Source organism: Streptomyces sp. NPDC001219 (assembly GCF_053597915.1).
The window spans coordinates 57,449-112,708 of the sequence record NZ_JBSFJF010000015.1 but is presented as its reverse complement, the minus strand read 5'-3'; the positions used below and the strand labels follow the sequence as shown (position 1 = coordinate 112,708).

At 68.9% G+C, this 55,260-nt stretch carries 64 protein-coding genes (1 of these 64 running past the window's edge); 34 read left to right on the top strand and 30 right to left on the bottom strand.

From position 1 onward, the window contains the following. Both ACWC9R_RS12775 and ACWC9R_RS12770 read right to left on the bottom strand, forming a co-directional pair. Positions 1-557 carry the 5' portion of a Gfo/Idh/MocA family protein gene (locus tag ACWC9R_RS12775; protein ID WP_450731054.1) on the bottom strand. 352 nt of this gene lie to the left of the window's left edge, so the window shows 557 of its 909 coding nt (coding positions 1-557); its start codon is at positions 555-557; its stop codon lies off the left edge, out of view. Further along, positions 554-1,828 (bottom strand): FAD-dependent oxidoreductase, encoded by a 1,275-nt coding sequence (locus ACWC9R_RS12770; protein WP_450731052.1) that lies wholly within the window; start codon positions 1,826-1,828, stop codon positions 554-556. Before ACWC9R_RS12770 ends, ACWC9R_RS12775 begins: the two co-directional genes overlap by 4 nt. 87 nt (positions 1,829-1,915) lie before the next feature. On the opposite strand from ACWC9R_RS12770, the gene ACWC9R_RS12765 reads away from it, so the two are divergent. Then, positions 1,916-2,539, top strand: coding sequence for a TetR/AcrR family transcriptional regulator (locus ACWC9R_RS12765; protein ID WP_450731051.1), 624 nt, complete (start codon positions 1,916-1,918; stop codon positions 2,537-2,539). Positions 2,540-2,553: 14 nt separating this feature from the next. On the opposite strand, the gene ACWC9R_RS12760 is transcribed toward ACWC9R_RS12765, so the two are convergent. The 11 genes from ACWC9R_RS12760 to ACWC9R_RS12710 form a co-directional block, all read right to left on the bottom strand. After that, positions 2,554-3,090 (bottom strand): hypothetical protein, encoded by a 537-nt coding sequence (locus ACWC9R_RS12760; RefSeq protein WP_450731112.1) that lies wholly within the window; start codon positions 3,088-3,090, stop codon positions 2,554-2,556. Positions 3,091-3,214: 124 nt separating this feature from the next. Next, complete coding sequence (locus tag ACWC9R_RS12755; RefSeq protein ID WP_450731110.1) at positions 3,215-3,883, bottom strand: uracil-DNA glycosylase; 669 nt, start codon at positions 3,881-3,883, stop codon at positions 3,215-3,217. A gap of 395 nt (positions 3,884-4,278) precedes the next feature. Then, on the bottom strand, positions 4,279-5,049 hold the full coding sequence (locus tag ACWC9R_RS12750) for an SDR family oxidoreductase (protein ID WP_450731049.1): 771 nt from the start codon (positions 5,047-5,049) through the stop codon (positions 4,279-4,281). Positions 5,050-5,078: 29 nt separating this feature from the next. Further along, complete coding sequence (fabG, locus tag ACWC9R_RS12745) at positions 5,079-5,840, bottom strand: 3-oxoacyl-ACP reductase FabG (protein WP_362612777.1); 762 nt, start codon at positions 5,838-5,840, stop codon at positions 5,079-5,081. A gap of 249 nt (positions 5,841-6,089) precedes the next feature. Further along, positions 6,090-6,485: a DUF3037 domain-containing protein gene (locus ACWC9R_RS12740; protein ID WP_450731047.1), complete on the bottom strand. Its 396-nt coding sequence runs from the start codon at positions 6,483-6,485 to the stop codon at positions 6,090-6,092. Beyond that, the gene (locus ACWC9R_RS12735) at positions 6,482-7,306 is read right to left on the bottom strand and encodes a HipA family kinase (protein WP_450731046.1); all 825 of its coding nucleotides are present in this window, start codon (positions 7,304-7,306) and stop codon (positions 6,482-6,484) included. The genes ACWC9R_RS12740 and ACWC9R_RS12735 overlap by 4 nt, the downstream gene beginning before the upstream one ends. 76 nt (positions 7,307-7,382) lie before the next feature. Beyond that, positions 7,383-8,651 carry a tyrosine-type recombinase/integrase gene (locus tag ACWC9R_RS12730; RefSeq protein WP_450731044.1) on the bottom strand — a complete coding sequence of 423 codons (1,269 nt, stop codon included), beginning with the start codon at positions 8,649-8,651 and terminating at the stop codon, positions 7,383-7,385. Between the two features lie 54 nt (positions 8,652-8,705). Then, positions 8,706-9,005, bottom strand: a complete 300-nt coding sequence (locus ACWC9R_RS12725) for a helix-turn-helix transcriptional regulator (RefSeq protein ID WP_450731042.1) — start codon at positions 9,003-9,005, stop codon at positions 8,706-8,708. A gap of 1,550 nt (positions 9,006-10,555) precedes the next feature. Next, positions 10,556-10,954 carry a gamma-glutamylcyclotransferase family protein gene (locus tag ACWC9R_RS12720; RefSeq protein WP_450731040.1) on the bottom strand — a complete coding sequence of 133 codons (399 nt, stop codon included), beginning with the start codon at positions 10,952-10,954 and terminating at the stop codon, positions 10,556-10,558. Positions 10,955-11,055: 101 nt separating this feature from the next. Beyond that, on the bottom strand, positions 11,056-11,601 hold the full coding sequence (locus ACWC9R_RS12715) for a GNAT family N-acetyltransferase (RefSeq protein WP_450731038.1): 546 nt from the start codon (positions 11,599-11,601) through the stop codon (positions 11,056-11,058). A 24-nt stretch (positions 11,602-11,625) separates the two neighbouring features. Beyond that, positions 11,626-12,960, bottom strand: a complete 1,335-nt coding sequence (locus ACWC9R_RS12710; protein WP_450731036.1) for a hypothetical protein — start codon at positions 12,958-12,960, stop codon at positions 11,626-11,628. Between the two features lie 243 nt (positions 12,961-13,203). Here ACWC9R_RS12710 and ACWC9R_RS12705 point away from each other — a divergent pair, with 243 nt between their 5' ends. The 14 genes from ACWC9R_RS12705 to ACWC9R_RS12640 all read left to right on the top strand — a co-directional run bounded on the left by ACWC9R_RS12705 (position 13,204) and on the right by ACWC9R_RS12640 (position 23,364). Then, a complete protein-coding gene (locus ACWC9R_RS12705) occupies positions 13,204-13,791 on the top strand; it encodes a hypothetical protein (RefSeq protein ID WP_450731035.1) in 588 nt (195 codons plus the stop codon). A gap of 140 nt (positions 13,792-13,931) precedes the next feature. Further along, positions 13,932-14,360 carry an ATP-binding protein gene (locus ACWC9R_RS12700; protein WP_450731034.1) on the top strand — a complete coding sequence of 143 codons (429 nt, stop codon included), beginning with the start codon at positions 13,932-13,934 and terminating at the stop codon, positions 14,358-14,360. Positions 14,361-14,398: 38 nt separating this feature from the next. Beyond that, the gene (locus tag ACWC9R_RS12695) at positions 14,399-14,893 is read left to right on the top strand and encodes a hypothetical protein (RefSeq protein ID WP_450731033.1); all 495 of its coding nucleotides are present in this window, start codon (positions 14,399-14,401) and stop codon (positions 14,891-14,893) included. Positions 14,894-15,335: 442 nt separating this feature from the next. Then, positions 15,336-15,530, top strand: a complete 195-nt coding sequence (locus tag ACWC9R_RS12690; RefSeq protein WP_450731032.1) for a hypothetical protein — start codon at positions 15,336-15,338, stop codon at positions 15,528-15,530. 113 nt (positions 15,531-15,643) lie between these two features. After that, positions 15,644-17,065, top strand: a complete 1,422-nt coding sequence (locus ACWC9R_RS12685) for an ATP-binding protein (protein ID WP_450731030.1) — start codon at positions 15,644-15,646, stop codon at positions 17,063-17,065. Positions 17,066-17,072: 7 nt separating this feature from the next. After that, positions 17,073-17,471, top strand: a complete 399-nt coding sequence (locus ACWC9R_RS12680) for a roadblock/LC7 domain-containing protein (RefSeq protein ID WP_450731028.1) — start codon at positions 17,073-17,075, stop codon at positions 17,469-17,471. After that, complete coding sequence (locus ACWC9R_RS12675; RefSeq protein ID WP_450731027.1) at positions 17,468-17,815, top strand: DUF742 domain-containing protein; 348 nt, start codon at positions 17,468-17,470, stop codon at positions 17,813-17,815. Before ACWC9R_RS12680 ends, ACWC9R_RS12675 begins: the two co-directional genes overlap by 4 nt. Then, positions 17,793-18,407, top strand: coding sequence for a GTP-binding protein (locus ACWC9R_RS12670; RefSeq protein ID WP_450731025.1), 615 nt, complete (start codon positions 17,793-17,795; stop codon positions 18,405-18,407). The genes ACWC9R_RS12675 and ACWC9R_RS12670 overlap by 23 nt, the downstream gene beginning before the upstream one ends. Continuing rightward, positions 18,404-19,690: a cytochrome P450 gene (locus ACWC9R_RS12665; protein ID WP_450731024.1), complete on the top strand. Its 1,287-nt coding sequence runs from the start codon at positions 18,404-18,406 to the stop codon at positions 19,688-19,690. The genes ACWC9R_RS12670 and ACWC9R_RS12665 overlap by 4 nt, the downstream gene beginning before the upstream one ends. Beyond that, positions 19,681-20,976: a cytochrome P450 gene (locus ACWC9R_RS12660; protein ID WP_450731022.1), complete on the top strand. Its 1,296-nt coding sequence runs from the start codon at positions 19,681-19,683 to the stop codon at positions 20,974-20,976. The genes ACWC9R_RS12665 and ACWC9R_RS12660 overlap by 10 nt, the downstream gene beginning before the upstream one ends. Next, the gene (locus ACWC9R_RS12655; RefSeq protein ID WP_450731020.1) at positions 20,973-21,449 is read left to right on the top strand and encodes a hypothetical protein; all 477 of its coding nucleotides are present in this window, start codon (positions 20,973-20,975) and stop codon (positions 21,447-21,449) included. The genes ACWC9R_RS12660 and ACWC9R_RS12655 overlap by 4 nt, the downstream gene beginning before the upstream one ends. Further along, positions 21,446-22,090: a GntR family transcriptional regulator gene (locus tag ACWC9R_RS12650; protein ID WP_450731018.1), complete on the top strand. Its 645-nt coding sequence runs from the start codon at positions 21,446-21,448 to the stop codon at positions 22,088-22,090. The genes ACWC9R_RS12655 and ACWC9R_RS12650 overlap by 4 nt, the downstream gene beginning before the upstream one ends. Beyond that, positions 22,032-22,343: an ATP-binding protein gene (locus ACWC9R_RS12645; RefSeq protein WP_450731016.1), complete on the top strand. Its 312-nt coding sequence runs from the start codon at positions 22,032-22,034 to the stop codon at positions 22,341-22,343. Before ACWC9R_RS12650 ends, ACWC9R_RS12645 begins: the two co-directional genes overlap by 59 nt. A 118-nt stretch (positions 22,344-22,461) precedes the next feature. Then, positions 22,462-23,364 carry a TauD/TfdA family dioxygenase gene (locus tag ACWC9R_RS12640; RefSeq protein WP_450731014.1) on the top strand — a complete coding sequence of 301 codons (903 nt, stop codon included), beginning with the start codon at positions 22,462-22,464 and terminating at the stop codon, positions 23,362-23,364. Between the two features lie 139 nt (positions 23,365-23,503). Here the strand turns inward: ACWC9R_RS12640 and ACWC9R_RS12635 are convergent, their stop codons facing one another. After that, positions 23,504-24,277 (bottom strand): glycosyltransferase family 2 protein, encoded by a 774-nt coding sequence (locus ACWC9R_RS12635; protein ID WP_450731012.1) that lies wholly within the window; start codon positions 24,275-24,277, stop codon positions 23,504-23,506. Between the two features lie 66 nt (positions 24,278-24,343). Between ACWC9R_RS12635 and ACWC9R_RS12630 the strand changes: the two genes are divergently transcribed. From ACWC9R_RS12630 to ACWC9R_RS12615, 4 genes are all read left to right on the top strand, one after another. Next, the gene (locus ACWC9R_RS12630; protein ID WP_450731010.1) at positions 24,344-25,594 is read left to right on the top strand and encodes a nucleotide sugar dehydrogenase; all 1,251 of its coding nucleotides are present in this window, start codon (positions 24,344-24,346) and stop codon (positions 25,592-25,594) included. Between the two features lie 55 nt (positions 25,595-25,649). After that, entirely contained in the window at positions 25,650-27,017 is a 1,368-nt protein-coding gene (locus ACWC9R_RS12625; protein ID WP_450731009.1) for a hypothetical protein, read from the top strand. A gap of 12 nt (positions 27,018-27,029) precedes the next feature. Next, a complete protein-coding gene (locus tag ACWC9R_RS12620) occupies positions 27,030-27,503 on the top strand; it encodes an NUDIX domain-containing protein (RefSeq protein WP_450731109.1) in 474 nt (157 codons plus the stop codon). A gap of 99 nt (positions 27,504-27,602) precedes the next feature. Then, the gene (locus ACWC9R_RS12615; protein WP_450731007.1) at positions 27,603-28,712 is read left to right on the top strand and encodes a glycosyltransferase family 4 protein; all 1,110 of its coding nucleotides are present in this window, start codon (positions 27,603-27,605) and stop codon (positions 28,710-28,712) included. Between the two features lie 340 nt (positions 28,713-29,052). Here ACWC9R_RS12615 and ACWC9R_RS12610 read toward each other — a convergent pair whose 3' ends face one another. Next, on the bottom strand, positions 29,053-29,460 hold the full coding sequence (locus ACWC9R_RS12610; RefSeq protein WP_450731005.1) for an acyl-CoA thioesterase: 408 nt from the start codon (positions 29,458-29,460) through the stop codon (positions 29,053-29,055). Positions 29,461-29,557: 97 nt separating this feature from the next. After that, positions 29,558-30,922, bottom strand: coding sequence for a helix-turn-helix transcriptional regulator (locus tag ACWC9R_RS12605; RefSeq protein ID WP_450731003.1), 1,365 nt, complete (start codon positions 30,920-30,922; stop codon positions 29,558-29,560). A gap of 1,450 nt (positions 30,923-32,372) precedes the next feature. Between ACWC9R_RS12605 and ACWC9R_RS12600 the strand changes: the two genes are divergently transcribed. The 10 genes from ACWC9R_RS12600 (at position 32,373) to ACWC9R_RS12555 (ending at position 40,783) form a co-directional block, all read left to right on the top strand. Continuing rightward, positions 32,373-33,278 carry a helix-turn-helix domain-containing protein gene (locus ACWC9R_RS12600; RefSeq protein WP_450731001.1) on the top strand — a complete coding sequence of 302 codons (906 nt, stop codon included), beginning with the start codon at positions 32,373-32,375 and terminating at the stop codon, positions 33,276-33,278. Between the two features lie 5 nt (positions 33,279-33,283). Continuing rightward, positions 33,284-33,976, top strand: coding sequence for a zinc finger domain-containing protein (locus ACWC9R_RS12595; protein WP_450730999.1), 693 nt, complete (start codon positions 33,284-33,286; stop codon positions 33,974-33,976). A 142-nt stretch (positions 33,977-34,118) separates the two neighbouring features. After that, on the top strand, positions 34,119-34,745 hold the full coding sequence (locus ACWC9R_RS12590) for a WhiB family transcriptional regulator (protein WP_450730998.1): 627 nt from the start codon (positions 34,119-34,121) through the stop codon (positions 34,743-34,745). Continuing rightward, on the top strand, positions 34,742-36,565 hold the full coding sequence (locus ACWC9R_RS12585) for a hypothetical protein (protein WP_450730997.1): 1,824 nt from the start codon (positions 34,742-34,744) through the stop codon (positions 36,563-36,565). The genes ACWC9R_RS12590 and ACWC9R_RS12585 overlap by 4 nt, the downstream gene beginning before the upstream one ends. Then, a complete protein-coding gene (locus tag ACWC9R_RS12580; RefSeq protein WP_450730996.1) occupies positions 36,565-36,756 on the top strand; it encodes a hypothetical protein in 192 nt (63 codons plus the stop codon). The genes ACWC9R_RS12585 and ACWC9R_RS12580 overlap by 1 nt, the downstream gene beginning before the upstream one ends. Positions 36,757-36,925: 169 nt before the next feature. Beyond that, entirely contained in the window at positions 36,926-37,093 is a 168-nt protein-coding gene (locus ACWC9R_RS12575) for a hypothetical protein (RefSeq protein WP_450730994.1), read from the top strand. Positions 37,094-37,221: 128 nt separating this feature from the next. After that, a complete protein-coding gene (locus tag ACWC9R_RS12570) occupies positions 37,222-37,764 on the top strand; it encodes a plasmid mobilization protein (protein ID WP_380932636.1) in 543 nt (180 codons plus the stop codon). Further along, a complete protein-coding gene (locus ACWC9R_RS12565) occupies positions 37,761-39,491 on the top strand; it encodes a relaxase/mobilization nuclease domain-containing protein (RefSeq protein WP_450730992.1) in 1,731 nt (576 codons plus the stop codon). The genes ACWC9R_RS12570 and ACWC9R_RS12565 overlap by 4 nt, the downstream gene beginning before the upstream one ends. Before the next feature lie 83 nt (positions 39,492-39,574). Further along, positions 39,575-40,015 (top strand): hypothetical protein, encoded by a 441-nt coding sequence (locus tag ACWC9R_RS12560; RefSeq protein ID WP_450730991.1) that lies wholly within the window; start codon positions 39,575-39,577, stop codon positions 40,013-40,015. A 93-nt stretch (positions 40,016-40,108) separates the two neighbouring features. Beyond that, positions 40,109-40,783, top strand: a complete 675-nt coding sequence (locus ACWC9R_RS12555; RefSeq protein ID WP_450730989.1) for a hypothetical protein — start codon at positions 40,109-40,111, stop codon at positions 40,781-40,783. 364 nt (positions 40,784-41,147) lie between these two features. On the opposite strand, the gene ACWC9R_RS12550 is transcribed toward ACWC9R_RS12555, so the two are convergent. The 6 genes from ACWC9R_RS12550 to ACWC9R_RS12525 all read right to left on the bottom strand — a co-directional run bounded on the left by ACWC9R_RS12550 (position 41,148) and on the right by ACWC9R_RS12525 (position 45,458). Further along, the gene (locus tag ACWC9R_RS12550; RefSeq protein WP_450730987.1) at positions 41,148-42,242 is read right to left on the bottom strand and encodes an IS110 family transposase; all 1,095 of its coding nucleotides are present in this window, start codon (positions 42,240-42,242) and stop codon (positions 41,148-41,150) included. A gap of 50 nt (positions 42,243-42,292) precedes the next feature. Beyond that, complete coding sequence (locus ACWC9R_RS12545; protein WP_450730985.1) at positions 42,293-43,198, bottom strand: hypothetical protein; 906 nt, start codon at positions 43,196-43,198, stop codon at positions 42,293-42,295. A gap of 82 nt (positions 43,199-43,280) precedes the next feature. Then, on the bottom strand, positions 43,281-44,018 hold the full coding sequence (locus ACWC9R_RS12540) for a DUF317 domain-containing protein (RefSeq protein ID WP_380932764.1): 738 nt from the start codon (positions 44,016-44,018) through the stop codon (positions 43,281-43,283). 26 nt (positions 44,019-44,044) lie between these two features. Beyond that, positions 44,045-44,347 (bottom strand): hypothetical protein, encoded by a 303-nt coding sequence (locus ACWC9R_RS12535; protein WP_450730984.1) that lies wholly within the window; start codon positions 44,345-44,347, stop codon positions 44,045-44,047. A gap of 74 nt (positions 44,348-44,421) precedes the next feature. Further along, on the bottom strand, positions 44,422-44,793 hold the full coding sequence (locus ACWC9R_RS12530) for a DUF317 domain-containing protein (protein ID WP_380932645.1): 372 nt from the start codon (positions 44,791-44,793) through the stop codon (positions 44,422-44,424). A 251-nt stretch (positions 44,794-45,044) separates the two neighbouring features. Further along, complete coding sequence (locus ACWC9R_RS12525) at positions 45,045-45,458, bottom strand: hypothetical protein (protein WP_450730982.1); 414 nt, start codon at positions 45,456-45,458, stop codon at positions 45,045-45,047. Between the two features lie 44 nt (positions 45,459-45,502). Here ACWC9R_RS12525 and ACWC9R_RS12520 point away from each other — a divergent pair, with 44 nt between their 5' ends. Continuing rightward, positions 45,503-46,837, top strand: coding sequence for a hypothetical protein (locus ACWC9R_RS12520; protein ID WP_450730980.1), 1,335 nt, complete (start codon positions 45,503-45,505; stop codon positions 46,835-46,837). Positions 46,838-47,044: 207 nt separating this feature from the next. On the opposite strand, the gene ACWC9R_RS12515 is transcribed toward ACWC9R_RS12520, so the two are convergent. Further along, positions 47,045-47,776 carry a hypothetical protein gene (locus ACWC9R_RS12515; protein ID WP_450730978.1) on the bottom strand — a complete coding sequence of 244 codons (732 nt, stop codon included), beginning with the start codon at positions 47,774-47,776 and terminating at the stop codon, positions 47,045-47,047. Between the two features lie 60 nt (positions 47,777-47,836). Then, entirely contained in the window at positions 47,837-48,349 is a 513-nt protein-coding gene (locus ACWC9R_RS12510; protein ID WP_450730977.1) for a GNAT family N-acetyltransferase, read from the bottom strand. A gap of 231 nt (positions 48,350-48,580) precedes the next feature. On the opposite strand from ACWC9R_RS12510, the gene ACWC9R_RS12505 reads away from it, so the two are divergent. The 3 genes from ACWC9R_RS12505 (at position 48,581) to ku (ending at position 50,133) form a co-directional block, all read left to right on the top strand. Beyond that, positions 48,581-48,715 carry a hypothetical protein gene (locus tag ACWC9R_RS12505; RefSeq protein ID WP_450730975.1) on the top strand — a complete coding sequence of 45 codons (135 nt, stop codon included), beginning with the start codon at positions 48,581-48,583 and terminating at the stop codon, positions 48,713-48,715. Beyond that, positions 48,716-49,219: a DUF6233 domain-containing protein gene (locus ACWC9R_RS12500; RefSeq protein ID WP_450730973.1), complete on the top strand. Its 504-nt coding sequence runs from the start codon at positions 48,716-48,718 to the stop codon at positions 49,217-49,219. A 98-nt stretch (positions 49,220-49,317) separates the two neighbouring features. Then, entirely contained in the window at positions 49,318-50,133 is an 816-nt protein-coding gene (gene ku, locus ACWC9R_RS12495) for a non-homologous end joining protein Ku (protein ID WP_450730972.1), read from the top strand. Between the two features lie 153 nt (positions 50,134-50,286). On the opposite strand, the gene ACWC9R_RS12490 is transcribed toward ku, so the two are convergent. Continuing rightward, complete coding sequence (locus ACWC9R_RS12490; protein ID WP_450730970.1) at positions 50,287-50,493, bottom strand: hypothetical protein; 207 nt, start codon at positions 50,491-50,493, stop codon at positions 50,287-50,289. Positions 50,494-50,844: 351 nt separating this feature from the next. On the opposite strand from ACWC9R_RS12490, the gene ACWC9R_RS12485 reads away from it, so the two are divergent. Next, entirely contained in the window at positions 50,845-50,991 is a 147-nt protein-coding gene (locus ACWC9R_RS12485; RefSeq protein WP_380932653.1) for a hypothetical protein, read from the top strand. A 37-nt stretch (positions 50,992-51,028) separates the two neighbouring features. Here the strand turns inward: ACWC9R_RS12485 and ACWC9R_RS12480 are convergent, their stop codons facing one another. From ACWC9R_RS12480 to ACWC9R_RS12460, 5 genes are all read right to left on the bottom strand, one after another. Further along, positions 51,029-52,117, bottom strand: coding sequence for an MSCRAMM family protein (locus tag ACWC9R_RS12480; protein ID WP_450730968.1), 1,089 nt, complete (start codon positions 52,115-52,117; stop codon positions 51,029-51,031). Positions 52,118-52,209: 92 nt separating this feature from the next. Then, a complete protein-coding gene (locus tag ACWC9R_RS12475; protein WP_450730966.1) occupies positions 52,210-52,704 on the bottom strand; it encodes a hypothetical protein in 495 nt (164 codons plus the stop codon). 13 nt (positions 52,705-52,717) lie between these two features. After that, on the bottom strand, positions 52,718-53,593 hold the full coding sequence (locus ACWC9R_RS12470; protein ID WP_450730964.1) for a DUF317 domain-containing protein: 876 nt from the start codon (positions 53,591-53,593) through the stop codon (positions 52,718-52,720). Between the two features lie 43 nt (positions 53,594-53,636). Continuing rightward, the gene (locus tag ACWC9R_RS12465; protein ID WP_450731107.1) at positions 53,637-54,818 is read right to left on the bottom strand and encodes an ATP-grasp domain-containing protein; all 1,182 of its coding nucleotides are present in this window, start codon (positions 54,816-54,818) and stop codon (positions 53,637-53,639) included. Between the two features lie 87 nt (positions 54,819-54,905). Next, complete coding sequence (locus ACWC9R_RS12460; RefSeq protein ID WP_380932659.1) at positions 54,906-55,244, bottom strand: hypothetical protein; 339 nt, start codon at positions 55,242-55,244, stop codon at positions 54,906-54,908. Between the last annotated feature and the right edge of the window lie 16 nt (positions 55,245-55,260).

Below are 55,260 nucleotides of genomic sequence, written 5' to 3'. Positions count from 1 at the left end.
CGGACCCTGGCCCGCACATCGATGTGGTCGACCTCGCCGGGGACGAGGAACCGCAGGGTGTCGACGACATGGATGAAGTCGTCGAGCACCAGGGTGCGCGGGTCCTCGGGCAGACCGACGCGGTTCTTCTGCATCAGGATCAGGTCGCGGGCGTGCTCACGGCACTGGGCGTAGGCGGGCGCGAAGCGGCGGTTGAAGCCGACGGTGAGGCCCACGCCCCGCTCCTCGGCGAGCGCGACGACGCGCTGGGACGCGGCCAGTTCGTAGGCGATCGGCTTGTCGACATAGGTCGGTACGCCGGCCTCGATCAGCCGGGTCACGATCTCGGGGTGGGCGCCGGTGGCGGCGTGCACGAAGGCGGCGTCCAGTCCGACGGCGAGCAGGGAGTCCAGGTCCCGGTGGAGCTGTGCGTCCGGCAGCCGGTGGGCGGCGCCGACGCGTTGCAGGGTGGCCGGGGTGCGGGTGTGCAGATGGAGTTCGAGCCCCGGTTGTGTGCCCAGGACGGGGAGGTACGCCTTCTGGGCGATGTCGCCGAGTCCGATGCAGCCGACCTTCACTCGTGCTCCTTGGGTTGTGCCGCGCTGGTGGTGCCCCGCGTGCCGGAAGCATACGTGCCGGCCGGCGGCCGCCAGTCGGCGATCCCGTCCATGCTCCGCAGCGCCCGGTCCGGCGCCAGACGGGCGCCGGCGGCCATCAGGGCGGCGCGCAGGGCGCAGGCAGGACGGGAGCGCCAGGTGGTCAGCCGGCCGATCCGCCCGGCCCGGCGGACCACCTCCATGGTGTGCGGCAGCCGCTGTCGGGTGTACGCGGTGAGCGCGGCCGCGAGGTCGGCGTCCGGTGCGGCCAGGTGGGCCAGTACGACGGCGTCCTCGATGGCCTGGCAGCCGCCCTGGCCGAGGTTGGGGGTCATCGGATGGACGGCGTCACCGAGCAGGGCGACCCGGCCCCGGTGGAAGGCGGGCGGCGCGGCCGCGGCGGTGTGGACGTCGTTGCGGAGCACCACGGCCGGGTCGACGGCGGCGAGCAGGGCGGGCACGGGGTGGTGCCAGGAGCCGAAGCGGCGCAGCAGTTCGGCCCGTTCGCCGTCGGCGGCCCGCCCGCCGGGCGGTACCGCGGCGGTGGCGTAGGCGTAGACCCGTCCGTCGTGCAGCGGCTGGGTGCCCCACAGGCCGCCGGGGCCCCAGGTCTCGTGCGCGACGAACGGGCGGTCCGGCGCGGGGGCGACGAAGCGCCAGGCGGTGAAGCCGGCGTAGCGGGGCTCGGGGTGGCCGGGGAAGAGGGCGCGGCGGGTGGCGGAGTGGATGCCGTCGGCGGCGACGACCAGGTCGGCGGTCAGCTCCTCGGCGCCGTCCGCGGTTCCCCCGATCCGTACACGGGCCGGGCGGCCGTGCGTCCGGGCCTCCCCCGGGTCGGCCAGTACGGCGGCGGGCCCGGTGCGCAGCGCGCCCTCGGGCAGGCGGGCGGCCAGCAGGGCGAGCAGCTCGGCGCGGTGCGCGACCAGGAGCGGCCCGCCGAACCTCCGGGCGGCGGCCGCCTGCTCCATACGGGCCAGCAGGCGGCCACCGGGGAGGCGGAACTCACCGACGTCGTACCGGGCGCCCAGGGCGCGTACGGCGTCGCCCGCGCCGAGGGTGTCCAGGGCGCGCTGGGCGTTGGGGGCGAGGCCGATGCCCGCGCCGTTCCGTGCCGGGGCACCGGGCGCGGAGCCCGGTGGCGAGGCGGCGGCGCGTTCCAGGACGGTGACCGACCAGCCGCGGCGGTCCAGTGCCACCGCGGCGGTGAGCCCGCCGATGCCGCCGCCGATCACGACCGCCGTGCGCTGTCGCATAGCGCCCTCCCGCATCTCCTGAGTGACTACAGGTGTAGTTGCCTGCCGTCGAGACTACACCTGTAGTCGCCGCGCTAGGCTCCTGCCATGAACGCCCGCAGCAGCCGTACCCCGGCCTCCGCCCCGCGCCATGAGCTGATCGCCGACGCGGCACTGGCCCTGCTCGCCGAACGCGGTATGCGCGGGCTGACCCACCGGGCCGTGGACCAGGCGGCCGGGCTGCCCCAGGGGTCCACGTCGAATCTCGCGCGCACCCGGGCGGCCCTGCTGGAGACGGCGGTCCGGCGGCTGGCGGAGCGGGAGGCGGCGGTGCTGACCGCCCGCGAGATGGCCGGGCTCCCGGCGGAGGGGGCGGGGCCCGAGGCCGTGCGGGCGGCGGTCGCCGAGGCGCTGTCGCTGGCGCTGCACCGCTATCTGTCCCGGCACCGGGAGCTGCTCCTCGCCCGTTACGAGCTGGCCCTGGAGGCCACCCGCCGGCCCGAGCTGCGGGCGGTATACGACCGGGCCGGCCGGGCCTTCCGTGAGCCGGTGGAGGCCATGCTGACGGCGGCCGGCTCCACCGCGCCCGAACGGCATGCGCTGAGCATGATCGCGTGGTGCGACGGTGTGCTGTTCTCCTGTACCGCGGGACAGTTCCATACGGCCGTCCCCACCCGTACGGCGCTGCGCGCCTCCTGCGCCGAGCTGCTCGACGGGATGCTGCGGGGGTAGCGAGGCGCTGCGGCCTACGGCCTGCCCGCGGCGCCGTCGAGGCGCAGTTGCAGCCGGTCGATCGCGTCCCGGAGGCCCTGGCGGTATTCGCCGTCGGCGAGGGCGTTGACCGAGACCCGGGCGCGGCGCAGCTGGGCGCGGGCGTCGGCCGGCCGGTCGAGCGCGGCGTAGTCGGCCGCGATGTTGAGATGCAGCGAGGGGAAGAACGCCCGGAGCGCGACGAGGGGGTAGCGGGGGCCGGGGCCGTCGGCGACCCTGGACTCCCCCGGCGTGCCGGTGCCGCCCGCGGGCCGTTCGGTGACGAAGCCCTCGGCCGCCTCCAGGGCCCGCAGGTCCCAGTCGAGTTCGTCCCGGGGGTCGTCCTGGGTGTCGGCCATGTAGTGGGCGAGGGTGCAGCGGTGGAAGGCGTCGCCGTGCGGCCCGATCTCGTGCCACAGCGCCGAGAGACGGTTGCGCGCCTCTTCCCGGTCACCGGCGCGATGCAGCATGATCGCCTGGCCGATCCGGGTCAGCACCCCGTCCTCGGGCGTCGCCTCCCGCCGCGCTTCCACCACTGCACTCCCGTATCCGCTCACACCGCCGGGGCCGTCTCCTCGACGCTAACCGCCGGAAGGGAGCTGCGCGCGGTGTGTGCGACGCACCGGGTGGTGGGGCCTGCCGACCGGGCCCGCCGACTCAGCCCAGGTCAGGGATGCGCCAGTCGATCGGCGCATGGCCCTGTGCGGCGACCGCCGCGTTGATCTGGGTGAAGGGGCGGGAGCCGAAGAACTTCTTCGCCGACAGCGGGGAGGGGTGCGCGCCCTGGACCACGACATGCCGCTCCTCGTCGATCAGCGGCAGCTTCTTCTTGGCGTAGTTCCCCCACAGCACGAAGACCGCCGGGTCGGGCCGGGAGGCCACCGCGCGGATCACCGCGTCGGTGACCTTCTCCCACCCCTTGCCCTTGTGGGAATTGGCCTCGGCCTCGCGGACCGTCAGGACGGCGTTCAGCAACAGCACACCCTGCTGGGCCCACGGCATCAGATAGCCGTTGTCCGGGACCGGGTGGCCCAGCTCCTCCTTCATCTCCTTGTAGATGTTCCGCAGCGACGGCGGTGTCTTCACACCGGGCTGCACGGAGAAGCACAGGCCGTGGCCCTGCCCCGCACCGTGATACGGGTCCTGGCCCAGGATGAGCACCTTCACCTGGTCGTAGGGCGTCGCCTCCAGCGCCGCGAAGACCTGCTCGCGGGGCGGATAGACCGGACCGCTGGCCCGCTCCTGCTCGACGAAGTCGGTGAGCTCCTTGAAGTAGGGCTTCTCCAACTCCTCGCCGAGGACCCCGCGCCAGGATTCGGGCAGCATGTCGGTCACCACGTCAACAACCTCCGGTGTGCGTTGCGTTCTCAGTCCCCGAACCTACCGGCGACCACTGACAACGCCGTCCGCGGGCCGTTCGGACCGGCCCGGACCCTGCGGTCCGAACCCGGGCGGGGCTCGCCGGACGGGACGGAAGCCGGGCAGGCCGCCCGCAGGTACCGGGCCTCGGCGAGCCGCCGGGCCCGGTGGTGGCACCGGCCCCGAGGGTACCCGCGGTGCCGGGATGCCTTCCCGAGAGGCCGCGGACGTGCGTGGTGCCGGCCCTGACCGGACCGGCACCACGGTCTCCGCCTCCCGGAACGCGCACCGAAACGAGGCACCCCGGGCCCGGGGCCCGCCCGGCGCCGTCACACCCCGGCGCCGTCAGACCCCGGCCGCCGTCACACCCCGGCGTTGAGGAACAGACCGCCGTCGACGACCAGCGTCTGGCCGGTGATCCAGCCCGAGGCGTCGGACAGCAGGAAGGCCGCGGCCCCGCCGATGTCCTCCGGGACGCCGAGCCGCGCCATCGGGTAGCCGGCAGCCGCCTCCTCCTCGCGGTTCTCGTAGAGCGCGGCCGCGAACTTGGTCTTGACGACCGCGGGCGCGATGGAGTTGACCCGCACGCCCGGCGCGAACTCGTGGGCGAGCTGCAGCGTCAGGTTCACCATCGCGGCCTTGCTCATCCCGTACGCCCCGATGAAGGGCGACGGCGCGAGGCCGGCGATCGAGGCGATGTTGACGATGGCGCCGCCGTTGTCCTTCTGCCAGGCGTGCCAGGTGCGCTGCGCGAAGCCGAGCGCGGAGACCACATTGGTCTCGAAGACCTTGCGGGCCACGCCCAGGTCGAGGTCGGCGATGGGGCCGAACACCGGGTTCGTTCCCGCGTTGTTGACGAGGTAGTCGACGCGGCCGAAGGCCTCCATCGCCCGCTCGACGGCGACGGCCTGGTGGGCCTCGTCATGCGCCTTGCCGGCGACGCCGACCACCCGGTCGGCGCCCAGCTTCTCGGCGGCCTCCTTGAGCGCGTCCTCGTTCCGCCCGGTGACGACGACCCGGTCACCGCGGGCCACCAGGGCCTCGGCGATGCCGTAGCCGATGCCACGGCTGGCGCCGGTGACCAGCGCCACCTTGCCGGTGGGCTCCGGGAGCCCGCTGTCCTGCTCGGTCATGTCCAGAACTCCTGAGGTCGGTGGGGCGGTCAGTTGAGCGGGCCGCCGGCGACGTACATGACCTGGCCGGAGACAAAGCCGGCCGCGTCGCCGGTGAAGAAGGCGATCGCGTTGGCGATGTCCTCGGGCCGGCCCACCCGCTGCACCGGGATCTGGGTGGCGGCCGCGGCCTGGAACTCCTCGAAGCCCATACCGACCCGCTCGGCGGTGGCGGCCGTCATGTCGGTGACGATGAAGCCGGGGGCGACGGCGTTGGCGGTGACGCCGAACTTGCCGAGCTCGATGGCGAGGGTCTTGGTGAAGCCCTGCAGACCGGCCTTGGCCGCCGAGTAGTTGACCTGTCCGCGGTTGCCCAGCGCCGAGCTGGAGGAGAGGTTGACGATCCGCCCGAACTTGGCGTCCACCATGTGCTTCTGACAGGCGCGGGACACCAGGAACGCACCACGCAGATGCACGTTCATGACCGTGTCCCAGTCGGTCTCGCTCATCTTGAACAGCAGGTTGTCGCGGAGCACACCGGCGTTGTTGACGAGGACGGTCGGCGCACCGAGCTCCGAGGCGACCCGCGCGACCGCCGCCTCCACCTGCTCCGCGTCCGAGACGTCACAGCCGACCGCGATGGCCTTGCCCCCGGCCTTGGTGATCTTCTCGACGGTGTCCTTGCAGGCCGCCTCGTCGAGGTCGAGTACGGCGACGGCCCGGCCCTCGGCGGCCAGGCGTACGGCGGTGGCCGCGCCGATACCGCGGGCCGCGCCCGTGACGATGGCGACGCGCTGCTCGGTGGTGGACATGCGGGTTCTCCTCACCCTCGAAACCTCGACAAGCGGTCCGCCGCACCGTTCCTGGGGTGAGCAACCGCTTAGTAGCCTGAGCAGGGCTGACGCTAGAAGCCCGGCAACCCGCTGTCAACGCCCCACCACCGCGCCGTTGCCCACCTCACCTGTGAGACCGGCCGGGACCCGGCGTACGGCCCCACCACGACGCGGCGCCCGGCCCGCCCGAAGGCGGCGCCGGGCGCCCGGAACGGCGGTCGGTGGTCCTCAGCGCACCAGCAACTCCACCAGCCGCTCGACCTCGGCGGCCGGATCGGTGGTCAGCCCGGTGTGCACCGGTCCCGGCTGGACGATGGTGCTGCGCGGGGCGATCAGCCAGCGGAAACGGCGTCCCGCGTCATCCCCCGCCGCCTGTCCGGCCCGCTCGCCGCCCTCGCAGATCCCCTCGACGGCACCGAGCGCGGCCCGTACACCGGCCACATCGACCGTGGGGTCCAGCGCCAGCAGCCGGGCCTCGTCCAGATGGGTCCGGGCCTCGACGAAGCTCCGGGCCCGGCAGTACACGACCACCCCGGCATTGATCATCTCGCCGCGCTCGACCCGGGGCACGACCTTCAGCAGGGCGTACTCGAACACATCGCGCCCGTTGTGCAGACCGCTCACTTCACTGCCCTCCGTACCAGCCTGGCGGCCAGCCATTCCGGCGCCTTCGAGGGCGTGTCCTCGGTGGGCTCCCCCAGGGTGATCCGGTCGCCGATCGTCCGGGCACGGGCCAGCAGGGTGCGCACATACGCCTGGCGCAGCACGTCCGGGGAGTCGAAGCCGGGCTCGTCGGCCAGCCACTCGTCCGGGACGTCCGCCGCGATCCCGGTCAGCAGCTCCTCGGTGATCTGCGGCGCGAACTCCTCGGCCGCCGACGCGACATCCGGGCCGAAGGTGGCCAGGACATGGTCGGAGGCGTTGTACGGACGGGCCGAGGCCTTGTCCGCGGTGGGCCAGTTGTGGTGCCAGATCATCGCCGCGCCGTGGTCGATCAGCCACAGTTCGCCGTGCCACACCAGCAGGTTGGGATTGCGCCAGGACCGGTCGACGTTGTTGATCAGCGCGTCGAACCACACCACCCGGCCCGCCTCGCGGGCACTCACCTCGAAGGCGAGCGGATCGAAGCCCAGCGATCCGGGGAGGTAGTCCATCCCCAGGTTGAGCCCCCCGCTGGCCTTCAGCAGCTCCTGGACCTCCTGGTCCGGCTCGCTCAGACCGATGACGGGGTCGAGCTGCATCCGCACCAGCTCCGGCACCCGCAGCCCGAGCCGCCGCCCCAGCTCCCCACAGATGACCTCGGCGACGAGCGTCTTACGCCCCTGTCCGGCACCGGTGAACTTCATGATGTAGGTACCGAGGTCGTCCCCCTCGACGATCCCCGGAAGCGATCCGCCTTCACGCAACGGCGTGACATAGCGAGTCGCCGCCACTTCTGCAAGCACTTTCCCAGGCCACCCGTCTCTTCTGCCTTGCAATCCACGGTCGACGGTGGACGGGAGCAGCAGCGGAAATCGCCCGTCAACGGCCCTGGGGAGAATCTGGGGAGTTTCGCATGGCATGCGGTTCTCCCTGCTTCCCGAGCAGTCCGTCGATGGCAGTGCGCCCCCTACTTCCGGCCTCCGGCATGAAGTGAGCATAGTAACCGAGGGTGATCGCGGGTGAGGAGTGCCCGAGCCACCGAGCCAAGGTCACGACGGACTCTCCGGCCTCCAGCATGACCGAGGCATAGGTGTGCCGCAGCACGTGGAACCCGTCTTTCGGGGCCGCCGCCCACTGCCAGGGTTTCGCCCCCTTGGCACGCGGCGGGATGACGCCAGCCTCCGCCAACGCAGGTTTCCAGGTGTAGGTGTTCCACGTGTTCACCGCGACGGCGTTGCCGAATCGAGTGGTGAGCAGCAGGGAGAACTTCCTCCCCTGCCCCTCCGGCTTCCCCCACGGAAGCTCCACCTCTACTGGCGGGAACGCATTGACATGACACTTCAGCTCCTCGGCCACCGAAGAGGGCATGTCGACGGTACGGATCTTGGCTCCCTTCGGCAGGGCGAAGTACAACCTTCCTCTGATCGCCTGAATTTGGCGGCGGACGTGGAGGACACCTCGTGCGTAGTCGATGTCCTCCGGGCTCAATCCGAACACCTCGCCCTGACGCAGCCCGCAGCCCAGACCGACTACGACAGCTATCCGGTTTCGCGGGCTGATCGCGTCACGGACTCGCAGCGCCGTCTCCAACAGCCAAGCTTCGCGTCGCTCCTGTGGCGCCTTGGGCCACCGCACGGACTTCGCGTCCATGGGGTTCCTGGCAAGCCGCTTGTCATCGACGGCCGCCTCCAGAATGGAGGAAAGTTCGGACAGGATGCCGCGCCTATAGTCGACCGATGGGACACTGGCCTCCAACTTCGCTATGTACCCGCGCAAATCCGCCGCCGTAATGTTCCTGAGCGCGAGCTCACCCAGATGCGGAACGATGTGAAGGCGCACTCTCCGTTCCTGGTTGTCCCGAGTCTTCGGAACACCGCCTCGGCCTGGCGCCCACTGCATAGAGATGTAGTCGGCCAACGTGATGGATCCGTCACGCGGGTCCACGAATTCGCCGCGCTCTTCGTCCGTGGCTGTCCGCCGAAGCCACGCCTTGGCGTCTTCCAGGGTGTCGAAGGAACGGTCCCGGACCCCGGGTATACCGGCGGCCTTGTACCGCTTTCCCTTGCCGTAACGGGCGGTTCGCTCTCGTTTCCCGGTGACCGGGTCCTTCTTCTTCTTGATCCAGCGGTCTTCTATGTAGCCGGCCAAGTAACTCTCATATTCGTCGGTTGATGGAAACGGGGCGCAACTGCGTACGACACGTCAGGGGCTGGGGCGGCCGTACCGCCGGTGCGGAGCTGCGTTCAGCGGGTTCAGCGCCGGGTTGGTGCGGGAGTCGGCCTGCTCCTGTTCACGGATCCAGGCATCGAGGGCTTCCCGCCGGTACATGACGCGGCCGCGGAGCCCCATGCGGAAGCTCGGCGGACCCTGTCGTCGATGCCGCCATACGTAGAGGGTGTGGGGTGATAGGCCGAGGTACTCGGCGGTGTCCTTGACGTTGAGGAATGCGGCGCTCGCGGGAGCGGGTGCCGCCGAAGAGGGAAGCAACGGTCGTACAGTCATGGAGGGATTTCTGCGAGTGCGGGAGGGAGTGGGCCCGTGTGGGTGGAGAACCGGTTCTCCACCCACCGATCGGCTGTGGCGTGGCAGCAGGGGATTTCGCAGACATCCGCAGCGCGGCACGGCGGCGTCACGGGCGGCACACCGTCGGCATCGGCTCGGTTGTCAGGCCAGGGAAGCGGAAGGCAGCTGCGAGGTGGCCCCAAGAAGTCTCAGCCGGTGACGGCTTCCGAAGGCAGCGCGCGAAGCGTTCGGCGAGACGAGGGCACTCATGCCGACGCACACGGCCACCGCGAGATGTGCGCTGCGGTCTGGGCGCTGTTCCGCTGCCATGCCCCCATACACGCGTCACGCAGCGCGAAGACGTTCCTGCACTTTTGCCCAGGTCGGAGAGCTACTGCTATGACGCCACCTCGCGAATGCAGTCCGCCTCGGCATTAGAGAGATTGACGAACCCAGGGCGAATATCGGCAGGGGTATCCCGGATCGGTACATAAACTGGCGTTCCTTGCGGAGGGGGCATTCGGGGCGAAAGAGCGGAATCAACAGGACTGACAACCCATGCCTACTCGGACGAGGTACCGCCTTCCGACGGAGGCGCGCTGCAAATTCCGGGGCGACAGATGGAACAGGCCGCTTGCTTCCTCCTTACGTGAATGAGGCATTGCCATCTGTGTCCGCCACGGCTCCACTGCCAAGCACAGCCGAGAACGAACAGCCTCAATCGTCCCCACGATCCCCGGTTTCGGTAACCGGGGATCGTGGCGTATATTCCGCCCGCATTCGAGAGCTACGAGGCAAGTCGGTATGACCTGAGGGCGGGGTGGTCGTCGTCCTCGAACAAGATCACGAGACCCTGCTCGGTGAGTCGACTGAGGTTGCGAGTCACGACGCGTTCGGGTGCACCGACGGCTCGAGCGATGGCACGGATATCACTACCGGGGTGGGCGGCGACGTGTGCGAGCACCACTACGTCCTGGCAGTGCTCGCGCTGCACCAAGTCCTCACCGAAAAGCCCGGCTGCGCAGACACAGAGGCACAGGGCCGTGGAGAGTGCGGCGTAGTCCCCAGTCGCCTGGGCGGTCCACGCGTTCAGGGCTCCGAGCGCCAGCAGGACGGGGGCGGTGAAACGGATGGATCGTATTGCGGGACTCGACAGGTTGCCCTCCTGGGATATGTCTCATCGACGAGACCGGCCAGACCAGTGACGGGGTGTGGTGCTGGCTGCAGTGCCAGTCAACTCCGCAAGAAAGGCACACCGTCACTGACCTGCTGTTTTACGGGACGTCGTACGTTGACATAGTCCCGGAGAGGCTTCCAGTCCCTTGGGGCATTTTCTCGTCTGCCGTGGGCGGACTTCTTGGCGGCTCCTGGGACGCCCTGCCGATTCCCTCCGGGCGGCAAGTCATCGAGGCGGTCCCCATGGTCACGAGCCCGTCGAGCGGTAATCAGGGCCGGCCTACGGCCTCGCAGGCGAGATGCGACGCAATTTCCGGGGATCACGCAGAAGTGCGGCGTTTGAGGAGCCCGCGGCCCCTCAAACGCCGCTTGATCTACTGGCCAGCTTCGGTAGCCAACCGCGGGGCGATCCGCGCGCACCGAGCGGCGTACTCCTGAAGGTGCAGGGCCTTGAACTGCTGGGCGTCCCAGTTCTCGTCGCGGACATCACCCTCCGGCCACAGATACGCGAGTCCACGCCCGCCGGAGGTCAGCTCCACCTCACGTAGGTCGTAGCGGTCATCTTCGAAGGCGTCGAGGATCCCCCACTCCCTTGGGCTGAGGTCGGTGAGCCGCAAGCCGGGAGCCGCAGAACCTGGAGCTGCTACGAGCCCGGGGTAGACGCGGCCTTCCAAAGCTGCTGCGCGCCAGCCCGGTGCGCTGGCCGCCGCGCGCTTCGGTATCCGGCCGAGCAGGGCTTCGAGGACCGCGTCGAACTGAAGCGTTCCGTACACAAAGAGGTCCGTGGCGTCCGACGAAAGTCGGTCCCGGCGGCTTGCGGTCGCCGGGACCGGGGCGGATTGGGTGAGTGCTCGATACATAGTTGTTCCGGTCATCACGCGTTCGGCAGGTACATGGCGTCGTAGGTCGGCGATTCGGGGGCGTGCTTGATCTCCCCCATTACCGTGTACCCCCATCGCAGGTAGGCGTCGTACGCTGGCTGGTTGTCGATGATGCAGGTCAGGGCGGTCGCGCTCTCGGCGCGTCCCGCGATCACGGTGTCATGGATCGCTCTTCCGAGACCCCGGTTCTGGAACTCGGGGAGCACCATCAGCTCCCGAAGCCAGAAGACCTGACCCGCATCCGCGAGGCTCCGAAGCTGCGCCGGCCGCCGGTCGCCGAGCGATGTCCACCAGGGTTTGTCGGCGGGCAGCGTGGCGCCGTGCACGTAACCGACGATCTGTCCGCCCTGGTGCGCGGTCACTGTCTCGAAGCCTTCGCTACCGAAGGCGGCTTCCAGCCGCTCACGGAACGTGGCAGCAGAGAAGAAGGGATCGCCGTTGTATGGGGGTGTGTCGTACACCCGGGCGTACACCTCGACCAGCTCGTCGGCGATGGCCTTGACCGAGGTCCCGTCGTACCGCTGGAACTCCGCATCCACTGGTTGCACCTCTCCTTTGCTGAATCACGCGACGACTGCGCGGATCTCTTCAAGCAGGTCCCCCACCCCGCGGGCGCGGTGATGAGGGGCTAGCCCGTCGTGGACGATCTTCAACTGCTCGACCGCCCGAGCGGAAGACATGCAGGACGTCCGGATCAGTTCGATGGCCTTCGTCGTGGCTTCGACGCTGTGGTCGACGTCTCCGGCTTTGATGGCCGCAACCGAGAGGCGGCCGAGACACATGCCTCTGTTGCGAGAATGCGCAACCACTTGAAGCTGCTCGGACTTCGCCAGGAGCCGCTGAGCCCGGGCCATCTGCCCCAGATCGAGACGGCACATCCCCTCCAAGCACGTCAGCTCGGCCATGTTCAGAAACGTCGTCCAGTCCGGATCGCGGTCGTCCTTGCCACACTCCCACGACTTCCACGCCCTCTTGATCGCACCCTCGCAGTTGACGGTGTCCCCCACTCGCGCATGCCCCTGAGCCTCGCGGATCGCCAGAAGGGCGGTCACCCGGGTTGGCGCGCCCCAGAGGTTCGCGTGGGTCTGTGCGAGCCGTGAGAAGCGAACCGCCTCCCGCCCCTTGTTCAGGTCCACCGCCTGCCTGGCCATATTGCTCAGAGTTCGGCTGGCAAGCACATCGTCGCCAGTCAGCATCGCCGCGTTCAGCGCCTCAGAGAAGTGCTGGCGAGCCTCTGTGTGAAGCCCAGCGTCGTAGCAGAACCAACCGAGACTAGTCGTGAACTTTCCTGCAAGTGCATGTAGTTGCCGCCCCAGGCCCTCGTCGTAAATGCCTCGGTCGATCATGTGGTGCACCCAGAGCAGGTGCGCGCGTGTCGGCCGCCAGAGCCTGTTGCCTCCGAACTGCTGGTCCTGGGCATCCATGTCGTCTGCGGCTTTGTACAGGAGATCGACCTCGTTCTCGGCCACCTTCCAGTCCTCTGAGCTGGCCGCGCCCGTAGTCGTCTCAGCCAGCCAGGGCGGCGGGTCGTGATCACCAGAGGTGATTGCGCGCCCGCCAACGAGGAAGGGAACTGCGGATTCGGTTTGTTCGAAGACCGGCACCGGAGCCACCACAGGCACAGCGAACGTGTTCATACCTCCCCTCGGAAAGAGTCCCAGTTCCACCATCGACTTCTGGTAATACGCCTCCAGCACCAGCCGAGCGTCAGGGTGTGGATACGGCCGCTCCTGGGTCTCGCTCTCCCACTTCGACAGCTGACGAACGGTGAAGGTAGGCCGTTTCGAAACACGTCCCTCCGCGGCAAACCGTCCGGCCAAATCGTTCAGCTCGTCAACAGCTTTCGCCTGGGTCCGGTTCCGGGCCTGGCGGATCTCCTTCATGACGCTGCGGCTCACCGGATACCCCCTAGCCAAGTGGTGTCGGCTCACCGTAACTGCCAAGAGAACAACGGCGTGAGGCGTCGTCAGCAAAAGCACTGGTGAGAGCAACTGCGCGTCTGAAAGGGCGGGTAAAGGGCTGGCAGAGGGCGCTGAAGGTTCAGGCGAAAGGACCTGGTCAGCGGGTGCTACCTCCGATGCACTGGGTGGCGACGGACGCACTGCGCGTACTTGACGCTTGGACGCAACCTGGGAGGGCTCATGGAGACCTGCACCGCGGCTGGCGAGCACGAACGCCTGTCCGCGTGGTTCGCCGCAGCGACCTCCTCGCCGGGCGAATCCATAGCTGCCTGGCGACTCACTCCTCACAAGCCGAGGCGGATCCCAACCGGCATCACCTTCGACATCGTTCTGGCCGAGCGAGCTCTGGGGGAGCGGACGTACGAGATTCTTCGCCAGTACGAACAGACCCTCGGGCCGGCCATCCGCTTCACGAACCCGACCACGGTGGCCATCCTCGTACCCCCCGGCACCGCGGCCCGCTGGAGTGGGCTAGTCGCCAACTCAATTTGGTCCGACCGCAATTCGCTGCCCATCTGCATCGGCCGCGACCACGCGATCCGTATCCCCGCGATCTCGCCGGCTGCTTTAGGCGTGCTGGTGGAGTGGCTGCAGGCGCCCAGCACCGAGTCCGCCATAGGCGGTGCGCCCCTGCTCACCAGCCCGGCGCCATTGGTCCGCTGCCTTGCCGAAGCCCGTTCACTACTCACCCCCGACGCCGAGCGAGGCCCTCTCAGCAGGGCCGTCTCCGGAGTCCGGGCGGTCATCCGGAGCACCCAGAGGATGTGATGACAACGACCACCGCATGGTCGAGCCACAGGCCCCACCGAGGCGCCGATCACCTGAACTCCGCCCCTTCGCAACAGATTCCTGCGCATCGGAACCCTCGACGGAGTCTTCATCCCTCACCTGGCACAGACGGAGGAGCCATGACCTTGATGCCGGGTACATCCACTCAGCCGTACAAACTTGAACTGACCGTCGACCCAGAGTGCATCGGGCAGGTCCGAGGCACCGTCCTTTCATACGTGCAGGGTTGTGGCTGGGGCGAGTTGGACGACGCGGCTTCGTTGTGCGTCACGGAGCTGCTCTCCAACGTCTGGAAGCATGCGGATTCCGGCGAGTGCGTTCTCCTCATCCAACCGTCCGTCTGCGTTCTGCGGATCGTCGTCAGCGACAACAGCCCGCAGCTCCCCGTGGTTCGGGGTGGGGACGCGTTGTCCGAGAGCGGTCGGGGGTTGCTACTGGTCAGCAACACGGCCGATGCCTGGGGCGTGACCGTGAACAGTTCCGATGCCGGCACCGGTAAAGACGTCTGGGTGGAATTCCGGCCGCAGGCCAAGCGAGCTGCAGCGTGACCTCCACCCAGTGCCCTGTAGCTCGCGCGGAAAGCGTCGTGAAGCGTGTCGTGCATCCCCTCATGACGATCCTGCGGCGGAAGGTTCGTTGCTCTTCCATCCGATCGCCCACAACTAGCGCGTCAGAGACGGTGGCGCTCATTCTCGACGTTTCGGTACAGCTCCCAACATCCCAGGTGGATGTCGAAGACCTGGCGCAACGGTTGCAGACCCACATCGTGGCGTTGTCCGGACTGCTGGCTCCTGAGGGGTTGACCAGCGCGCCCGAGAAGCTGCGCCGCTTGTTGGTCCAAGCCGATGAACTGCGTCGCCGAGAGGTGCCGCAGGACGACGCCCGTGCACGCGTCCATCTTGTCCACCTGGCCGAGGTCGTCCAGTTTCTCCTGGTCTGGGCAGCGGTCAACGAGCGGGCGTTCGCCGAGTCGGCTATCGACCGCCCTTCGCCCCTGGATCGGTCCGGGGTGGCCAGCCGGTGGGCGAGCCTCCTTTGGGGAAGCACGTCGCGCGGTGTGAGGCGGATATGTCACCGGTGATCACTGCCGCGGGCGCCGCTTCCGGCGTACGCGACACCACGCCTGCCACAACGTACGCGTGGTGGGTGCAGCTGACCGAGAGCCCGCTCCCCGATCCGCTGGCTCGCCTGGAGTGGGCCGTCTTGCCGCTTGGCCTGCAACCGGGACTTCCCGCCCTGGAGGCGCTCCTTTACGACGGAGAGCCCGTGGGTCCGGTCCTGTGCTGCCCTCGGCACCGACGGCTCTACGTGCCCGTGGCCGCAGAGTGCCGGCGCAGTCTGGACGGGGAGCGGCTAGGGGTTCGTGGGCGGGATCTTTCCTGCCCGTTCGACGGCCGGCACTGCGGTGGCTGCGATGGCCGGCTGTGGCTGTTCCCCTCCGATCCGCGGCACCTCACCGACCTTGTGACCCTGGCGGACCAGCTGTTTCGCGTCCGCTCTGCTCGTCGGCCAGCTGCGGCGACATGCGCCTGACCGTGCCCGCGGTCGTGGTGCTGGGAGTGCTGATGGTGATGCTGATCCGCGGCCAGAGGCTGCGGGGCGGGCCGGCAGCTGTAGCCGTGGCTTTCGGATTTCAGCTGGCGCATGGCCAGACCGCTCCGGCCATCACCGAGACGTGCCGCCTCGTCGCCCAGCTCATCGGCCGCCTTCACCTCTAGTCCCGGCACGACCGTGTTTTCCCGTTCCATCTCCCCTTTCTCTTCGAGGACTTGTGACCCAGATACCTCCCCTGGATCAGGCCAGTCGGCCGCGCCACCGGCGGGCTCCGCAGATGACGCTGGGGCGCAGCGTGCTGGTGGTCGTGCTGGTCGCTGCCGCGTCCGCTGCTGCCGTGATGCTGTCGTCGCCGCCCGGCCGTGCCGCTGTTGCCTGGTGCGCTGCGGTCTCCACCGTGCTGGTGGCGGCGGGACTGGCTGAGGCGCAGTACCGGCTCCGCTCTCTCTGCCGGGAGCGCGATGAGGCGTGGGAGCGGGTGCGTCGCGCGGAGGTCGCCCAGGGGCGATCGCAAGATGAGCTTCGCCGTCTCCAGGCCGACATCGAAGGTGCGGCACGCGTGCTGCCCTTGGCGGTGGACCAGTTGCGGGAGCGCGCATCGGCCGCCACTGTGCTGGCGCGACTCGGCGAGCAGGTTCTGCTGCCCACAGACCAAACGCTCCGGGATGTCATCCACAAGACGGTGCACACACTCCACCAGGAGCATCGGCGGCTGACGTCCGCAATGGTCATGGTGCAGGGCTGCGGGAAGCGCCTCCATGCTGCGATCACCGACCACCTGCGGGAGATCGATGAGCGGAAGAGGCCCTACTGGGACGCTTCCGGCCCGATTCGTCGGGAGGACGTGCGCGCCGACCTTGAGGCACTCGATGCGAGGCTGTCGAGTACGGGGTTGCTGACCCAGCGGCTGCTGGCCCTTTGCGGAGCCCGCCGGGCGGGGCGTCCGTGGGCGAGGCCGGTCGCGTTGGAGCGCGTCGTGCGGGCGGCCGTGGGGAGCTGTGAGCACCATCGGCGAGTTGAGCTGGCTCTGCCCCAGGTGCCCGTCGCGGTCGCCGGGCCCGCTGTTACTGCCGCGATCCACGCGGTGGGGGAACTGGTCGACAACGCTCTGCGGTTCAGCCCACCGACGACGCTGGTGCGGGTGTCGGGCGAGGACGCCGTCTCGGCGCTGGTCCTGCACGTAGACGACAGCGGCTTGGCCATGGGTGACGAGACCCTGCGCCGTGCACGCGAGACCGTCGACGTCGCTCAGCCGCTCGACATCACCCAGCTCTCCGGAAGCCGACTGGGCCTCGCCGCCGCACGGCTCGCGGGTGAGCGCTTCGGTATGCAGATCGCGTTCTGCGCCTCCGCCTCGGGCGGCATCCGAGCCAGCGTGGTCCTGCCCCGCCAGTGGCTCACCCACGACGCCGCGTCCGTCCCCGCAGCCGTCCGTGCTCCGGCCCGTCCACAAAGCGGCGGGCCGTCGCCGGCCCGCGAGGGTGAGCCGCAGTCGCCGAGTTCGGCCACCGCACCTCAGCCACCTCCCGGCACCACGCGATTGCCCCGCCGCGTCCGCGGCGCCACGCGGTCCAGCCCGGCCGTGCAACCCCCCGGGCCGGGATCGCCGCCGACGCGAAGCCCGCAGGAATCCGGGCGGCGCGTGTCCGCCTTCCGCCAAGCCACCCGCGGCGCCACAGCGCCCGCACCGAATCCGTAGGAGCACGATGAACGCTGACCTTCCCTGGCTGCTCGACCAGCTCTGCCACGACACCCCCGGTGTGCTCCATGCCCTGCTCCTGTCCGACGAGGGGATGAAGCTCGCCCACGACAAGACCCTCGACCGCGACACCGCCGATCTCCTCTCGGCAATGTGCACCACGTGGCTCACCCTCTCTCACCAGCTGGAGAAACTGTTCGATACCGGAGGCCCGGCATTGACGGCCACCGTCGACACTCCGAACATCCAGCTGCTGGCAGTCGGGGCTGGTAAGGGCGCCATCCTCGCCACCGTGGCCACGAGCGAGGCCGACCCGGGCATCGTGGGCACCGCGATGTCCCAGTTGGTGGAGCGTGTCGCGGACCACCTGAGCGTCCCGCCGCGGTCGCCCCGGACTCCGTCGTGAGCGACGACTGGGACGTGCCGGACCGGTCGTTCGTCGTCCTGGGCGGTCGTACTGCCGCCGACTACGAACTCGATGCGGTTTCCCTGATCGTCACCGAGCGCGACGACACCGCCGGCCTCGGGCTGGAGGAGGCCGCCATCGTGCGGATGTGCGCCTCGCCCACCGGGGTCGTGGAGATCGCAAGCCTCCTGCGGCTGCCCGTGGGGATGGCGCAGGTCCTCATCTCCGGCCTCCTGGACCAGAACCGGGTCACCGCCCGACACCCCCCACCCGCCACCGCCGCCGCGCAACCAGATGCAGCTCTCTTGAGGGAGGTCCTCGTTGGACTCCGCAACAAGTCTTGAAGCCAGGCGGGTGCCGCTCCCGCAGACCGCCAGCCGCGGGGTGAAGGTCGCGGTAGCCGGCGGCTTCGGTGTCGGGAAGACGACCTTCGTCGGTGCCGTCAGCGAGATCACCCCGCTACGTACCGAGGCGGAGATGACCGCCGCGAGCATCGGCACCGACGACCTGTCCGCCACACCGTCGAAGACCACGACAACGGTCGGCTTCGACTTCGGCCGGGCCGCGCTCAGCGAGTCCACGGTGCTGTACCTCTTCGGCGCTCCCGGCCAGGACCGCTTCAAGTTCGTGTGGGACACCGTGTTCAACGGCGCCCTGGGCGCGGTGGCGCTGGTCGACACCCGCCGGGTTACGGACTGCTTCCCGTCCCTGGACCTGGTCGAGGACAAGCGCCTGCCCTACGTGGTGGCCCACAACGTCTTCGGACGCGAGGACCAGGAGCACACCCTGGACGACATCCGCGACGCGCTGCATATGGCCCCCGGCGTACCGGTGTTGCGCTGCGACGCCCGGGACCGGCAATCCGTCCGCGGCGTACTGATCGCCCTCGTCCAGCACGTGCTGGACCGCGCCGGCCTGCAGGAGGCAGACGCATGAGCAGTCCGCAGGCTCTGGGGCTCGTGGAGCTGCCCGAAAGCCACCGGGGGGCGATCATGCTGGGTGCCCCGGACTATCACCGCGACCCGGCCGAGGTCTTCTCCGAGCTGAGGCGCGCCTACGGGCCGGTGGCGCCGGTGCTGCTGGACGGGCAGGTGCCGGCCTGGCTGGTGCTCGGACACCGCGAGCTGACCCAAGTCACCACCAACACAGCTCTGTTCGCGCGCAACGTGGCGCGGTGGCGGCTGCGCGAGCAGATCCCGGACGAGTGGCCGCTGTGGCCGATGGTCGGCGGCGGCCTGGCAGGTGCTTCTCTCCTCTATACCGAAGGGGCCGAACACCGCCAGCGCGCCGGGGCGGTCAGCCGTGCTCTGTCCGGCGTCGACCCGGTCGAGTTCCGGGCCCAGTGCGAAAGGCATGCCGAGGACCTCGTCGAGTCCCTCGCGCACCGCGGTCGGGCCGAGTTGATGGCCCACTACGCCTTGCTGCTGCCGGTGATGGTGATGGGCTGGGCCCTGGGCGTGCCCGGTGATGAACACGAGGCTCTGATGGCGGCGGCCACCGATCAGCTCGCCGGCGGCGACCGCGCCTTGGCCGGCCACCAGCACCTCCACCGCACCATGCAAGCGCTCGTCGGGCGGGTGCGCGCGCGTCCCGGTGCCGATGTCGCCTCGCGGCTGGCCGCCGCCCCCGTCGGTCTGAGCGACGAGCAGCTCTGCCAGGACCTGATCGTTACCATCGTGGCCGGTCACCAGATCACCGCGAACTGGATGGGCAACGCCATCCACCGGATGCTCACCGACCGTCGCCATACCGACGCCTTCGTCCGTGGCCAGCTCGCCGTCAGCCAGGCCCTGCGCGAAGTCCTCTGGGACGACACCCCCACCGCCATTTTCGCCGGGCGCTGGACCAGTCGCCCCGCGCACCTCGGCCACGTCACCATCCCGGCCGGCGACCTGGTCCTGCTGGGGCTGGCCGCCGCCAATCGCGCCCCCCACCTCCGCCCCGAACCGGGCGCCGGCATGCGCGGCAGCCGGGCCTACCTGTCCTACTCCCACGGCCCGCACAGCTGCCCCGACCCGGCGCGAGACATGGCCGAGGCGATCGTCACCGCAGGGATAGAGGTGCTCCTGGACCGCCTTCCCGACCTGCACCTGGCCTGCCCGCCCGAGCAGGTCCGCTGGCAACCGACGGTGTGGATGCGCGGCCTGGAGTCCCTGCCCGTCACCTTCACCCCCACCCCACCGACCGCCCGCTACGCCGGAGGCACCCCGTGGATCTGACCCACCCGACTCCCGTCACCGAGCCGTCGCCGCCTGAGCTGTCGCTGTCGCGTCCGGTGCACCGGCTCGACCCGCACAGCCTCGATCTCCACTACGACGCCGCCGTCATGCGCAAGGCCGGCGCGGTCGTTCCGGTCCAGCTGCCCGGCGGCGTACCGGTGTGGGCCATCACACGCGACGCCACCGCCCGTGCCGCACTGCGCAACACCGACATCTTCCGCAAGGACCCAAGGCACTGGGCTGCCCTCCAGCGCGGCGACATCCCTGCCAACTGGCCATTGATCGGTCTGGCCGCACCGGCCGGACGCAGCCTGATCACGACCGACGGTGTCGATCACTGGCGTCTGCGCGGTCCGCTGGCGGCCGTGTTCACCGAGACGCGGGTACGGGCTCTGCGGACGAGCATCGACATCATCACCAAGGAGCTGCTCGCTGATCTCGCCGACGCTGCCACCGTCGCCGACGACGGGATCGTCGACTTCCGACAGCTCGTGGCGTGGCCGCTGCCGATGACCGTCATCAGCCTCCTGCTGGGCCTGCCGGAGTCCGAACACGAGGCGCTGCGTGGCCACTACGAGGTCTTCTTCGACGACACCCGCGATCCGACGGCCGCGCTCGCGGCCATCGAGGACATCATCACCCGCCATCTCGACGCCAAGCGCCGTCATCCCGGGGACGACCTCACCAGCGCCCTGCTCCAGCTCCCTGACGACGAGCAGCTGACGACGGAGGAACTCGTCGCCACCGTGCAGGTCCTCATCGCTGCCGGGCACGAGACCACCGTCCACCTCCTCGTCAACGGGGTGCTCGCCCTCACCAGCCACCGCGACCAGCTCGACCTGCTGCTCCAGGGCGATGTCTCGTGGGACCGCGCGGTCGAAGAGATCCTGCGGTGGCAGCCCCCCACCGCCAACTTTCTGATGCGGTTCGCCACCCGGGACAGCGTCCTCGGCGACGCCCTCATCCGCCGGGGCGACCCGGTGATGGTCTGCTACGCGGCCATGGGGCGTGACACCGACCGCTACGGCCCCACCGCGGACGATTTCGACATCACCCGCGAGGGCGGCCACACCTCCTTCGGCCACGGGCCCCACGCCTGCATCGGCGCGCCCCTCGCGCGCCTCGAAGGACGACTCGCGCTCGAAGCCCTCTTCAGCCGGTGGCCCGACCTCGCCCCGGCCGCGCCGGCGCCGCGCTCCCCCTCGGTCCTGATGAATTCCCACACCAGCCTTCTCCTCCGCCTGCGCCCCTCCCACCAGCGGCATGAGGAAGGAGCGGCGAAGTGACCACCGCGACCACCGACGACGCCGCGGCTCGGACGCTGGACCCGCGTCAGCTTCGGGACGATCTCCTCGTCCTGCGCCGTGTCGGCCGCAACACGATGCAGGCCGCTCCTGCGGCTGTTGCCCGCAACGTCGACATGGTCCGGCGCATCGCCCGCCACTGGGCTCCCGTCGGCCAAACCCGTCGCGCCGCCGCCAACGGCTCCGCCGCCGAGGAACGACGGTGGGACATCCTGCTGGCACGTGCCGACCCCGAGCGGCCCGTGACGTGTTATGCCGACCTGGTGGTGTACGCATCTGCCGTGGCGAAGCTGGTGCAAGCGCTGCACGACGCCATCCGGCCGGGCACCGCCGTGCCCGAAGTGGCCAGGGCCATCACGGCCGCAATCACCAAGGGCGACCTCCCCGTTGGGCTCGAACTCCGGGTGAACCAGGTGGCCTGCGGGCACCTGTCGAACTGGTCCGGGCCGCGGTGAGCAGCCTCGTTGACAGCAACGTTCTGGAGAGGCGAAGCCAACGGATCTTCCCGGCAGGGAGTCTGGACCTCCACGACGCGCTCGTCACCCACATTGCCGACCGGCTGCGCGCCCAGATCGCCGCCGGCGTCTACGCCCGCGATCACCGACTGCCCAGCGCGAAATTCCTGGCCACCACGGTGTGCAGCGACTCCGCACCCGTGGGACGGGCGCTGCTGATCCTGTCCGCCCAAGGCACGGTGCACATCGGCCCGCGCGGCAGCAAGGTGGCGCAATCCGCCCGTCTTCTCCACCCCGCCCCCACCACATCCCGTTACAACGAGAAGAAGCCACGGTTCAGCCGCGACACGATCGTGGCTACCTGCCACGCTGCTCATGAGCAGTGGCGCCGTCGCCGCCCGGGTCCGGCCGAGATGCTGCACGAACGGTGGCAGGACCTGCGCTCCATGGCCGGCCAACTGCTGGCGACGATCCCGAACCCGGCCAGTGAACACCTCTGCGCGCTGAGGCTATTACCCTCGGTCACGGTCCGGGCGGCTGCCGCCCGGAGAGAGGGTGAGCTGCGCGATGTCCAGCACTGCGATGCACCACGACATCCAGGTGATCTCCACGGCCGAGCACGTTCCGCTGGCCCGTCGTGAAACCGTCAAAGTCCTCGCACGCTGGGGCATGTCCGAGCAGGTCGTGGACACGGCGTGCCTGATCATCAGCGAGCTCGTGACGAACGTGGTGCAGCACGCGACCGTGCTCTCGCCCACAGCCACGGTCAGCTTCGCCGTCGAGGACAGGACCCAGCTGGTGCTGCCGTCGCGGATGCCCACCCGTTCAAGCCAAAGCCCCTACCAGCTACCCACGGCCTCGGGGGCCGCGGCCTGTTCGTGGTCAACGCCCTGATGAGGGAAGTCCGTGGTCGGGGCGAAGTCGTCCCGGACCCAACTAACGGAGGCAAGCGGATCGTCGTCCATCTGCCCCTGGTCCCCGCCGAGAACCCCAAGAGAGAAGGAAGCTCCGCGTGTTCATCGATATCCCGAGCGAACTCGAAGCCGCTCTGATCGACCGCTCTCTCCCGAGGTGGGAGCTGGACGGCTCGTTCCTAGCGAAGTCCACCATGGAGCGGTACCGGAGCGAGCTAACGGCCACCCCGCGGTTCGAGGAAACCGCAGCGATCCTGCGCCAGGCGCTGACCGAGGAAGGCGGCGGATACGCCGTGCTGCGCCTGGGGAACCTCGCCAAGGCACTGGGGAGCAACGACGACCGGTTCATGCGGCTGGCGACAGGCTTCGCGGCCGAGGTGGCGGCCCCCTTCTCACCCTTCCCGCGGTGGCCCCTGTGGAAGGATATCGGGGTCAAGATCGACAAGGACCCCGGCAAGTCCAGCGGCATCGGATACAACGCCTTCCATATGGACCTGGTGAACGCGACCTTACCCCCGGACTTCACCACGCTCCTGTGCGTTCGCCCCGACCCGCTCGGCGGCGGCCCCAGCATCCTCTCCGACGCGCACGCGGCGGTGGCGCGACTGTCGGAGGACAGCCGCGCCCTGCTGGCCGAGTCGGCCTACCACTACGGGACCTTCTTCGACCTGTTCGGCGTGGGCAAGGAGCACACGCCGTTCCCGATCCTGGACGGCTCCGACCCGGGCGCGGGGTTCGTCCGGTTCACCGCCAAGATGCTTGAGCGGTCCCAGCTCGGCCAGGCGCACGCCGACGCCGCCAGGGAACTCGCCCAGGAGCTTGTCCGGGGGCAGGTCTCCTTCATGCTCCAGCCCGGGGACTACCTCATCGTGAACCAGCGTCGCTTCCTGCACGGCCGGGAGGCGCTCCACAGAGGTCAGGAGACTGTCCCGGTCGCCGACCGGCGGCTGCTCCTCCAGCTCTTCCTGCGCGCGGGGGCCGGCGACGGCTCGGCCGCGTAGCTGGCCGACGCCAACGGTGACCTACTACCGAGTCCCGCCCCCGGGGACAGCCCCCGAGCGCGCGGCACGGCCACGGGGCGGGGCCAAATTGGGCACTCCCGGAAACGGTGGCGCACCGGGCTACCCGGGCCCGTGCGCGCTAGATGCGCGAGTTGCGCAGCGACTGCCACACAGCGCCGGCCAACGCCCGCGTCGACCGTGGGACCGACAGGTGCTCATGCTCGCGGTACAAGGCCCAGTTGTACTTGACCAGGGACATCTTGTTGGAGGACAGCGATCCCGCCTGACCCGCCCGGTACACGGCAAGCGGCTCGGCCAGGCCCCGGGCGTCAGCGCCGTCCCGCATGATCGACAGCCACAGAGCGTAGTCCTGGCGCTTGCGCATCTCCGGCATCAGCCTCGTGCCCAGGAGATTGCGGTCGTACATGGCGGTGAGAGCACCGATGTGGTCCTGGACCAGCATCGCACGGTAGTCCACGTGCGCCCGCGCACGGATCACCCGGCCGTTCGGGACCCAGTCGGTGCTCTCACCGTCGTAGTCGGCGTCCATCTTGAAGTACGAGGTGAACGTCAAAGGCGCAGTGGCCTCCGCGGCGAAGGCGAGCTGCTTCTCGGTCTTCTCCGACAGCCACATGTCGTCACTGTCGAGGAAGGCCACGTAGTCCCCGCGGGCCCGCTCGATCGCGAGGTTGCGAGCCCGGCCCGCACCGCCCCGCTCAGGTGCCGACTCCGGCAGGACGCGCTCGTCCTGCTCGGCGAACTCGCGAAGCAGATCCATCGAGCCATCGGAGGACTGATCGTCGGTGACCAGCAGCTCCAGGTCGCTGTGGGTCTGCGTCAGCACCGATCGGACGGCTGCGCCGAGGGTGGCTGCCGAGTTGTACACGGGCATCACGACAGACACCAGAGGCACAGCACTTCTCCTTGCCAGACCAGAAACGACAGTCCATTCAAACACCGCAATCGAGTAGGAGCTGCCATGCAGATAGTCGTCGCAGGTCAGGGCTACGTAGGGCTTCCCCTGGCTGTACGCGCCGCCGAGGTGGGTCACCGTGTCGTGGGCTACGACGTGGACGCGCACCACGTCCAGCAGCTCGCGGCCGGCCAGTCCTACGTGAGGGACGTGGACTCCTCGCGGCTTCGCGCAGTGCTGGACTCCGGGGCCTACTCCGCGACCGCCGACGCCGCCGAGCTGGCCGGATTCGATCTCGCGGTGATCACCGTGCCGACCCCACTGCGGGACGGCGTGCCCGACCTGACGTACATCGAGTCCTGCGCCCGGACGCTGGGCGAGCACCTTCGCCCCGGGGTGGCGGTGGTCTTGGAGTCCACGAGCTATCCCGGCACCACCGAGGAACTGCTGCTGCCGATCCTGGAAGAGACCTCGGGCCTCAAGGGCGGGGCGGATTTCCTGGCCGGCTTCAGCCCCGAGCGGATCGGAAACAAGCGGTGGTCGTTCGACGGGACGCCGAAGCTGGTGTCCGGAATCGACGCCAAATCGCTCGACGTGATCAAGGGCTTCTACGACGGCATCTTCGAGACCACGGTGCCGGTGTCAGGGCCGAAGGTCGCCGAGCTGGCCAAGCTGCTGGAGAACACCTTCCGGTTCGTCAACATCTCAATGATCAACGAGATGGCGATGCTGGCCGCTGCCCTCGGCGTGAACATCTGGGAGGCGATCGACGCCGCCGCGACCAAGCCGTTCGGATTCACGAAGTTCACCCCGGGGCCGGGGGTCGGCGGGCACTGCCTGCCCGTCGACCCGATGTTCCTCTCATGGAAGGCCCAGCAGGAGCTTGGCATCCCGTTCCGGTTCGCGGAACTCGCCTCCGACGTGAACCGGCACATGCCCGACTACGTCGTCCAGCGCCTCGTGGAAGCACTCAACAAGCGGGGCATGCCGGTCAGCGGATCTCGGATTCTGCTGCTCGGCCTGACCTACAAGTTCAACGCCACCGACCTTCGCAATTCCCCATCGGCGCGTGTCGCCGAACTCCTCATCCGCCTCGGCGCCGATGTCTGCGGCGCCGAACCCAACATCCCGGACGGCGACGACACCGGGCTAAACGTGCCCCGGGTCGATGCCACCCCGGAAGAGGTAGCCGCCGCTGATGCGGTGGTTCTTCTCATGGATCATCCGCGCTTCGACCTCGCGATGATCGAGAAATGCGCAACCTACGTTCTCGACTGCCGAAACCGCCTTTCCGGGCCAAACGTCGAGACTCTTTAGACTCTCGAAATCCCCCCGGGCCCCGCGGCCAAATCCTCCATCTTCGGGAGTTGTCTTGCGCGACGAATGGGAACACGCCCACACGGACTACACCATGCCCGCGCAGCGGCAAATTCCTGCCTCGCTGGCCGAAAGCGAGAGCGACTGGCGCCACTACCTGGAGCACTCAACCCCCAACGGCTGGCTGATACGGCGCAACGCGATGACCGAAGCACTCGTCAGCGGAAAACCGATGTACCTGCTGCACACCACCAAGGACATCGCCGCCATCCGCATCAGCCAGCAGTTGCACGTCTCCACCGGATGCCTGGTCGGAGCGCTGTACTGCTCACCTCTCACCAGTCAGCGTGAGGGACTGCGACCCCACAACCTCGGCGCCTACCTGATGCGGACGAAGCCGTCCGCCACGCCTATGGTCTTCGAGGTCATCCCGGACGCCCCGATCCGGCCCAAAGGCGTCGACTACCTGCATCTCGGCGCCGTCCACCTGCGTACCTACGAGCGCTACCGGAGCTTCCTGACCCTGGCCGAGAACGACCAGCTCGACCACGCCGTGCTGACCGGGCTGCGTGCCGCGGCCATGTTCTTCGACGTCGCCCTGCGCAACGCCGCCGGCCATGCCACTCCGGCACCCGACTTCATCGACCAGTTGTCCGGCGCCGTGACCCACGTGCCATTCCTCGGCTACCTGTACTTCGAGGTTCTGTCTGAATACCTGATGCTCCACTCCGTTACTCCGGAGACCAAGACGCATGCCCAAGCCGGGGAGCTGAACAACTGGCTCTACAAACGACTCGCCTTCGCCGCCGTGGACGGCATGGACCAGTTGTTCGACCTGGCTCGTTTCAATCCGCGGCATTACCGGCTCGTCCAGCTCATCGAAGGACTGGAACCGGTTCTCGGCCCGGGAGTCGCCGATTACGTCCGGCGACGACTGTCCCACCTGTTCGCCCGGACCGCGCTGCACCCTTCCGAGGATGCGGCGGCGGTCACGTTCCTGGGCGCTGATCTCAGCACGCTCCGGAACGTCGCACCTGGACTGATCGGCCAGATGATCTTCCGCGAGATCCGGTACATGCCGCGCTACCAGCAGCTCTACCACTGCTTCGAAAAAGCCAAGGCTCTTGAGGCATGGGAATACTGGAACAGCGAGGGAATACCCACCCCCTTCAATGGAATCCTCCCCAAGGGAGAGATGGGGATAAATCCCGTCTACCCCAGGTCGGCAGTCAGAGCATGGACGGCAGAACAGGACAGCAAAGGCTACTTACATCCGACCGAGGAGGTCACGGCCGTCTTCACACCGCACCTGGCGTCGTGGTGGGCGCCACCTCGTCAGCGCGAGAGGCCAAACGTCATCGAAATCGTCCATGGGGCTGGAAGAACTCATCTTCCGCTCAGCGAAATCCGAGAGGGTGCATAGGTGAGTCAGGGAATGCTGCCGGTGGAGCAGTTCGTAGAGTCGCTGCCGCGATGCGCGATGTGGGCGGCATTGTTCTTCACCGACGAGAATGACCGGCCCCTGCTATTGCGTGCAGTCAATCAAGCGAACGTGTGGCAGTTTCCGGGGGGCGGCGCCGAGGAGGGAGAGTTCCCGTTCGAGACGGCTGTCCGCGAGGCCAAGGAGGAGACAGGGATCTCGTTCGAGGGAAGGCCGCGACTACTCGCCGTGCGATTCCAGCCGTTGCGCCCGGACTGGCCCATCAACCAGCTCGGGCTCATCTTCGATGGCGGCCGGCTGTCCCCCGAGCAGCTCGACGAGATCGTGCTCGATCCAGCAGAGCACACGGAGTTCGATGTGCGGTCCCTGGCGGGGTGGCAGAAGGCACTGAGCGAGCGGCGGTACGCGCAGCTCGGGCGGCTGCTATCGGCCAGGGACGGCGGCGATGCCGCGTACCTGATCGGTTAGACCCCGCGCCCGCTACAGCTCGCGGGCGCCCGGCTCAACTGGCCCCGGGAGCCGATCGTCGATTTCCGGCCAACGGCCATCCGTGAACGGAGTTTCCGCATGACCGACAAGCTTCTGAACATCCTGACCGGCATCAACCGTCCCTCCGTACCTTCGTCCGGGGGCATGATCCTCGTAAACGATCTCTACCAGGCAATGCCTGACGTCCACACGACTTTCCTGGGGAGGGCGCCGGCCGATCAGGCTTGGACGGCCGCGTTTGATCATCTGATCACCCTCTCCACGACGAAGCGCCCTCAAGGCCCCTGCTTCGACTCGTACGTCGATGAGCTGACGCGCGAGGTGGGTGCCCTCATCGAAAAGATCCGGCCGCATGCCATTCACGCTCAGTACCTCGGGTTGGCTCTCAGCCTGGCCTTCACCCGAACCGCCGGCAACATCCCGATCATCGCCATCGCCCACGGCCCCGACGTGATGGTGGCCGAGCGGACCGCATCGGAACACGAGGCCATGAATGAAGTCGCTGCCGCGAGCGCCGCGATCGTCGCCCCGACCGCCGCCCTCGCCGAACGCATCGACCGTCTCACCGGACGCCGATTCACCGATCGGCTCACGGTCATCCCGTGGGGCATCCCTCTGAACAATGCCCGAGTACACGATCGACCGCCTGCTAGCCCTGGCCCCCTGTCTCTGGTGCAGGCCGGTCGCCTGGACGACAACAAATCTACGATCACCGCCGTCGAATCCCTCGCATTGACCAATCAGCCACACCACTTGACCGTGATCGGCAAGGGCCCCCTACGAGAGCATCTGGAACAGCGGGTTATCGAACTCGGGCTGCGGGAGCGGGTCCACTTTGTTCCGTTCCTGCCGCGCGCCGAACTGTGGCGCCGCCTGCCGAACTTCGACGCCTGGGTCTTCACGACCACGGGCCTAGAGGCTTTCGGGCTCGTCCTCATCGAGGCTCAAGCCCACGGACTTCCGGTCGTCTACTCCGATCTTCCCGGTGTGCGGGAAATCGTCGGAGGCGGTGGTGTTGCCTACACCCCTGGCGATCCGTGCTCGCTGGCTGTGGCGCTAGACGAGATGGGCCGGGACTTTCACCAGCGCCACCCCCTGGCCAAGGCGGCTCTCGACAATGCCTGCCGATACGACATCACTACCACCGGCCGCCAGCTTCGCGAACTGACGCTCCGCGTTGCCTCCTAACCGGGTGCACACCGAGCAGTCCCGCGTCTGCTCGATCCGCCGACGCCCGGCACCGTGGAGTCCTACGCCTGGAACATCGCCGGCTCGGCCTGGGAGGTGGTGGCGTCCACGGGCCGGGAAGAGACCATGCCGCGTTACCCGTTCGGCATCGAGATTGGGCTAAACCGCGGGCCGCCGCTGCCCTAGAGACCGCCAGCGGCGCGTCCGCGTTCGTCCCGCAGCGCGCAAGGTCATGCCGTCGACGAAGTCAGCTTTCGATCGCTGGGCCAGGGCGTGGCTGCTAGTGGGCCGGTTGCGGCACTCTGGGGCAAAGCGTTACGACCACTCGTACACGACCGGATCAGCGATTGGTGTAGCGAGCGACAAAAGCCCGTTCCGCATCCGAGAGACGCCGCGGAGAACCGGAGTCCAAGTTGTACGCGACGATCTTGGTGGTGGCTTCGACGTACAGTTGCTCGGCATCTCTGATCGCGTAGGCGAGTTCAAAGGTGGCGGCGGAAGCGTTCGTGACCCAGACCTGCACATCGACGGGTGCGGACCCGTAGAAGAGGGGGGTGCGGTAGTCGATGACGGTTCGGCTCACAACGAAGGCATTCTGGCGCCGCTCTTCCTCGTTCGCAGGGATGATTTCCTGGAACATCCGCGTGCGGGCTTCCTCCATGTAGCTGAGGAATTGCGCGTTGTTGACGTGACCGTAGGCATCAGCGTCGCTCCAGCGCAGCGGACAGGCATAGGTGTACTGGTGCACGGAATCGGTTCTTCCTTCAGGCTTCGTAATGGGCGAGCAGGTCATGGCACACCAGGGCAGGAAACTCGGCGCCGATCAGAATGTCTTTGTCGGTGACTCACGAGACGAGTTCGGCTTGGATTCCACGGGCTACATCTCGGGAAGAATGGAGCGTCGGCTTGTTCCCGGTCAGGTCTCGCTGGATTTCACGCAATAGGCTTTGCTGCTGGTCGAGTTCACTGAGGAGCTGCTGCACTCGGCCGGCGGCAGCGTCGGGGGCAGCTGGCAAGGCAATCCGTGTGAGCCTCTTCAACTCGGCTCGCACGTCTCCGTGTATGGCGGCGGGCGGCACACGAGCAATCAGCGTGGCGGGCGATACTTGCGAGACGCCCCATTCCCCGGGTGCTTCCTCAACTGCCCAGATCACATTGCGAGTCGATGGCGATAGCGTCAGCTGGGAGGCTGGCCCCACGAGGCGGCTGAGTGCGGGCAGGGGAATTCCGTCCTTGCCGGCCTTGGCCGCGGCCTTCTGTGCGCTGTCGACCACCAGACGCGCGGTGCGCAGGTCCATGTCGCGGAGCCGATCCGCTTCCGCAATGCGCGCCTTGGCGCGGCTGCGTTCATGCGCCGTGTTGTGCGTTTCCTCTGCCCATGCGTTGCGCGGGCCGCCCAACGCATCCCGCTGGGAGTCCGGTTCCGCTTCCACCCAGGTCATCACGACGAAGCGACAGTCGGGCATGATCGCCGGGTAGGCCACGTGGCTGACGATCTCGATCGTCTTCCAGCCGAGGGTGGGGACGCTGGCCAGGAAAACGTGGCCGTCGCGGTGCTCAACGAGGTCGGCGTCCGCGTCCCAGATCTTCTGGATCTCGGGGTTCTTCTTAACGTCCGCGATCAGTTCCTGAAGATCAGCATCACCCCCGTGGGTGGTGAGCGCGAAGCGCAGCATCCGGACGAACACCGCGGCGTGCTTGTGCCAGTCGTGGTAGGTGGCACGCCCTTCCGGGGTGGTCAACGCCCACCTGATGATGTTGGCGCGAGGCTCCATGACCCACGGCCACAGCTCGGCCATGGCCTTGTTGTAGGCGAGGATGTTCCAGTTGCGGTCGGACAGGTAGGTCGGCGAGGGCATCTGGCGGTCGATGAGCAGCCTCAGGGCCGGCCCGAGCTCGGGTCGACCGTCAGCTGTCGAGGCCCGCAGGTAGGTGCCGACGTTGTAGAGCAGCAGAGCGTGGCGCTCGTCCGCATCCAGCTTCAGCAGGTCCGCCAAGGCATCACACTGGGTCTGGGAGAACCGCGGGGTCGCGCCGCGCTCGATCGTGCGGTACGTGCGCTCACCGATTCCCAGGGCACGCGCTAGGACGATCTGGTTGACGCCGGCAGCCTTCCGCCACCGCTTCAGCATCCCGCCGAAGCCCATGTACTGCCCGGCTACTCCGATCTTCGCAGCCGCGTCACTGTCGGCCCGCCGCGTCGCGGCCATCAGCCTCTCCCTGTCATTGCGTTGGCGTGACAGGAGACACCCGCTTTCGGGCATACAAAAAGAGGGACAGTGCAATCGCCGTCCCCCGCCCTTAACGTCTCCCCACCTAAAACCATACGCGTTATTTTAACGATCTTGACCACGTGTGGCGGCAACCACATACCCACCAGAATGTGACTGCCGAGTATCAACCAGAGGTCCCGATGGCCGCGTCATAGATCATCCGCGAACCGAACCTCTCCCTCTCGCGCTTACGCCTGATCCTCGAAACCGGCAAATGATTCCGAATTCCACGCCCCCTTGCCGGCATAGACCAGCAACGCGATCACCCCTGCCGCACCGACCGCATGCCTCATCCCACCCAATCTGCAAGAGGGTTGGGCGCTGAAATCCGCCCTGACGGATCGCCCACAAACACGCGGACTGTGCAGCCGAAAGGGCATGCGGTCTGCTTTGGCGATTCAACAGGGCGCGGCAGCTTCAGACATAGGGGGCCGAATGGATTTTGACATCTGCCCCCTCAGCCCAAATCGGACCCCATACCCCTAAGTCTGCGCTCAGCCATCGCCTCCGCGGGCCACAGAAGCAGCAAGGGCGTCGCCCTGCTCGCTGGCCGCGATGAGCACTTCAACCACGAACCGGGCATCTCGCCCTCGCGCGCCCGCCTGATCTGCGAAACCGGCAAATGTTTGCCGATTTTGGCGACCGCCCCCGAACGGCGGTCTAGACCAGCAAATGGATCAACTCTCCCGGGCCACCAACCTTCCCCATCTCCCGTAATTGGCAAGGGCATTGCGTGCCGCAGGCCCGCCCTGGCAGGCTTCCGCAAACTAACGACCTATGCAGCCATAACGGGCATACGGTCAGCTTTGACGGAGCTTCCAGGCGTTGGCTTAAATCCTTATGGCCAGCCGGCCCAACAGCCGTGACCACACGAGAAAGAGGGGCACCGTGAAGATCACTTCCGAGTGCGTCGTTGGTGATCATCCTGCTGCCCGCGCCCTGCCCCGCCGCCTGTGTCGGCAGAAGCGGGTGCCGCCGCCCTCTCGCGCGAATTGTAGAGAGTCCTTTAGCAAGGTCTGGATCTTGCCGCAGAGCCTGCATATGTTCGTCGTCCCTCGCCGGGCACCCCGCCCGGCGGCAGACGGCATGAGGAGCCATATGTAGAACGCATGATCCAGCAGGGCGACATAGCCCCGAAAACAGCGACGGCGCCCATGGAGCCGCAAACTCCTGGACGCCGACCGCCTGATGGCACTCCTGCCCCGGCAAGGGCAGCGATTACCCACCTTCACCGCACCGGCCCTTTCCACGGGGCACACCGGCGCGGGTTTCACTACGTAGGAGAGTGTTACATGCCGCCTGCCCTGCGCAAAAGGCCGGTTTCACCGGCCAGCGCGGCAGCCGCTTTCGCTTGCCCGGCCAGGCGCCGTGATACGGCGGTGTCCCGATGAGCGTGGACGCCCGGGAGTGGGTGTGGGAGCACAGCGTCAGCCGCGGGAACGCCCGCTTGGTCCTGCTGGCTCTGGCTGACCGGGTACCCGACGACCAGTGTGTCGCCTGGGCATCCCTCACCTCGCTGATGCGACGGACGAACGCCAGTCGTAACGCTGTGCGCGCCGCCCTCACCGCACTGTCCGATGCAGACGAGCTGGAGGTGCTCGACGGCTACGAGGGCCCGCAGCACAGCACCGTCTACCGGCTGACGCGCACGGCTGCGTGGATCGCCAAGGTCGCGACCGTCAGGAAGGACGACCCTGACGCCTACGTCGAACCTCTGACAGACACCGACCCGGTGCCCGAGGTGGAGGGCGGGCGGCTCCGGAAGTACGGCATCTGGCCGAAGGCGGGGGCGGAATCCGCCCCCCGTCGTCAGGATCTGCCCCGGTCGGAATCTGCACCCCCTCGTCGGAACCTGACCCCTCCCCGGGGCGGAATCCGACCCCCCTCCGGGGCAGAACCTGACCCCCAGAACCGTAGTGAACCGAAGGTGAACCGTAAGTACAGCAGCAGTAGTGCTGTCGCTCTCACCTCCGCTACGGACTGGCAGGTCGACGACACGAGCCTGTCCTGGGCCCAGCAGCAGGGACACCTCACACGCCTCGGCGAGGACGGCCTGCAGGCCGCCGACGCGAAGTGGCGCCACCACCGCAGCGCCTGGAGCCCGCGCTCCGCCGCAGCCTGGGCTGCCGACTGGCGGTCCTGGATCGCCCGCGAGCACAGCCCCACACCCCAGCGCCCGAACCTCTACGCCCTGCCCGGCGGCACACCCGAGCCGCAGGCCGGCATGACCCGCGCCGACGCGCACATGGCCGCCCTGCTCGCCGCCGTCGACGAACCGACTGGAACGGAGTAACTACCTTGAACCGCCGCGAAGTTGCTGCCGTGATCACCTACGTCGGACGACTGGACCCCCGCCTCATCCGCACCAACGCGGGCGAGGCCCGCGACCAACTCAACACATGGCATGAGCTGCTCGACGACGTCCCGATGACCACCGACCTGGGCTGGGACGTGCGCGAGACCTCCCGCAAGCGCATCGTGAGTTCCCAGTACCCGATCCTGCCCGCCGACGTGGCCCGCGATTGGTACGCGCACCGCCGCGACCGTCTGGCCCGGCACACCGACCCGACCCCGATGGCCGACCCGGACAACCCGAAAGCCTGGAGGGCGGAGCTGCTGGCAGCGCGCGATGCCGTGGCTGCCGGACAAGCCGCCCCCTCGGCACACCGCGGGATCACCGCAGGGCGACACCGGCCGGGGCTCAAGGACCAGCCGACCGCGGTCAACGACTCCTACATCCCGCCCGCCGTGCGCGCCGAGCTGGCCCCGTACCGCCCAGCCCGTGCAGCCCGAGAGGCCGCCATCGCCGCCGGCGGCCCCGATGTCCTCGGCGTGCCGTGCGAGTGGTGTCGCGCCGTCGAGGGCGAGCCCTGCCGCCGCCGGCGCATCAGCCTCGACGGCGCTGCCCGGGGCAACGCGCCGCGCACCACAGCACACCCCTGCCGCATCGACCGCGCCCTGGCCGCGCGGTCCCAGGCGTCCGCCGCCTGACCGCAGCCCACTTCTCCATAGAAACGTTCCGCCTCGCGTACGGCCGACGCCGTACCCCGAGCCCGCCTCGCAGCGCACCGCCGCACCCCGCCACCACCAGTGCCGACGGTCCGCGCCCACGAGGCGACCTCCGGAGACCGACATGCGCCACATCACCACCAACGACACGCCTCCCCCCACCCTCCGGGGCATCGCCGACCACAGCTGGCAGGCCCGCGGCGAGTGCCACAACATGCCGCCCAAGGCCATCGACGAGCTGTTCTTCCACACAGCCCGTAACCGCGCGGCCATCGACGAGGCCAAGTCGATCTGCGCCCGGTGCCCGGTGAAGAAGGCGTGCTTCGACTACGCCCTCGACAACGAACTCCGCCACGGCATGTGGGGCGGGCTCACCGAGGACGAGCGACGCCCCTGGCACGCCAAGGTCAACAAGCGCCTGGACTACAGCCGCGTCAAGGCAGCCTTTGAAGGACGCGACATCCACCTCAGCGACGCCGAGCGCGAAGCCGTCACCCGCCACGCCTACGTCCGCGGCTGGAGCCCCGAACGCCTCGCCTACGCACTGCGGCTCAACCTCGAATGGGCACAGGACCTGATGCGCAACGCCGCCCACGCCGTCGCCGACCGCGACCGCTACTGGGAGCAGCCCGACGAGACCGAGCCGGCCGACGACGAGACCGCCGAGGACGAGGACATCGTCTCGCCGGTGCAGGTTCCCCGCCAGGCGCACACCCACTCCCTGATCGCCGCTCTCCGAAAGGCCGCATGACTCACCCCATCGCCATGTCACTCCCCTTCGGCACCGATCCCGTCTTCGCGGTCGCAGCCGTCGGGGTGTTCGCCCTGGTGCTGGCCGGATGGTCAATCCGACGCGACCGGCTGCGGGCACGCGTCCTGCGCGCCGGCACCCCCACGGTCTGGGTCGCGGCCCTCGCTGCGCTCGCCAGCACGGCGTACAGCGCCGAGACCAGCTGGTTCTTCGCAGCTGACCACCTGGGCATGACCGATACCGTGCAACGGGCCGCCTTCTTCTCCACGGCCGAGCTGGCACTGTTCGCGAACGCCCTGCTGGCCCGCCAGAACCTGCGCAACCAAGGCGCGCCTGGCGCGCCCGGCACCCTGGTCTGGGTGCTCACCGCCGTGCAGACCATCCCCGCGTTCGCCGAGTCAGGTCCGGTAGGCGGCACTGTGCGAGCCGTGGTCGGCCCGATCATGGCGGCCATGCTCTGGCATCTGGCTATGGGCATCGAGCTGCGGCTGCACAAGCCGGACGCCGCCTCGCAGGGGCTGCTGGCCACGCTGGGACGCGAAGCGCGGGAACGTCTGCTCTCGCGTCTGGGAGTCGCCACGCGGAATCGTGATGCCGCCCAGATCACCAGGGAACGTGCCACCGAACGGGCAGGAGCCCTCGCCTCACGGCTGGCCAAGATGCCCGAGAAGCAGCGGGCGAATCGCCGCGGGCGCCGGATCGAGCGGCAGCTTGAGACGGCTCTCTCACGATCCGGTGTCGGCACCGATCCAGCACAGCGCCGTGCGCTGCTGGATCAGCTGGCCGCCCGCCGGCACGCCTCAGCCCTCGCCACCGTGATCCTGCCCTCGCCTTGGACCGATCCCGAGTGCGAGCAGGTCGACCACCGTGGTGCCCCGTCCCCTCTCGCTCCGTCCCCGGTGGCTCGGTCGGCGAGTGGGAGGGAGGCGAGCCCGTCCCTGAGCACGGTCCCCGACGCTGGTCCCCAAGGCAATGTGTCGGTCGGGGACGGGGCTGTCGGCGACAGGGCGAAGCCGGGAGCAGGGGCCGAGTCTGACGAGGACCGTCCCGTCATGGTCCCCAACGGCAACGGCAACGGCAACGGCAACGGGGACGGGGACGGGGACGGGGACGGGGACGGGGAAATCCTCGTCGCCGAAACGGGGACCGAACCGCTTGGGGACCATCCCCGCACCATCCCCAACAGCAAAGGGGACCGAGCCGTCGAGCGAGACGCGCACCCAGCTGACCGGCACGACGCGGCGACGTCGGGAGACGACATCGCCGCTGCACAGAGGGGCAGCGGCTCGTTCCCGGCAGCCGTCCCCACTGGCAGCGCAGGCTTGGAACACCCGGCCATCGAATCGGGGACCGAGCCCGTTGGGGACCATCCCGTCACGGTCCCCAGCCACAAGGGGGACGGGAAAGTCCTCGCCGCCGAAACGGGGACCGAGCCGCATGGAGACCGTCCCCGCTCCGTCCCCAACCTCAACGGGGACCGAGAACGTCACGTCACTGCAACAGGAACCGATACCTACGGGGACCGTCCCCACCCCGTCCCCGTACGGCAGAAGCCGAAGGCGCATCGAAGCCGGCCGGGTGCCGGGAAGTCCAGGCGCTCACGGAGGCCGCAGCTGAGCGTCGAGGAGACGGTCGAGCGGGTTCGTCCCCACGTGGCCGAGCTGCTGGAGCGCGACGGAAACGCGTCCATCAACCGTCCCCAGCTGCGGGAGATCCTCCGTGCCCTGAACCTCGGGGGCGGCCGGAACGAGAGCCTGACGCCGGTCCTGGAGCGGCTGCGCGCCGAGGCAGGTACCACCATGACCAGGAGTACGACGTGATGAAGACCTGCCATCGCTTCAGCAGCATCAAGGCCGACTTCGAGCAGGACATCCGCTTCCTGCGCGGTCATGCCGAGCGTCACCAAGGGTCCGCGTCGGCGAAGACCAGCTGGAAGAACTCCGTCTCGGTGAAACGGAACATGGCGCGGGCCCTGAACCGGCACCTTGAGCGCTGCCCCGAGTGCGGCTGACGCCGACAAAGAAGCAGGTCAGAAGCCTGCTTCGGCCATTCCGTCCGGTGGCCCGGCCTAGGCCGGGCCACCGCCCCCGCTCTGTCCTGGAGGGACCGCCATTCCTGAGAACTCCTGGTGGACGCACGCACCGTCCCCTGCCGAGGCCGGCGCTTGGGCGGAGATGCTCGTGCGCTACCAGCTCCTGCACGCAGCCGTGCTGGCCCCGACCGGCCAGTGGCTCGTCCAGGACCGCGTCGATTCCCCCGTCCGCGTCCTCGACGGTCCGACCGCCATGGTCAACCTGGCCGCCGAAATTCAGCTCCGCATCCGCACTACGAGGTACCGAAACCGATGACGAACCCGACGACACCCCCCACTCACGCGCACGGTGAGCCGGAAGCCAACTCGACCTTGTCACGAGCAAGTTGGTGCGAGAGTAGTACTCCCGTTGGGAGTACTACTCTCGCGTCCTCCGCCCCGGGGGTGGCGGAGGCGGTCCAGCGCCAGGGGGCACCGGACCGAGGGGATGCGACCGAGGGCGGCCGGCATCCCCAGGAGGAGAACACGACTCACCCGTGCCACAACCCGCACTGCACGCACCACGCGAGCGCGCCGTCGAGTCAGCCGCCTACGCGCAACCGCACGCCGAAGACCAAGACCAGCAAGCGCAAGCACCTGATCACGAGCCGTTTCAACGACGACGAGAAGCAGTCCGTTCTCGACGCCGCAGCCGCGTGCGCCATGACACCCTCCGGCTTCCTCGCCCACGCAGCCCTCAGTGCCGCGCGGGACCTGACGCGCACGGCGGCCGAGATCGCCGGCGAGCGCGAGATGCTCGCCGAGCTGTTCACCCTTCGGCGCCACCTCGGACAGGTCGGCAACAACCTCAACCAGGTTGCCAAGACTTTCAATTCGGGCGGTGACGCCCCACAGGCCGAAGCGGTGCTCGCCGCCGTGCACCGTGCCGCTCGGCGGGTGGACGACTTCACCCAGCACTACCTGGACAGCGAGCGTGCGGCTGCATGATCCCCCGCGTCCACGACATGGGCACCCGCACCCTCGGCCTGCTGTATTACCTGTACGGGCCCGGCACGCACGAGGAGCACATCGACCCCCACCTCGTCGCGGCGTGGGACAGCCTGGTCCCCGACCCGGGCCGCGACCCCACGGCCACCTACGTCGACCTGCAGCGCCTGCTCGACCAGCCCGTCATGGCCCTGCCCGCAAGCGCCAGGCCCGCCGAGCACGTATGGCACCTCTCCGTTCGCGCAGCCCCCGAGGACCCGGTCCTCACCGACGAGCAGTGGGCCGACATCGCCCGCCGCATGGTCGCCGCCACCGGCATCGCCCCCGAAGGCGACGATGCCGCCTGCCGCTGGGCGGCCGTCCGCCACGCCGACGACCACATCCACATCATCGCCACCGTCGTCCGCGAGGACGGCCGCCAGGCCCGCATACGCCAGGACGGCAAACGCTCCCAGGAGGAAGCACGCAAGATCGAAGTCGACTACGGCCTACGCCGGTTGAACACCGGCGACGGAACAGCTGCCAAGCGCCCCACCAGCGCCGAACGCCACAAAGCCGAGCGCCAGGAAAAGAAGCGCCCACCGCGCGAGGAGCTGCGGGAAACCGTGCGCCACGCCGCAGCCGGCGTCGCCAGCGAGCAGGAGTTCTTCGACCGCCTGGCCGCCGCCGGCCTGCTGATCCGCCAGCGCATCGCGCCCTCCGGCGATCTGCTCGGCTACAAGGTCGCGTTGCCCGACGACCGCAACGAGGACCAGGAGCCGATCTACTATTCGGGCTCCACCCTCGCGCCCGACCTCTCCCTGCCCCGCATCCGCGAGCGGTTCTCCACCAACGTCGCCGACCACGACCGCGATGCCGCCACGGACCGTTCCTCCGGCTCGGCGCGGGTCAGCCCCTCGACCGCGCGGCGGAAGGCGACAACGGCGGTATGGCAGGCCGTGCTGGTCCTCGACCAGGACGACGACGGGCAGATCGCCGCGCAGCTCGCCGCGGCCGGTGAAGTCCTCGACGCGCTCGCCAAGACCTCGGCGGCGCACACCCGCAGCGAACTTCGAGAGGCCGCCTGGGCGTTCGAGCGGGCCTCCCGCTCCCACGTTCGCGCCGAGCGGGGCCACGATCGTGCTCTGCGCCAGGCCGCTCGTGACCTCGTCTACGGCGGGCCGGTGCTCGGCCGCGGAGAGGACGGCGCCACCACCGCCATGGTCATCGACATGCTGTTCTTCCTGGTCACCGCCGCCGCCCACTGGCACGGGAAGAAGGCGCACGCCCAGCAGGCTACTGCTGCCCTCCAGGCCGCCGAGCACCTGCGCGCCGCCTACCAGAGCGCCGCCCCCATGCACCTGGCCGTCCTGCACCAGCGCGGTCGGCGTCTGTCCCAGCCCATGCAGCGCAAGCAGACTGCCTTCCTGCGTCAGGCGGTGCCGGAGCTGGCCGAGCAGATCCTGGCCGAGCAGGGGTGGTACGCCCTGGCCGCCACGCTCGCCGACGCCGAGAGCGCCGGCCACGACCCGGCCGCACTCCTGGCCGAAGCCGCAGAGCGAAGGGAGTTGGACACTGCCGGCTCGATCAGCGACGTGCTCGTCTGGCGGCTGCGGCGGATGGCCGATCTGCCCGCCGACGCATCCGCCATGCCCGAGCACGCCTCCACTGCCACCGAGCCCAGCGCCACCCGCGGTACCGCACAGCGCCCGGAGCACGGCAACGACCGTTCCCGCAAGTCCCGCTGAATTCAACATTCTTAGAGTTGCAGCAGGTCAGGGACTTACGGCACTCTCCTCGTGCCTGGCGAGACGACTGAGATGGAGACGGCATGTTCCGACGCACCCGTGACCGCGAGTTCCGTGACGCACAGCGCGCCGGCCAGGCGCTGCTGGCGATGCACACCGAACTGCCGCTGCCCAACACACCTGCCACAGACGCCGCCACGGCCCCGGCCGCGCCGGAGGCCGCGGAGGTGCCCGACTTCCTGCCCCCGGAGTTCCGGGCGCCGTCCCGCCAGGAGGTCTCGGGACTCATGATGCGCTGGGACCTGCCGCTCGTCATCGACGGCGAAGTCCACGCGTGCCACTGCGGTGCGTACCGGAACTGGATCGTCTTCAACATGCGCGACGACTCGGTGTGGCTGCGCTGCCCGGCCGGCCACGAGACGAAGGAGGAGCGTCTGAGCACCGCCTGGTACAACCGCAACTCCGGTCCGGTCGACCACTTCCACCCCAACCTCGAAGACGGCCTGCGCCACCTCGGCCACTGACATCACGAAACCCCTTCCCCACCCCTGCGTTCGTCGGCACTCGGAGGGCCGCCCCGGTCAGACAGACCGTCTCGCTACACCAAGGGGTTCCGCATGCGCCTTTCCACCACGACCGCCCTCGGCCTGAGCGCCCTCACCGTCCTCGCCCTGGCGGGCTGCTCCGCCAGCCCCCAGTCCGCCGACGCCCCCTCGCGCCGGGGCGGCGACGAGGCGAAGGCATCCGCGCCGCTGTCCTCGGCCGAGCTGGGCAAGCGGCTCCTCGACGAGGACGACCTGGGCGAGGGCTACACCCACAAGGCAAAGCCTGCTGTCCGGGGCGACGACGTCAGCGTGATCGGCTGCCCGGCACTGGCCAAGCTCGGCGGCGACACGGCCACCGGCAGCAGTCTCAGCTTCCCCCGCAAGGCCAAGGCGTCCTTCACGTACACGGGCAGCAGCTCCGAGGTGAGCGAGGAGCTCTACAGCGACAGCGCCACGAAGCTGTCCAAGGACATCGGGAAGATCTTCGACGCGATGGTCTCCTGCTCCTCATACCAGGTCGCCTCGGGCACCAGCGTCATCGACATCGGCGGACGGAAGACGACCGCGCCGAACCTGGGCGACGAACAGTGGAGCCAGCTGCTCACCTACTCCGCCGGCGGACAGCGCAGCGTCGTCAAGCAGACGGCGATCCGCACCGGCAACGTCCTGCTGATCGTCTCCGGCTCTCCCGCACTGGTCGACACCCACGTCGCCAAGGCTGTCCACAAGGCGCAAACTGCCCGGTGACGCCGCGCCGCGGCCCCGCTGCCTTCGTCGGGCAGCGGGGCCGCGGCTCTTGGCCAACTCAAAAGGGCCCGGCACCTGACCCGATCGGATCAGGTGCCGGGCCCATTGCGGTGGCCGACGGCGTTGCTGGGGTGGGCGGAGCGGAAGGCAGCCGGGCACCGTTCCCGCTTAAGGGCTCATGGCCCGAGGTGAATTCCCAGGTGTGTTCCCGGCTGCCACCCGCTCCGCCCCACTCACCTATTCACAACCGCCGGGGAACGCGGTCTCTTCCCGGTACGGCGTGGAATTCTTCAGGCAGAAGTGCAGGCAGGACAGCAGGCGCCCATACAGGTTCCGCAGAGCTGCGGCGTAGCGGTCTCCCTGCTCACGGCGGCGGTCGTAGTGCGCGCGGCAGCCGGGTGACCGGGTCAGGGTGGCGAAGGCCCAGATGTGGCCGATCTCTTTGAGGTGGGAGTTCGCCATCCGGCGGTGGGTGACCACCCGGCTCGAACTGCTCTCCCACGTCAGCGGCGCTGCTCCCGCGCAGGCCGCGAACGGTGAACCGGCTCGGGTCGTCGCCTATCTCCCCGAGCAGCCGGGCGCCGATGAGGGGGCCGCAGCCGGGGAACGAGGCGTAGATCTCGGCGTGCGGGTGTGCGTGGAACGCCGTCGTGGCGGCCTCGGTCAGGTACTCGACCGAAGCACACGCCTGGTTCAGGAGAGCGAGCGCGGCTTGGACCTGCTGGCCCATGGCCTCTTCGATGTGGGGCGGGTGGCGCAGGTGATGGTGCTGAAAGACGGCTCGCAGGCGCTCAGCGTGGTCATCGACGAGCCGGGTGCGGCCGACGGCGGCGATCGTGTCGGCGATGTGCCGTTTGCGCAACTGACGCGCCTTGTCGGGGGTGGGCGCGAGTGCCAGCAGGGCGCGGGCCTCGGCCCGCACGATGCCGTGAGGGAGGTCCTGCCACGCCTCCAGTGCCGCCGGGTAGAACTCGCGCAGCAGGCTGCGCAGTTGGTTGCGGTGGTATTGGCGGGTGTGCACTGCTTTGCGCTGAGTACGGGCAAGGACCGTGACCGCCATCGCCTCCTGGGAGGTCCGAGGCATCGGCCGGTGCCAGGCCCCGTCGGTGCGCACGATGTTGGCCAACAGGGCCGCGTCGGTGCGGTCGCTCTTCTTGCGGGCCGGGCTGATCCGCCCGCGGTAGCGGGCCACGGTGCCGGCGTGCAGCACGATGACCGGCTGGTCTTTGGCGCGCAGGGCGGCAACCAGCAGACCGTGGGGTGTTTCGATGGCCACCGGCACCTGCTTGCGGCTGTGGGTGTGGCTCGTGCGGAGGCCGCGCAGAAGGGCGAGGATCTCCTTCACCCCCTCCGGTGTCGCCTCCACCCTGGTGTGCGCGACCACTTCGCCGCTCTCGTCGATCACCGCCACGTCGTTCAGCGATTCCGACCAGTCGATACCGCACCAAAACTTCGGCACGCGGAGTGAATCCCCTTTCTCGTTCTTTCTGGGCAGCCAAATTCAAGGGGCTATGCGCCCGCAATGCACTGGCGAGGTATGGCGACTTCCCCGGCGTCAGGGCGCTGGATGGTGACGAGGCGATCTCGGCGCAGTCGGACGTCGGTGACACGGTCGTCGCCGGAGAGGTAGACAACGATGTCGGTGTGGCTGTCGCGGGTGCGCTCTCTCACCGCGACGACGTGGTGCGTCTGCGCGCAGCCGGGCAAGGTGTAGGCGTCGCCGGAGCGCAGAGAGCCTGCGCTGTCGTCATAGATGCTGAGCCGGCGCTCGCCCCAGGCGAGGGCCTCGGCCCGCATATGCGGGAGCGTGTAGGTCTGGCGTACGACCTCGGTCTCTTCCCAGTGCCGCCGGCACGGCGCGCACTCGTTGGGGGCTCCCGGATTGGGGCCGGCCAGCCGCCGATCGCAGTACGCATTACCGGTCACGGAGTTTCGGCGGTGGCCGACAACCAGGTTTTCGCGGCCCTTGGGGGTCCAGAGCAGGTCACTGTTGCCGTGGCAGGGCTCGCTGCGGGGAATGTCGAGGCCGTGCGCTCGTTGCCGGAAGCGGTCCAGAGCGTCGCTGAGGCGGGTGCAGTTGGCGCAGCGGCGCCGAGCCGTGGAGCGGCGGGCTTCGAGTGGCTTGCCGCAGTAGCCCAACAGGTGGCCCGGTATAGGCCGGTGCCCTGCGGCGCCCGGCCCCGTGCCGACAGCGGGCCGGGCATCCGCCTCACTCCCGGGATGCGGTGGCGTGGTGAGGATGAGCCAGGCCCGAGCGCAGCTCTGGCACAGGCTGTGCGCCGTGTTGTCGGCGATGGGCACGAGGTCGGGCGAGTGGGTGGCGCACACGGTGAACACGTCGGGGCCGAGCGCGACGCCCCAGTGTGCGGTGCCGTTCGTGCGGCCGATGGCGAGCCGGATCAACGGCAGGGTCAAGGAACCTCCATGAGACGAAGGACAGGGGTGGTGGGACCGTGCGGCACGTAGGCCGTCGTGGTCCGCGTGGGAAGCGCCGTAGTCAGCTGCGACGGATGACGGTGAGCCGGTCCTCCGCACCCTGCGGCAGCGTGCGGCGCGGTACCGGGCCGGGGGCAGCGAGCGAGGAGGCGAAGGCCGCGACCAGTTCGTGGGGGACGCTCGCGCTGAAACCGGCGCACCACAGGTACGGTGCTCCGAGCACGGGCTCCGCCCACGCCTGCCACCCCAGGAGGTCATCGCGCGGGTCGGCGTCCTGGATGAGCGGCCCCAGAGTCTCCAAGGAGACGCTGGCGGAGAAGCCGGGGTCCGAGGCGGTGGTGCGCGGCCGGTCCAGATCGCGCAGCCAGCCTCGTGTGGTGAGCGCGGTGAGCACCGCCTCCGCTCCCTCGAACCCGGTGTCGGGGGCCTCGTGGGCGTCGAGCGCGAGCAGGAGGTCGGTGAGCGCCTCGTGGGGGACGCCTGCGGTGAAGTAGGCGTTCCACTCGGTCATGGCCGAGGCGGGGTGGGGGCGCGCCGACAGCTGCCAGGCCACCGGGAGTCCGCCCAGCTCGAACGGGTAGGCGGCCAGGATCCACTCGGCGCCGCGCAGCCCGTCCGGGCTCACGTAGAGCAGGGTGTTGCGGGAGGTCGGCCACATGCGCCAGCCGAGCCCGGTGAGGGTGTCGCCGATCCGCTCGGCGAGGGCGTCGTCATCGCCGGCCAGGTGGCGCGGGGTGACCCAGTACGTGGGGTCCGGCGAGTTGGGGTGGGAGGGATCGAGGGGGTGGTGCGGATACAGGGGCGCCTCCGTCGTTCGGGCTTGGGCTACTGGTCGGCGCTCGGGCCGGTCGCGCCGCGCCGTCGGCGCGGGGGCGCATCGCTCGGCTCCTGCCAGGTCAGGGCGACCGCCACCGCGGGCGGCAGGGGGCCGAACTGCTCGGCCTCCGGAGACTCGGCGATGTAGACGATCGGCCGACCGTGCTCGTCCACGGCCTCCACCACGCCGCCCAGGCGGTGGGACATGGGGAAGAAGGGGTTGATGGCCAGTCGGGCGGGTGTGTCACGGTCGGATGCGGACAGCGCGTCGATGATGTCGCCGACGGTCATCTCGTGCGGGTGCGATTCCAAGGCGTTCTCCAAGCGGTGCAGGCGAGCTGCGAGAGCAGGGGCAGAGTAGACGTGGCGTACGAAGCGGCTTGCAGTCACAGGGGCTGGGAGGCGGCCAGGACGTCGGCCACGACACCAGCGATGATCTCCGCTGGTGTCTCCGTACCGAAGGACATCCGGTATCCGGGGACTTTCGCGGTGCCGGTGACGGCGATCACCCAGCCCTCGCCCGTCACCCAGTCTTCGTCGGCTCCGCCGGCCCGGCCGTTCGGGAAGTAGCCGAGGTAGAACCGGCCGTCGCGCGAGCTGATGTGGACGTCGGCCCGGTCGTCCACGATGTGGGTGAAATCGGCCCCCGTGAACTGGTCGATGACCTCCATCGGCTGGCCTGCGCCGAGCTTCCACGAGCGGAGCCGCAGTGCCTCAACCGTGGTGGCGAACCCGGGGCGCGTCGTATCCAAAGCCACAGCATCACCTCTCTGACCTGGGGTTTTCCGGAAGGTCGTTTAGGTTGACATGCCGTGGCGGCGTCCACCAGTCCTTGGGGCGGTCTTTCCTGTCTGCCACCGGCGAACTGTCCGCTGTCATCGAATCGAGGCGTCTGACAACGAGCCCAGCCGTTCGGCTTCCTGCCAGCGACCCAGCGGGAGGCGAGGAGGCGGTGCATTAGCCGGTCCAGGCCGCGGCTCTCAGACGTGGCGAGTGTTGCGGTCGGACGTCAGTGTGGCTTGGGCTCTGGATACTCAGGTGGGAAATGCGCGTCGAGAATGTCGACCCATGCTCCGAGTGCGACGAACCCGGTGGTGCTTGCCTGCGCTTCGGCGAGTTGAAGAAGCGCGGCGATGAAGGGTGCCGCCTCGGTGTCGCCGTGGAGAAGCGCCGCAGCAGCAGCGTGAAGGCGTTCATATGCGGGTGGGAAGTTCCGCTTCGCCCACTTGTCCCGCTCCCTGGCGCGGCGGGCGCCGTCCTCCCCGTTGATCATTTCGATGGCGTGGGTCACGCAATCCTCAGTGTGGGAGATGCCCCTCCCACCGAGGTAGACACGGCTGTGCGCCTCTTGTGGCGAGGCGTGGCAGTTGTCGCACTCGACGAACTCGATGTCCGGGCCGACAGGCTCGTCAGGATCAGCCATACGCCGTTCCCTTTCCTGTGCTGGGACGACCATCCAATGCGGGCGTGCCCAGCACAGTCAACACTTCCAGGGCGACTCCGGCCGCCGTCGTTGCGCCCCGCTGGTGCGCGCCGGAGGAATTCCCGAATTCCGTGTTCTCCGTTCAAGTTCCAACGTTTCGGGACAATTCCAGCGCCTACGTCTGCGAGTCGTTCATGCTGACGGACATGCACCCTCGTGACGAAGAAATGTGGCGGGCGATCGACCAGGGTCTCCGCGCGATCGACTGGGAGGCGTGGTTCGGTTGCCCGGAGGGCGCCGAGTACCTCTCCCCTGCGGGTCACGAGGTGACCGCACGCGCGGTGGCCGGCCTCACCGCGTTCTTCGACAGTCGCTGGCTGCCCAAGGCGGTGACTCCCTCCACCACCTCGGGCCGGGCCAGCGACACCTTCGTCGGTCTGGGCCGGGCTGCCCCGGTGCTCCAGTTCATGAACGGAGCCGATCGGGGAGCGTGGGTGGAGGCGGTGCGGTGGTGGGCTGCGTACGCATATCTGGAGGAGGCCGGGGTGCCCGGCCTTGCCTCGGTGAAGCGGGATGCCCGCCGCGACGTCACCCTGTCCCGGTTCCTGCACACCCAGACGCAGGCCCGGCTGGCGCTCATGGGGGCGGCACGCGGACTCCCGGTCGAGCTGGAGCCGGCGAAGGACAGCGGCGGCCCTGGCGATGTCCGTATCGGTCGGGTCTTCATCGAGGTCGTCACCTTCGCCGAAGACCAGAAGCTCCAGGACTACGAAAAGTTCCGCCAGAACTGCCGCGTCCACCTCGTCACTCTGGACAGGGACCGCACCATCTACTGGGAAGGCGACTTCCCCGAACTCCTCAACGGCAACGACTTCGAGACCTGGAAGAAGCGGACCGAGGAGGCCGCCCAGCAGTGCGCGGCCTCGGGGGTCGCGGTCGACGTCCTCAGCAGCGCCAGGAGGCGGCTGACCGTCCACCCCGGAACGACTCCCCTGGGCACCACCCTGACCGGGGACACCGTGGAGAGCGACCAGGGCACACGGCTTCTGGGCAAGGTGCGGGGCAAGTGCGCCAAGACAAGGAGCGGGCACCGCGTGGATCTGGGTGGAGGACCACAGCGGCCTCTTCCACCTCCCGATGCCCTTCGCCGGGCTGTCGCTCGCCGACAAGACCGGCGCACTCGCAGAACTGTTCGGGCCGCTCCTGGGGGAGTACGTCCACGTCGCCGGGATCATCGTCTCGAATGCGGCCCGCCGACGCCTGCCGCTCCCGCCGGACGAGGACGCGATCCGCCCCGCGGCGCAGGGCTTCCTGCGGGGGCTGCCCCTCGACCGGGTCCGCGAGACGATTGTGATCCCGCGAAGGATCCTTCTGCCTGAACAGACGAACCTGATTGCCAGAATGTGCGATGCCGAAGCAGCTGTACTCGACTGGGCCCTGGGGAGGCTCGGCGTTCCCGGGGGTGTGACGTCGCTGCTGGCTGCCTCGTCGGTGTCGCAGCGGGTTTCCCCGCTGTGGACGCCGTGAGCCGGCGGACACCCCGCGTTGCGACGCGACAGCTCTCTCGCGCCTCGCCGCGGCGCCGGTCAGGAAGTGGCGGCTCTCCAGGATGCTCCGAGGTCCACGAGCCGCCCCCGCAGTTCGCCGCGCTGCTCCTCCAGGTCCTGCGAGACGGGCGAGAGGAGATAGACGTTGTCGCGGTACAGGCGAAATCCGACGCGCTGCCACCCCCGAACGATCTTCGCGGTCACACGGTCCCACTCGGCGCGGTCCTTGAGGCGGTGGCTGCTGAGGTCGGTGATGCCAGGTGCGCAGGCAATGGCCCGGCAGCCGGGCATGAGCCGGTGGATCGCCTCGGTGGCCAAGATGACGGCTAGGCCATGGCCTCGCCACTGCCGGTCAAGGTTCACCCGGTCCATGACCAGCAGGTCCGTGCCGATGTACTCCAACATCTCGCTGACCTCTTCGGTGAACGAGCCGGTACGGGGGTCGAGGAGCACCTGCGCGGTCTCGTACAGGTCCTCGGATTCTTCTTCCATGGCCCAGTAGGCATTCCGTCCGCGGTCGAGATGCACCCGGTAGAAGGTCAGCGCCCCGATCGCGATGTCCTCCACGGTGCACGAGGGACAGTCCGTCTGAATGCAGTTGCTGGTCGCCGCCGGGTCCTCGCCGCCGTGATGCGTACGACGCCGGTGGAGGACGGCCACATCCCACCGCTCCAGGGTGTCGGCCTGCGGGGTGTCGCAGAGTCCGTCGTCGTAGGAGATGCGTAGGTGCAGCTCGGTGGGGTCGCCGGGCAGCGTGGAGGGCTCAATCACTGCGGCAGCGTAGCCGTCGATGCGCGGACTCCCATGCCCGCGGCATCGGCCGTAAAGGGCTCAGCCGCAATACATGATCTGAGGGTGTCCGTGCTCGACCATCTCGCCGCACTCGCGCATTCCGACTGCCTCCAGCAGGCGGCGCGAGGCTCGGTTCACGGTCTGTGTGACGGCAACGACCCGGTCGGTTCCGGGCAGGCTTCTCGCCCACGCGAGGGCGGCGGCCACTGCCTCGCGGCCGACGCCAGCCCCCCAGTGCTCGGGCAGGAGAGTGTAGGACACCGCGGTGGCACCGCGCCTGGAGTGCGGGTCGATGGTGATCATGCCGATCGTGGCGTTCGTATCGCGCGCCGTGATGGCGAAGGCTCCGGGACTGCCCGGAAGGGTGCGACGCCGCACGGCGATCTTCGCCTCGCTCACCGGCCCGCCCAGGTATCGCCGCACCCGCTCGTCTCTCCAGAGCCGCTCGGCAACGCGCAGATCGTCCTCGGCGACGGGACGCAGAACGAGTCGCGGCGTCTGCACGTTGGCGGGCCACCAGCTGCCGTCTGTTGTACGGACGAGGTCATGCATTCACCGATCCTGGCACTACCGGCGGGGCACTCGGGCCGGTTCGGCGCGAATGGCCCACAGCCCTGCGGCCGGGACTCACTCCACCTGCACAGATGCGACAGAAATCGAACACGTGATGCAATAGTGGGTATGCAATGCCCTTCGTTCCCTGAGGACCTTCTCGCCGCGCAATGCGCCTGGGACCGTACGTACCGGGCCCTCGCGGATCCAGCGCGCCGCGGAGGGACGACCGTGCTGCGGCGGCGCCTGCTGCAGCTGTCGGTGCAGGTGTGGTGGCACCCATACCGGTCGTCCCGCGGTGCCGGATGCGGCGAGCGGGTGGCCCTGCGCGGGCGGGCGAAGCAGCTGGAGTCCGGGGCGCAGTAGATGGACCGCGGCGCCGAGGATCAGCCGCCGGCCGGCGCGCTGGCTGAGATCACCCTGGTCTTGCCGGACGGGCAGACCGTACGCGTACGGCTTCATGAGAGGCGTGAGACGCGGGGGCCGCACCCGTGGCGCTATCGCATCGGGGTGCCGGCTTGGGTGGCAACGCAGGCGGGCGTGGAAGCAGCCGAGTACGGGGTCTGGGTCACATCCGATCAACTCCAGCCGATCGAGGGGGTGGATCTGTCCCGTGTACCGACGCGTCGGCTCCCACCAGAGCTTCCGCCGCCGCGGCCCACGGGGTGGGTTGCGCTGTCCGACCCGAAGCGGCGTGGCGGAACGGTGGTGCACGAAGCCAGCTGCCGGCGGGCGGGTGGAGGAGGGGTCGAGCTGGGCGTGATGGAGGCGCTCGACGCACTGATGCGGCCGGGCGCGCGAGCCTGCCACGACTGCGACGCCGCCGCGGTACTCAAGCCCGCGCTGGAACTCGGAACGGGGCACGCCTAGCGCGTCGACTGTCGGCCTCACCCGCTCTGGCTCTTGCCGGAGCAGTGTCAGTCGGGCGCCGGAATGCGATCACTGCTGCTCAGGGGTGGCATGGAGGCATGGCCGCCATCACGAGACTCCACATCACCTTCGGGCTGGTCTCCATACCTGTGTCGGTTCATTCGGCGACCGAGCGGCGCGCCGTACCCCTCCATCAGGTTCATGCCAAGGATGGTGCCAGGATCCGGCAACGGCGCATCTGCGAGGCCGAAGGCGTCGAGGTGCCGTACGAGGAGGTGGCCCGTGGCTACGAGGCCCCGGATGGCCGCACCGTCGTGCTCAGCGAAAGCGATCTCGCGGATCTGCCCCTTCCCAGCGTGAGGGCGATCGAGGTGCTCGGCTTCTTGCCGTCCGACGAGATCGACCCCCTCGCGCTGGACAGGTCGTACTTCCTGGGTGTCGAGGGAGCCGGAGCCCGCCCGTACCGGTTGTTGCGGGACGCGATGAAGCAGAGCGGCCAGGTCGGAATTGCCCGCATGGCTCTGCGCGGCCCAGAACGCCTCGTGGCCCTGCGGGTCCGCGAGGAGGTGATCGTCGCGCAGATGCTGCTGTGGCCAGACGAAGTGCGCTCCGCTGAAGCCTTGGTGGCCCCTGCTCCGGAGCCGCGACGCCAGGAATTGCAGATGGCCCAGACCCTGATGGCTTCGCTTTCGGAGGACTTTCGGCTCGACGAGCAGCACGACCACTACCGGATAGCTTTGGACGACGTGGTGACGGCGAAGCTCGCCGGGCAGGAGCCACCGCATGCCCCTGCGACGCCATTTGGGCCGGTGGTGGACCTGATGGCCATGCTTCAGGAGAGCGTTCGGGCTGCACAGGGCACGCGCTGCTCGAAGACGAGGAGACCGCCTGGTCCCGGCCGTCAGAGCGGTTGACGCTGCGGTTGCACACCAGCGAGCTGCCGCGGGAACCGGTGAGTGATTCTCGGCGGAGGCCAGCATTGGGCAGTGCGGCCAGCGGGCGCGAGGGAGCGTAGCTGCATCCCACACGCCGGGGAACCGCCGATTGCCAGGCGACTTTGACCGTTCCTAGTCACGACCGCTGGTGGTCCGCGTCATGCTCCGGCGCCGGCTGCGGCGCCGGCGCTTCTCGGAGCGCCGCACCAGCTCGCTCGTGGCGAGCGTCACGGTCACCACGCGGCGGACCCAGCGGGGGCCGCCGCGCTCCGCCCACACCACACACGCACACCCGCCGACGGCGAGCACCACGACGCCGAGCAGTACCAGATTAATCACGCTCTTCCCCCCTGTGTTGAGTCGTACGGTCCTGCTGATCGTCTCAGGCCAGGACGGGCCCCGACGGGACGTCCGACCGAAGCGACATCTGGCCCACGGCCTCTCCTCTTCATGTGGGAGGACCATCGGTCAAGATCAGTGGCAGAAGGCTGCTGGCCGTCAGAACCTCCGGCGAACGGCCAAGATCTCGCACCAGAGGTCAATGGAGTGACTTCCGCCACATGGAGGAAGTGACGCTCGGTGCCCTCAACAGCCCTGACCAGCACGCTTGTTGCGCTGTCCCATATAGCTTAACCACAACCCCCTCAAGGGGTACATTAGGGCAAAACGGATTTATAGTACGGTCCTCGCATGGTCATCGATGTGCAGATCGCACCCGCCTCCAACTCGTTCCTGGCCGTCCTGACGGTGCTGTTCGCCGTAGCCCTGACGCACCCCGACCCACAGATCAGGGGGCGTGCAGAGCGGCTGTTGGTGGCGATCTTCCGAGCCCGGTAGTACGGCGCGAGCGCCAACCTGAGCCCCACAGAGACCCCTACGGCAGGCGCCGTCTCCACGAGGCGTCGAGCAGGGCCCGAGCCGAGGCGCGCACCCACGACAATGCCCCCGGAATTGCTGATTCCGGGGGCATTTCGTGGGTGGGTGGGGTCAGTTCGCGGCAGGGCCGTCGTCGGTGGAGTCGTCCGTACGGCGCCGGCGGGTCACGGCGAGGGTGCCTGCGCCGGCTGCCAGGAGCACTCCGGCACCACCGAGCAGCCACGGGGTGGCGTTCGCTCCGGTGTGCGCGAGTGAGCCTTCGGGGGTGGGGGCCACGCTGGTCGATGCGGTCTGGGCGGGGGGGCGGGGTGTCCGAGGCCGAGGCGCGCGGCTTCGGGGTGTCCTCGTCCTTGCCGGGCTTGTCCGCGGTGGGCTGGTGGGTCGGCTTCTGCGTGGGTGCTGGTGTGGTGGCGGTCGTGGCGTTGGTGACGGTCACGGTGACGGGGCCGCCCGGACTGGCCTTGAATGCTTTCGAGGGCTTGTAGATCTTGTAGCCGTTGGGTGCCTTGATCTGCTTGGCCCAGAAGTCGCTTCCGGTAGGGGAGTTGATGGGCAGCTCACCGCTGGCGGTGCCGTCGGAGCCGGTGGTCAGGGTCAGGAGGGTCTTGTCGTCGGTGCCGATGTCGACCGTGGATCTTGCCAGTGGCTTGCCGGTCTCGTCGTCCTTGGCCTTCAGCAGGACCGAGGCGGGCTTGAACGGATCGATGATCGTCAGCGGTGTGTCTGCGCCGGGGGTGACGATGACGTCCTGGTCGTCGACCGTGTCGTGGAACTTGCTGCCGCTGGAGACCTCCTTGAGACGGTAGGCCCCTGGCGCCAACCCCTTGAAAGCGAGCTGCCCCTGGGAGTTGGTCTTGCCGCTGCCTGCCTCCTTGCCCATGGAGTCGAACAACGTGAACGTGGCCCCGGCGAGGACGTCCCCTCCGGGGTCCTTCTTCACGATGGCGACCGCGCCGCTCTCCGAGGCGTTGAGCAGTGTGGGGACAGTGGAGTTGAACGGGGCGGGGCCAGGGCTCTGGGCGGAGGCGGCCGGGGCCCACGTCAGGGTGCCGGCTATCGCCGCGGCGACAGCTGCGGCGACAGGCATACGACGGGCTGAACGGGTGCGCAAGAAGGTCTCTCCAAGGGAAGCGAGCGGAACAGCGGGTGAGTGAAGAGGCTCCGGGGACTGGCGGATGGTCAGCGAGTACGCGGCGCGACAGGTGCGGCGGCTGGCTTCGGCAGAGCAGGGCGGGACGCCGTCTGGCGGGCTGAGGTGCGGTCCGGCGTGTCGGGGAACCAGATTCGGGCGTACTGCGTGATCGCGGTGCTCAGTCCGGTGCCCTGCGCGCCCTTCCACGGCGGCTCGATGGCACTGAGTCGGTCGTTCCAGTCGCGGAAGACGCCGTAGCCGTCTCGGCCGGCGGTGAGGTCGCGGGCCGCGTCTCGGCGGGCGAAGGTGCCGTGTTCTGCGAAGGGGAGGATCGCGGTGTCGATGACGCCCTGGTCGGGGTGGATGACGCGCAGGCGCACACCATCGTACTCGCCGTGGCGGATGGTGGGGGCGAAGTCGATCCGCAGCCGGAGCACCGAGTCGGGCTGCGGGGTGGCGTAGTAAGCGTTGCCGACGACGGCGTGCTCGTCGAAGGGCAGCGCGAGGACGTTGCTGAAGAACTGTTCTACTTGCAGGGACACTTGGGCTCTCGTTTCAGCGGCGGCGGGCCGCGGGCCGGGCGGGGAGGGCCGCCGACGGGGTCGTTGTGGTGCTCCAGCGCGGGACGCTGCGTGTGGTGAGCGCGGGCCGCCGGGGAGCGGTGCGCCGGACGTCGAGAGGCGTGGGCACCGGGGGCGGCGGAGGCTGGACGGGGGCGAGCTGGGCGTGTTCGCGCAGACCGCTCATCAGTGCGTCCTTCCAGCGCGGCACGGGCGCGGGGTCGGACACGCTCTCGGTGATGGCCTTCACCAGCGGGATCGGCGTGTTCGTGGAGGCGGTGGCGTACCAGCGGGCGTATCCGTTCTTCGGGCCTCCCCACAGGTACCAGCGGGCCTCAAGGGTGGTGAGTTCCTCCTCCGCATCGAGCGACCCGGTGACGTACTCCAGTCCGGCCATACCGTCCGGGGTCTGCAGTTCCAGGACGCCCCATCGCGGGTGCGGCATCTTCCACCCGCGGTTGATCAGCGGGGCGACGGCGTGGAAGGCGTCGAGTTCGGGATCGGACGGGTCGGGCCGGGCGAGGTAGCGCTCGGGGCCGTCCTGGTATGCCTGGGCGAGAGCTGTGGTGAAGGCGGTGACGAACTCGGTGGGGCAGTTGTCGTTGAAGCTGACGCCCCAGCTGGGCGGACCGAAGCGGTCCTGGTAGGCATTGATCCTCCACAGTCCGTCGTCGTCTCCCTCGGGCAGGTATCCGAGGCGGACCCGACGGTCGGGGGCGGTGAGGTAGAGGTTGCCGAGGTCGTCGTACGTCAGCTCCCAGCCGAGCCCCATCAGAGGTTCAAGGGCCGGGTCTCCTGAAAAGGTGCTGCCGGCGAGGTAGCGGGGGAAAACGTAGACGTCTCCGTCGATGTCGGGATCGAAGTCGGCCAAGTGGGCATCCGGATGTTCGGGGCGGGCGGACGCGATCGGCGGTCTAGGCGGGGGTGATCTGGACGGCCAGGTGCCGGTACGCCTCGGTGGAGCGGGCCTGCGCCGCAGCGGCGCTGGACCCGGTGGTGATCAGGTAGCCGATGCGTGCGCTGAACATGTCACCGTGCGGCGGAAGGACGAGGCGGTCGCCGACCTCACGCTGGAAGCTCACGCGCTCAAGCCAGGGGAAGTCCCCGTCGAGCCGGCGCTCGGCGAGGATGCCGGAGTAGGCGGGATAGATTAGCCGGATCGCCGCTGCCTGACTGCGCGTTGGCGTGAGGTCGGGCGTCTGTCCGCAGGCGACGTCCGCGGCGGCGCGGGCCAGATCGACGCCGGTGGCCAGGTGGACCAGGTGGCTGATCATGTCGCCGGCGATCCGCGCGTTGACCTCGACGAGGCGGGCACGGCCGTCGACCACGCGGATCTCGACGTGGGTGACACCGTCGCTGATGCCGAGCGCGTCGATGGCCGCGACGGCGGCCGGGGCCACGGTGACAAGGAGCGGGTCGTTCGCGTCGACCACGTGGGCCAGCTCCTCGAAGTACGGCGCGCAGCCGACTGTCTTGCGGGTGACAGCGACCACCGTGGTCTGTCCCCCGTGGGTGACGCATTCGACGCTCACTTCCGGGCCATCGAGGTACTCCTCGACCAGGACCTGGGTGCTCTCCACTCCGTGGCCGGCGGCCTGCGCGGCGAAAGCGTACGCGGTGGGCAGTTCGTCGGCAGCATCGACGCGGATGACGCCCATGCTCGCGGCGTGCGCGGCGGGCTTGAGGACGACGGGGTAGCCGATGCGCCGGGCGGCATCCGCCGCCTCACGCTCGGTGCGCACGTTCACCGATGTGGCGGAGGGAACTCCGTGGCGGGCGAACAGGCTCCGGCTGGTGTGCTTGTTGCGGCAGCCCTGGAGCACCTCGGGGGCTGTGGTGGGCAGGCCGAGCCGGCGGGCCAGGCGGGCGACGGGGACGAGATACCACTCAGTCCACGTCATCACGCCGGCCAGTTCGTACCGCTCAGCGAGTACGCGTCCGGCCTCGGTCAGCGCCGCCTGATCGGCGGGGTCAGCGACCTCGTAGTCGAGGAGGAACTCCTTCTCCCAAGTCGGCGCGGCGCCGGAGATCAAGACGACGTCGTAGTGGGCGGCGACGTTCGCAAGGCACGTGCCGCGATACGCATGGGCCTCCATGTCAGCGGCGGCAACGACCAGGACGACGGGGCGAGAGGACAACAAGGCTCCAAACAGGGCGAGGGCAAGCAGAGTTGAGGCACGCGGTCAGGGGGTGCGGCGGCGGCGCAGCTCGAAGGCCGGCGCCCAGCGGGGGTGGTCGTTGATCAGCTTCCGGGCGTAGAGCGCAGTGAAGCTGTTGTTCAGGCCGCGCACGCCTGGGGGCAGACGCCGGCGCAGGTCCTCGAACAGGGCCTTCAGCCCGACCCGGGTGGCTCCGGCGGCGAGCCGATCGGCCGTCAGGCGCTCCAGGGCGCGGTAGACATAGGGGTGCTCGGCGTCGAAGGCCAGGAACCGTTCGGTGAGCGTCGGGCGCGAGCCCGCTCGCGACGAAGGCCGGGATATGGGCAGGGCGTGCGGGTCGGCGGGGGTGTGGGACGTGGGCATGGCAGCGGACTCCGGG

What these genes read in the sequence shown, in the direction of transcription:
- ACWC9R_RS12770 (WP_450731052.1), bottom strand. Translation starts at nt 1,828, where the DNA reads ATGCGACAGCGCACGGCGGTCGTGATCGGCGGCGGCATCGGCGGGCTC.
- ACWC9R_RS12765 (WP_450731051.1), top strand. Translation starts at nt 1,916, where the DNA reads ATGAACGCCCGCAGCAGCCGTACCCCGGCCTCCGCCCCGCGCCATGAG.
- ACWC9R_RS12755 (WP_450731110.1), bottom strand. Translation starts at nt 3,883, where the DNA reads ATGCTGCCCGAATCCTGGCGCGGGGTCCTCGGCGAGGAGTTGGAGAAG.
- ACWC9R_RS12750 (WP_450731049.1), bottom strand. Translation starts at nt 5,049, where the DNA reads ATGACCGAGCAGGACAGCGGGCTCCCGGAGCCCACCGGCAAGGTGGCG.
- fabG (WP_362612777.1), bottom strand. Translation starts at nt 5,840, where the DNA reads ATGTCCACCACCGAGCAGCGCGTCGCCATCGTCACGGGCGCGGCCCGC.
- ACWC9R_RS12725 (WP_450731042.1), bottom strand. Translation starts at nt 9,005, where the DNA reads ATGACTGTACGACCGTTGCTTCCCTCTTCGGCGGCACCCGCTCCCGCG.
- ACWC9R_RS12705 (WP_450731035.1), top strand. Translation starts at nt 13,204, where the DNA reads ATGGAGACCTGCACCGCGGCTGGCGAGCACGAACGCCTGTCCGCGTGG.
- ACWC9R_RS12700 (WP_450731034.1), top strand. Translation starts at nt 13,932, where the DNA reads ATGACCTTGATGCCGGGTACATCCACTCAGCCGTACAAACTTGAACTG.
- ACWC9R_RS12690 (WP_450731032.1), top strand. Translation starts at nt 15,336, where the DNA reads ATGCGCCTGACCGTGCCCGCGGTCGTGGTGCTGGGAGTGCTGATGGTG.
- ACWC9R_RS12685 (WP_450731030.1), top strand. Translation starts at nt 15,644, where the DNA reads ATGACGCTGGGGCGCAGCGTGCTGGTGGTCGTGCTGGTCGCTGCCGCG.
- ACWC9R_RS12680 (WP_450731028.1), top strand. Translation starts at nt 17,073, where the DNA reads ATGAACGCTGACCTTCCCTGGCTGCTCGACCAGCTCTGCCACGACACC.
- ACWC9R_RS12665 (WP_450731024.1), top strand. Translation starts at nt 18,404, where the DNA reads ATGAGCAGTCCGCAGGCTCTGGGGCTCGTGGAGCTGCCCGAAAGCCAC.
- ACWC9R_RS12645 (WP_450731016.1), top strand. Translation starts at nt 22,032, where the DNA reads ATGCACCACGACATCCAGGTGATCTCCACGGCCGAGCACGTTCCGCTG.
- ACWC9R_RS12630 (WP_450731010.1), top strand. Translation starts at nt 24,344, where the DNA reads ATGCAGATAGTCGTCGCAGGTCAGGGCTACGTAGGGCTTCCCCTGGCT.
- ACWC9R_RS12620 (WP_450731109.1), top strand. Translation starts at nt 27,030, where the DNA reads ATGCTGCCGGTGGAGCAGTTCGTAGAGTCGCTGCCGCGATGCGCGATG.
- ACWC9R_RS12615 (WP_450731007.1), top strand. Translation starts at nt 27,603, where the DNA reads ATGACCGACAAGCTTCTGAACATCCTGACCGGCATCAACCGTCCCTCC.
- ACWC9R_RS12605 (WP_450731003.1), bottom strand. Translation starts at nt 30,922, where the DNA reads ATGGCCGCGACGCGGCGGGCCGACAGTGACGCGGCTGCGAAGATCGGA.
- ACWC9R_RS12600 (WP_450731001.1), top strand. Translation starts at nt 32,373, where the DNA reads ATGAGCGTGGACGCCCGGGAGTGGGTGTGGGAGCACAGCGTCAGCCGC.
- ACWC9R_RS12590 (WP_450730998.1), top strand. Translation starts at nt 34,119, where the DNA reads ATGCGCCACATCACCACCAACGACACGCCTCCCCCCACCCTCCGGGGC.
- ACWC9R_RS12585 (WP_450730997.1), top strand. Translation starts at nt 34,742, where the DNA reads ATGACTCACCCCATCGCCATGTCACTCCCCTTCGGCACCGATCCCGTC.
- ACWC9R_RS12580 (WP_450730996.1), top strand. Translation starts at nt 36,565, where the DNA reads ATGAAGACCTGCCATCGCTTCAGCAGCATCAAGGCCGACTTCGAGCAG.
- ACWC9R_RS12565 (WP_450730992.1), top strand. Translation starts at nt 37,761, where the DNA reads ATGATCCCCCGCGTCCACGACATGGGCACCCGCACCCTCGGCCTGCTG.
- ACWC9R_RS12560 (WP_450730991.1), top strand. Translation starts at nt 39,575, where the DNA reads ATGTTCCGACGCACCCGTGACCGCGAGTTCCGTGACGCACAGCGCGCC.
- ACWC9R_RS12555 (WP_450730989.1), top strand. Translation starts at nt 40,109, where the DNA reads ATGCGCCTTTCCACCACGACCGCCCTCGGCCTGAGCGCCCTCACCGTC.
- ACWC9R_RS12525 (WP_450730982.1), bottom strand. Translation starts at nt 45,458, where the DNA reads ATGGCTGATCCTGACGAGCCTGTCGGCCCGGACATCGAGTTCGTCGAG.
- ACWC9R_RS12510 (WP_450730977.1), bottom strand. Translation starts at nt 48,349, where the DNA reads ATGCATGACCTCGTCCGTACAACAGACGGCAGCTGGTGGCCCGCCAAC.
- ACWC9R_RS12500 (WP_450730973.1), top strand. Translation starts at nt 48,716, where the DNA reads ATGGACCGCGGCGCCGAGGATCAGCCGCCGGCCGGCGCGCTGGCTGAG.
- ku (WP_450730972.1), top strand. Translation starts at nt 49,318, where the DNA reads ATGGCCGCCATCACGAGACTCCACATCACCTTCGGGCTGGTCTCCATA.
- ACWC9R_RS12485 (WP_380932653.1), top strand. Translation starts at nt 50,845, where the DNA reads ATGGTCATCGATGTGCAGATCGCACCCGCCTCCAACTCGTTCCTGGCC.
- ACWC9R_RS12480 (WP_450730968.1), bottom strand. Translation starts at nt 52,117, where the DNA reads ATGCCTGTCGCCGCAGCTGTCGCCGCGGCGATAGCCGGCACCCTGACG.
- ACWC9R_RS12465 (WP_450731107.1), bottom strand. Translation starts at nt 54,818, where the DNA reads ATGGAGGCCCATGCGTATCGCGGCACGTGCCTTGCGAACGTCGCCGCC.
- ACWC9R_RS12460 (WP_380932659.1), bottom strand. Translation starts at nt 55,244, where the DNA reads ATGCCCACGTCCCACACCCCCGCCGACCCGCACGCCCTGCCCATATCC.